General features: G+C 64.5%; 51 protein-coding genes and 1 riboswitch (1 of these 52 cut by a window edge). Of the genes, 24 read left to right on the top strand and 27 right to left on the bottom strand.

Translation table 11 applies throughout. The annotated features are described in order from the left end of the window. The first annotated feature begins 271 nt into the window (after positions 1-271). The 5 genes from WIN67_RS11795 (at position 272) to WIN67_RS11775 (ending at position 4,659) form a co-directional block, all read left to right on the top strand. Positions 272-640, top strand: coding sequence for a hypothetical protein (locus WIN67_RS11795; protein WP_146232969.1), 369 nt, complete (start codon positions 272-274; stop codon positions 638-640). Between the two features lie 82 nt (positions 641-722). After that, positions 723-1,454: an AraC family transcriptional regulator gene (locus tag WIN67_RS11790; protein ID WP_249735849.1), complete on the top strand. Its 732-nt coding sequence runs from the start codon at positions 723-725 to the stop codon at positions 1,452-1,454. Between the two features lie 89 nt (positions 1,455-1,543). Then, positions 1,544-2,449 carry a DMT family transporter gene (locus tag WIN67_RS11785; RefSeq protein ID WP_339071308.1) on the top strand — a complete coding sequence of 302 codons (906 nt, stop codon included), beginning with the start codon at positions 1,544-1,546 and terminating at the stop codon, positions 2,447-2,449. 71 nt (positions 2,450-2,520) lie between these two features. Next, positions 2,521-3,966 carry an aldehyde dehydrogenase family protein gene (locus tag WIN67_RS11780; protein WP_339071307.1) on the top strand — a complete coding sequence of 482 codons (1,446 nt, stop codon included), beginning with the start codon at positions 2,521-2,523 and terminating at the stop codon, positions 3,964-3,966. Between the two features lie 114 nt (positions 3,967-4,080). Next, positions 4,081-4,659 (top strand): hypothetical protein, encoded by a 579-nt coding sequence (locus WIN67_RS11775; protein ID WP_213666058.1) that lies wholly within the window; start codon positions 4,081-4,083, stop codon positions 4,657-4,659. 12 nt (positions 4,660-4,671) lie between these two features. Here the strand turns inward: WIN67_RS11775 and WIN67_RS11770 are convergent, their stop codons facing one another. Then, positions 4,672-5,388 carry an alpha/beta hydrolase gene (locus WIN67_RS11770; protein ID WP_170004551.1) on the bottom strand — a complete coding sequence of 239 codons (717 nt, stop codon included), beginning with the start codon at positions 5,386-5,388 and terminating at the stop codon, positions 4,672-4,674. 124 nt (positions 5,389-5,512) lie between these two features. Here WIN67_RS11770 and WIN67_RS11765 point away from each other — a divergent pair, with 124 nt between their 5' ends. Beyond that, on the top strand, positions 5,513-6,328 hold the full coding sequence (locus WIN67_RS11765) for a hypothetical protein (protein WP_339071306.1): 816 nt from the start codon (positions 5,513-5,515) through the stop codon (positions 6,326-6,328). Between the two features lie 9 nt (positions 6,329-6,337). On the opposite strand, the gene WIN67_RS11760 is transcribed toward WIN67_RS11765, so the two are convergent. The 4 genes from WIN67_RS11760 to WIN67_RS11745 form a co-directional block, all read right to left on the bottom strand. Beyond that, positions 6,338-6,718, bottom strand: coding sequence for a hypothetical protein (locus WIN67_RS11760; RefSeq protein WP_339071305.1), 381 nt, complete (start codon positions 6,716-6,718; stop codon positions 6,338-6,340). Between the two features lie 123 nt (positions 6,719-6,841). Then, positions 6,842-7,954, bottom strand: a complete 1,113-nt coding sequence (locus WIN67_RS11755) for a M14 family metallopeptidase (RefSeq protein ID WP_339071304.1) — start codon at positions 7,952-7,954, stop codon at positions 6,842-6,844. Positions 7,955-8,068: 114 nt separating this feature from the next. Then, complete coding sequence (locus WIN67_RS11750; protein WP_102864119.1) at positions 8,069-8,848, bottom strand: ABC transporter substrate-binding protein; 780 nt, start codon at positions 8,846-8,848, stop codon at positions 8,069-8,071. Between the two features lie 273 nt (positions 8,849-9,121). Continuing rightward, entirely contained in the window at positions 9,122-9,556 is a 435-nt protein-coding gene (locus WIN67_RS11745; RefSeq protein ID WP_102864118.1) for a rhodanese-like domain-containing protein, read from the bottom strand. A gap of 103 nt (positions 9,557-9,659) precedes the next feature. Between WIN67_RS11745 and ftrA the strand changes: the two genes are divergently transcribed. After that, on the top strand, positions 9,660-10,628 hold the full coding sequence (ftrA, locus tag WIN67_RS11740; RefSeq protein WP_339071303.1) for a transcriptional regulator FtrA: 969 nt from the start codon (positions 9,660-9,662) through the stop codon (positions 10,626-10,628). Between the two features lie 152 nt (positions 10,629-10,780). Here the strand turns inward: ftrA and cobF are convergent, their stop codons facing one another. After that, a complete protein-coding gene (cobF, locus tag WIN67_RS11735; RefSeq protein WP_102864116.1) occupies positions 10,781-11,542 on the bottom strand; it encodes a precorrin-6A synthase (deacetylating) in 762 nt (253 codons plus the stop codon). An 87-nt stretch (positions 11,543-11,629) separates the two neighbouring features. Continuing rightward, positions 11,630-12,193, bottom strand: coding sequence for a histidine phosphatase family protein (locus WIN67_RS11730; protein WP_102864115.1), 564 nt, complete (start codon positions 12,191-12,193; stop codon positions 11,630-11,632). A 213-nt stretch (positions 12,194-12,406) separates the two neighbouring features. Between WIN67_RS11730 and WIN67_RS11725 the strand changes: the two genes are divergently transcribed. From WIN67_RS11725 to WIN67_RS11675, 11 genes are all read left to right on the top strand, one after another. Further along, entirely contained in the window at positions 12,407-14,404 is a 1,998-nt protein-coding gene (locus WIN67_RS11725) for a GGDEF domain-containing phosphodiesterase (protein WP_339071302.1), read from the top strand. Between the two features lie 648 nt (positions 14,405-15,052). Then, positions 15,053-15,907: a MurR/RpiR family transcriptional regulator gene (locus WIN67_RS11720; RefSeq protein WP_102861851.1), complete on the top strand. Its 855-nt coding sequence runs from the start codon at positions 15,053-15,055 to the stop codon at positions 15,905-15,907. 2 nt (positions 15,908-15,909) lie between these two features. Further along, complete coding sequence (locus tag WIN67_RS11715) at positions 15,910-16,554, top strand: isochorismatase family cysteine hydrolase (protein WP_102861852.1); 645 nt, start codon at positions 15,910-15,912, stop codon at positions 16,552-16,554. Next, on the top strand, positions 16,551-17,906 hold the full coding sequence (locus WIN67_RS11710; protein ID WP_339071301.1) for a glutamine synthetase family protein: 1,356 nt from the start codon (positions 16,551-16,553) through the stop codon (positions 17,904-17,906). The genes WIN67_RS11715 and WIN67_RS11710 overlap by 4 nt, the downstream gene beginning before the upstream one ends. Next, positions 17,890-18,642, top strand: a complete 753-nt coding sequence (locus WIN67_RS11705) for an N-formylglutamate amidohydrolase (RefSeq protein ID WP_339071300.1) — start codon at positions 17,890-17,892, stop codon at positions 18,640-18,642. Before WIN67_RS11710 ends, WIN67_RS11705 begins: the two co-directional genes overlap by 17 nt. A 184-nt stretch (positions 18,643-18,826) precedes the next feature. After that, entirely contained in the window at positions 18,827-20,176 is a 1,350-nt protein-coding gene (locus WIN67_RS11700; protein WP_102880344.1) for an APC family permease, read from the top strand. 175 nt (positions 20,177-20,351) lie between these two features. After that, entirely contained in the window at positions 20,352-21,368 is a 1,017-nt protein-coding gene (locus tag WIN67_RS11695; RefSeq protein WP_339071299.1) for an arginine N-succinyltransferase, read from the top strand. Positions 21,369-21,417: 49 nt separating this feature from the next. Further along, a complete protein-coding gene (locus WIN67_RS11690) occupies positions 21,418-22,491 on the top strand; it encodes an arginine N-succinyltransferase (protein WP_102861857.1) in 1,074 nt (357 codons plus the stop codon). Positions 22,492-22,524: 33 nt separating this feature from the next. Next, positions 22,525-22,727: riboswitch (cobalamin riboswitch) on the top strand. A 98-nt stretch (positions 22,728-22,825) separates the two neighbouring features. Next, positions 22,826-24,802 (top strand): TonB-dependent receptor, encoded by a 1,977-nt coding sequence (locus WIN67_RS11685; protein ID WP_339071298.1) that lies wholly within the window; start codon positions 22,826-22,828, stop codon positions 24,800-24,802. Between the two features lie 11 nt (positions 24,803-24,813). Next, entirely contained in the window at positions 24,814-25,566 is a 753-nt protein-coding gene (locus WIN67_RS11680; RefSeq protein WP_268562210.1) for a (2Fe-2S) ferredoxin domain-containing protein, read from the top strand. Beyond that, positions 25,559-26,476, top strand: a complete 918-nt coding sequence (locus WIN67_RS11675) for an ABC transporter substrate-binding protein (protein WP_339071297.1) — start codon at positions 25,559-25,561, stop codon at positions 26,474-26,476. The genes WIN67_RS11680 and WIN67_RS11675 overlap by 8 nt, the downstream gene beginning before the upstream one ends. A gap of 168 nt (positions 26,477-26,644) precedes the next feature. Here WIN67_RS11675 and WIN67_RS11670 read toward each other — a convergent pair whose 3' ends face one another. Beyond that, the gene (locus tag WIN67_RS11670; protein WP_339071296.1) at positions 26,645-27,727 is read right to left on the bottom strand and encodes a diguanylate cyclase; all 1,083 of its coding nucleotides are present in this window, start codon (positions 27,725-27,727) and stop codon (positions 26,645-26,647) included. A gap of 273 nt (positions 27,728-28,000) precedes the next feature. Here WIN67_RS11670 and WIN67_RS11665 point away from each other — a divergent pair, with 273 nt between their 5' ends. After that, a complete protein-coding gene (locus WIN67_RS11665; protein ID WP_339071295.1) occupies positions 28,001-29,395 on the top strand; it encodes a 2-oxoadipate dioxygenase/decarboxylase HglS in 1,395 nt (464 codons plus the stop codon). 146 nt (positions 29,396-29,541) lie between these two features. Further along, the gene (locus WIN67_RS11660; protein ID WP_306383551.1) at positions 29,542-30,948 is read left to right on the top strand and encodes an FAD-binding oxidoreductase; all 1,407 of its coding nucleotides are present in this window, start codon (positions 29,542-29,544) and stop codon (positions 30,946-30,948) included. A 15-nt stretch (positions 30,949-30,963) separates the two neighbouring features. Here the strand turns inward: WIN67_RS11660 and WIN67_RS11655 are convergent, their stop codons facing one another. After that, positions 30,964-31,320, bottom strand: a complete 357-nt coding sequence (locus tag WIN67_RS11655) for a hypothetical protein (RefSeq protein ID WP_339071294.1) — start codon at positions 31,318-31,320, stop codon at positions 30,964-30,966. A 202-nt stretch (positions 31,321-31,522) separates the two neighbouring features. Between WIN67_RS11655 and WIN67_RS11650 the strand changes: the two genes are divergently transcribed. Next, complete coding sequence (locus WIN67_RS11650) at positions 31,523-31,909, top strand: hypothetical protein (RefSeq protein ID WP_339071293.1); 387 nt, start codon at positions 31,523-31,525, stop codon at positions 31,907-31,909. A gap of 357 nt (positions 31,910-32,266) precedes the next feature. Here WIN67_RS11650 and WIN67_RS11645 read toward each other — a convergent pair whose 3' ends face one another. The 3 genes from WIN67_RS11645 to WIN67_RS11635 are packed head-to-tail and all read right to left on the bottom strand — an operon-like array spanning position 32,267 to position 36,483. Continuing rightward, positions 32,267-33,343: a lipocalin-like domain-containing protein gene (locus WIN67_RS11645; RefSeq protein ID WP_339071292.1), complete on the bottom strand. Its 1,077-nt coding sequence runs from the start codon at positions 33,341-33,343 to the stop codon at positions 32,267-32,269. After that, on the bottom strand, positions 33,333-35,813 hold the full coding sequence (locus WIN67_RS11640; RefSeq protein WP_339071291.1) for an FtsX-like permease family protein: 2,481 nt from the start codon (positions 35,811-35,813) through the stop codon (positions 33,333-33,335). Before WIN67_RS11640 ends, WIN67_RS11645 begins: the two co-directional genes overlap by 11 nt. Before the next feature lies 1 nt (position 35,814). Beyond that, positions 35,815-36,483 carry an ABC transporter ATP-binding protein gene (locus WIN67_RS11635; RefSeq protein ID WP_102880331.1) on the bottom strand — a complete coding sequence of 223 codons (669 nt, stop codon included), beginning with the start codon at positions 36,481-36,483 and terminating at the stop codon, positions 35,815-35,817. A gap of 116 nt (positions 36,484-36,599) precedes the next feature. Between WIN67_RS11635 and WIN67_RS11630 the strand changes: the two genes are divergently transcribed. Further along, positions 36,600-37,148 carry a YniB family protein gene (locus WIN67_RS11630; protein WP_267269753.1) on the top strand — a complete coding sequence of 183 codons (549 nt, stop codon included), beginning with the start codon at positions 36,600-36,602 and terminating at the stop codon, positions 37,146-37,148. On the opposite strand, the gene WIN67_RS11625 is transcribed toward WIN67_RS11630, so the two are convergent. From WIN67_RS11625 to pedF, 11 genes are all read right to left on the bottom strand, one after another. After that, positions 37,122-37,973, bottom strand: coding sequence for a VanW family protein (locus WIN67_RS11625; protein ID WP_339071290.1), 852 nt, complete (start codon positions 37,971-37,973; stop codon positions 37,122-37,124). The genes WIN67_RS11630 and WIN67_RS11625 overlap by 27 nt on opposite strands. A gap of 151 nt (positions 37,974-38,124) precedes the next feature. Continuing rightward, the gene (locus tag WIN67_RS11620; protein WP_110653662.1) at positions 38,125-39,852 is read right to left on the bottom strand and encodes a PAS domain-containing hybrid sensor histidine kinase/response regulator; all 1,728 of its coding nucleotides are present in this window, start codon (positions 39,850-39,852) and stop codon (positions 38,125-38,127) included. Beyond that, complete coding sequence (ercA, locus tag WIN67_RS11615) at positions 39,836-40,999, bottom strand: alcohol dehydrogenase-like regulatory protein ErcA (protein ID WP_102880327.1); 1,164 nt, start codon at positions 40,997-40,999, stop codon at positions 39,836-39,838. Before ercA ends, WIN67_RS11620 begins: the two co-directional genes overlap by 17 nt. 901 nt (positions 41,000-41,900) lie before the next feature. Continuing rightward, a complete protein-coding gene (gene pqqB, locus WIN67_RS11610) occupies positions 41,901-42,815 on the bottom strand; it encodes a pyrroloquinoline quinone biosynthesis protein PqqB (RefSeq protein WP_339071289.1) in 915 nt (304 codons plus the stop codon). Positions 42,816-42,876: 61 nt separating this feature from the next. Beyond that, complete coding sequence (pqqA, locus tag WIN67_RS11605) at positions 42,877-42,948, bottom strand: pyrroloquinoline quinone precursor peptide PqqA (RefSeq protein WP_011060521.1); 72 nt, start codon at positions 42,946-42,948, stop codon at positions 42,877-42,879. A gap of 388 nt (positions 42,949-43,336) precedes the next feature. Further along, positions 43,337-44,857: an aldehyde dehydrogenase family protein gene (locus tag WIN67_RS11600; RefSeq protein WP_102880325.1), complete on the bottom strand. Its 1,521-nt coding sequence runs from the start codon at positions 44,855-44,857 to the stop codon at positions 43,337-43,339. A 197-nt stretch (positions 44,858-45,054) separates the two neighbouring features. Continuing rightward, positions 45,055-46,830, bottom strand: coding sequence for a PQQ-dependent alcohol dehydrogenase PedH (gene pedH / locus WIN67_RS11595; protein WP_102880324.1), 1,776 nt, complete (start codon positions 46,828-46,830; stop codon positions 45,055-45,057). A gap of 319 nt (positions 46,831-47,149) precedes the next feature. Beyond that, entirely contained in the window at positions 47,150-48,079 is a 930-nt protein-coding gene (locus WIN67_RS11590) for a quinoprotein relay system zinc metallohydrolase 1 (RefSeq protein WP_339071288.1), read from the bottom strand. Between the two features lie 35 nt (positions 48,080-48,114). Next, positions 48,115-48,885, bottom strand: a complete 771-nt coding sequence (locus WIN67_RS11585) for a quinoprotein dehydrogenase-associated SoxYZ-like carrier (protein WP_213666039.1) — start codon at positions 48,883-48,885, stop codon at positions 48,115-48,117. 8 nt (positions 48,886-48,893) lie between these two features. Then, on the bottom strand, positions 48,894-49,769 hold the full coding sequence (locus WIN67_RS11580) for a substrate-binding periplasmic protein (RefSeq protein ID WP_267269749.1): 876 nt from the start codon (positions 49,767-49,769) through the stop codon (positions 48,894-48,896). A 5-nt stretch (positions 49,770-49,774) separates the two neighbouring features. Continuing rightward, positions 49,775-50,236, bottom strand: coding sequence for a cytochrome c-550 PedF (pedF, locus tag WIN67_RS11575; protein WP_102861878.1), 462 nt, complete (start codon positions 50,234-50,236; stop codon positions 49,775-49,777). A gap of 253 nt (positions 50,237-50,489) precedes the next feature. On the opposite strand from pedF, the gene exaA reads away from it, so the two are divergent. Both exaA and WIN67_RS11565 read left to right on the top strand, forming a co-directional pair. Then, positions 50,490-52,376 carry a quinoprotein ethanol dehydrogenase gene (gene exaA, locus WIN67_RS11570; RefSeq protein WP_339071286.1) on the top strand — a complete coding sequence of 629 codons (1,887 nt, stop codon included), beginning with the start codon at positions 50,490-50,492 and terminating at the stop codon, positions 52,374-52,376. 208 nt (positions 52,377-52,584) lie between these two features. After that, positions 52,585-53,244: a pentapeptide repeat-containing protein gene (locus WIN67_RS11565; RefSeq protein ID WP_170004983.1), complete on the top strand. Its 660-nt coding sequence runs from the start codon at positions 52,585-52,587 to the stop codon at positions 53,242-53,244. 81 nt (positions 53,245-53,325) lie between these two features. Here the strand turns inward: WIN67_RS11565 and WIN67_RS11560 are convergent, their stop codons facing one another. The 4 genes from WIN67_RS11560 to WIN67_RS11545 all read right to left on the bottom strand — a co-directional run. Then, the gene (locus WIN67_RS11560) at positions 53,326-54,588 is read right to left on the bottom strand and encodes a type II toxin-antitoxin system HipA family toxin (protein WP_339071285.1); all 1,263 of its coding nucleotides are present in this window, start codon (positions 54,586-54,588) and stop codon (positions 53,326-53,328) included. Further along, positions 54,581-54,898, bottom strand: a complete 318-nt coding sequence (locus tag WIN67_RS11555) for a helix-turn-helix domain-containing protein (protein WP_016967320.1) — start codon at positions 54,896-54,898, stop codon at positions 54,581-54,583. The genes WIN67_RS11560 and WIN67_RS11555 overlap by 8 nt, the downstream gene beginning before the upstream one ends. Before the next feature lie 171 nt (positions 54,899-55,069). Then, on the bottom strand, positions 55,070-55,708 hold the full coding sequence (locus WIN67_RS11550) for a response regulator (RefSeq protein ID WP_110653772.1): 639 nt from the start codon (positions 55,706-55,708) through the stop codon (positions 55,070-55,072). Beyond that, positions 55,708-56,499, bottom strand: the 3' portion of a protein-coding gene (locus WIN67_RS11545; protein WP_339071284.1) for a HAMP domain-containing sensor histidine kinase. The gene runs 480 nt beyond the window's last position; the window shows 792 of its 1,272 coding nt (coding positions 481-1,272); its start codon lies off the right edge, out of view — the gene reads right to left on this strand; the stop codon is at positions 55,708-55,710. Before WIN67_RS11545 ends, WIN67_RS11550 begins: the two co-directional genes overlap by 1 nt.

Here is a 56,499-nt window from a genome sequence, read left to right as displayed (position 1 = left end):
TCAGCCTCAATGTTTCGTACAAGAAAACCCCGCACCACCCTGCTCTCTCCGATGCTTCGCTTTTTGCCAGATACACGTGCCAGATACGCGCCAAATGCCGGGTTGGATGCTAGGGTCTGCACGAAAACTCGCCGAGCAACGATCAGGCAAGGCAAAAACAGGCGAGGAACGGCTGGGGTCGCGCTCGACTGTAGAGGCCTCCATGAGCATTCCGATCGGACTCGCGCACGAGCCTGTATCTACCTAGCGCCGAAGGCGCAAAGTGCGCAGCATGATCGAAGCGCAGGTAGTTCTCGGACAGAGCCTAGCGTGGTGCACCGCTCATCCATCGAGTCCGCTCATGCTGCTATCGAGACTGCTCACGCTGTTGATTTCCCTGGCGAGCAAGCGCTGGGGACCGAATGTTGCCGGCTGGCTTGCGGGTTTTCCAATGCTCGGCAGCGTGCTGGCGATGTTCTCCCACCAGAGTCACGGCGTGGCCTTCACCACCGTGCTGCTGCGCTCGCTGAGCACCGGCCCGTATTCCTTGGCGGCGTTCTGCCTGGTGCAGGCCCTGGGGCTAATGGTATTTGCGCCGGGACTAGGGGTGTCGATACTGGTTTTAGGGTCGTGTAAGGAGAGGAAGCCCGTACAAGACTGAACAGAAGTGCCCGAGAACATTATTCTAAGGAGCGCTAAAAAGGCTCCAAACTTCAAATTGCCCTGGGTTAGAGAGGGACAGAATGACTATTTCAGTAGCGCAGCGCTCCTACTCCGGCGAAGTTGAGTTACACGCTCACGACTATCCGCAAATCGTATTGCCTCAGTTCGGCTCGATGGAGATAGAGGTGGAAGGCCGAGCCGGCCGGGTCGACTGGAGCCAAGGCGTCCTGATACACCCCAGTGCTCGCCACAGTTTTCTGAGTCAGAATCAAAACCGTTTTCTTGTGCTCGACCTCCCTGACAGCGACAGCTTGGATACCTTACAGCCAGAAACATTTTTCACCATCGGTCCAGCCTTGCGCCACCTGCTTGAGTACGCCCGACATAACCCAGCAATAGCGGCCGAGTCCGACTTGACCGTCAAGGCATGGAGCAGCCTGGTGCTATCAAGCCTGTCCATCAAGCAGCCACCTCCACCCCGACAACAGGCATTGAGTCGCGCTCTGGATCATATCCAGAAGAACCTTAGCAGCCCGCTAAGTGCCCATACTATTGCTTTAGCAGCCGGGATCAGCGAGCGCCAGCTGTACTTGTTGTTTGAGCGGTATATGGGTTGTTCTCCCTTTGCTCATATCACCCAGTTGCGCCTGAACTGTGCAATCGAGATGCTCAGTACCAGTCATTTACCCATCAGCGAAATTGCACAGCGAGTGGGCTATGCCGACCAAAGTGCATTGACCCATGCTCTGAAAAAAGCACGCCAGTTGACCCCCGGCACCCTGCGCCGACAAGCATTCAATGGCAGTTGCTGAGCAGTCTGGAACAAAATTCAAGCAGGCTTGTACAAGATTTTCGGCAGCCTCCTATTTAGGCTCGGTAGATCTTTCAGTTATGTACAGCCATGAACCAATCTACCCCCTCCAAACCTCGCCCTGCATACCTTGGTTCTACGGCCATCGGCCTCACGGCCGTTGGACTTTGGTCATGCCTGGCTCTGCTGACTACGCTGACCGCCGGCATCCCCCCCTTCCAACTGCTCTCCCTGAGTTTCGCCGTAGCCTTTATTGCCAGTGTGTTGATACTCGCACTGCGCAACGTCGGTGGATTCAGTGACTGGCGTCAGCCATGGCCTGTCTGGGCCTTGGGATTTATCGGAATATTTTCCTACCACGCGCTTTACTTCTTTGCCTTGAAGTTTGCACCAGCAGCGGAGGCCAGCCTGATCGCCTATCTCTGGCCATTGTTTATCGTTCTGTTGAGCGCCTTAGGCGGCCATCATCGAAGAATATTCAAGCAATTACTTGGAGCGCTACTGGGGTTATTCGGAACTCTATTCATTCTGTTGCAAAAGGAAACCTCAGTTGCTCAAGGCTCGCCAATAATGGGCTACTTAGCCGCGCTGGCCGGTGCACTGGTGTGGGCCAGCTACTCAGTATTAAACAGACGTTTCCAGCAGATCCCCAGCAGCGTCATCGGTGGTATATGTGGCCTGGTCGCATTAGCCGGCTGGATGTGCCACCTACTATTCGAATCTCCGGTACAACCGAACAAGCAACAATGGCTTGCGATTATCGCCTTAGGCCTAGGTCCTGTGGGATTGGCTTTTTTCGCTTGGGATCACGCAACTAAGCACGGCCATCTGGGAATGCTCGGAGCTTTGTCCTATTTAGCCCCACTGATCTCTACCTTCCTGCTGTTTTTCGCTGGAAAAGTAGAAGTACAGCCAATCATTCTGTTATCGGCTTTATTAATCATTTCCGGAGCAATAATCGCAACCTCTTCCTGCACATTGGAGAAAGATAAATAGTCATACCTGCAAGGCGTGCCTCAAAACAACTATTTAAAAATTGCCTGGCACATTCGGAAAGGGACATCCCAATGAAGCTACATCACCCCTCAAACACCGGTTACTTCATAAACCCGTACTACTACTCCTCCCGTAGCAATAGATATGCACAAGTACTAGATCCGGCGACCCATGAGTATCTTGGAACAATCCCTCTGTGCGCTCAGACTGAAGTTCAAGCGGCAATAGCAGCTGCGAGTGACGCCTACCAGGAGTGGCGCCAATGTAGTGCCAACCATCGAGCTGAACAGCTTCAGATTCTCGCCGGCAGTATTGAGCGATCTATAGAACGTAATCTGGAGATAGCGCGCCTGCTGAGCCGTGAAACAGGAACGCCACTTTCACGGGCCATCAACGAGCTAGCGCAGTGTCCGCAAATCTTGCGCCGCTACGCACAGCAGGTCGAAGAGCATGCTGTTTCCGGCCACAGCACTGCACAGCAGTCGGTACTCTATGAGCCGTATGGCGTAAGCGTACATATCCTGTCCTCCAACAGTGCGATTCTGCTGATGTGCCAAACCGTCGCCGCAGCCCTCGCCGCAGGCAACAGTTGCATCATCAAGCCTGCACAGTCAGCAACACTATGTAGCTTGAAGTTCTCTGAACACTTCAATGCACTACTCCCAGGCCTGGTGTGCTGTGTTCCAGGTGACGCTTCAACTGCACAATTGCTGGTGCAGTCACCCAGCACCCAGGTGGTTGCATTTACAGGCAGTGTTGCTGCGGGAAACGCAGTAGCTGTAACTTGTGCCGAACTGATGAAACCCTGCTTACTTGAAACAGATGGCAGTAGCTCACTAATCGTTTCCACTCACTCACCCTTGGAAATAGCTGCAGCTTACGCCGCACAGGCAACATTTCACTTCAAGAGAGAGAAACAGCATTCAGTACAGCGATTGTTCGTAGTGAACGAAGTCCATGATCACTTTGTCGATCTCTGCTTGGAGCACCTTGAAAAACTACGCTTGGCACAGCACTTGGGGGAGATCCAGATGACACCTCTATCCGGTGAAACTGCGCACAATAAAGTGATTCGTTTGATATGTGATGCTTCAACCAAAGGTGCGACGCTAATCTGCGGCGGCCGTGTTCCTAGCGAGCAACCCATTGGCTGGTTCTATGAGCCAACCATAATTACCGGCGTTAACAATGAAATGGCAATCCTGCATGAAGTTTGCCCTGGGCCGGTTACTGCCATTGTTCGGGCTCGCGATTTCAGCCATGCATTGCAGTTGGCGAATGACTCATCGCCAAATGCACAAAGTTCGCTATTTTCATCAGACATTAAGGAAGTGATCGCCGCCTCCGAACAGCTTGAAGCAAACACACTTTGGATAAATCCACCACCGTTTAATGAGCAAAAACCTTCATCCTCAGCACTCAGCTTATCGGGACCAGACAACAGTTTTAGGCGTAGTGGCCTGGATGTTTTTCGTCGAACAAAAAGACTCATTGTTCATGTACCGCACGAGACTTAAGACGCACTACGGACCTAAAAAAGGATTTGTACAAACCATTGCGATGAGATGTCAGAGCAAGAAGCTCTGACACATGGGATGATGCGCGGCCAACTATCATACTGGAGGCACTGTATGTCTTTTTCGGGTAGAAAATCCCTGCTTCTCTTACTGCTCACCGTGGTTAGCCTCAGCATACTGAGCGTCAACGCGGCCTCTCGGCCGGGTTCCCAGCCAGCCAATACAGAAAAAGTCTCGATGCTCGACGGCAAGCTGTCCTTCACCCTGCCCAAGGGCTTCAGCGCCTCGGCCCTGCCAGCCGGCAGCGAGGCCGACGGCACCGCGGGAGCCAGCGGCACGTTGTATTCCAACGCCACCACCCGCACCGTGGTGATCGCCGCGCAGAACAGCATTCCCAACGGTACTCAGGTCAAGGACAACGACAGCGCCTTTCTCGATGCCGCGGTCAGCGGGTTCCTGTCGCAACAGGCCGCAGCGCTGCCGGACTTCAGCAAGCAAAGTGAAAAGAGCATGACCCTCAAGGGCCTCGGTGTGCGGCAGATCGACAGCACCGCGACCCAGGGCGGCGGCCAGACCCTGAACTCGACCCTGATCGCCGGCTCCGGCACCCGCATGGCGGTGATCCAGGTGATTTCCCGGGCCGCGGACAAGGCCGGCCATGCGGCGCTGATGAAGCACATCCTCGGTCAGTAGACCCGCTTCGACTCAGGGGGTGAGCCCCTGCAGCCATGCCTTGAGGTCTTCGATCTCGGCCTCGCTGATGCTGTGCCCCAACCCCGGGTAGGCATGGAACTGCGGTTGCAGCGAGGCTTCAAGCAGCAGGCGATGGGCCTGTACCCCGTCGCTGTAGGGCAGGCGCCGATCATCGGTGCCGTGGCCGATGAAGATGCCCAGGCGCTGCAGCTCTGGGCTGCTGTTCACCTGAGCCGCCAGCAGCGGCAGGATCTTCCCGCTCAAGGCCGCGATGCCACGCACCGACTGCGGATGACGCAGCCCCACTTCATAGGCCATGACCGCGCCCTGGCTGAACCCCACCAGCACCACCTTGTCCGGTTGGGTGTGGTACTTGGCCACCGCGCCACGGACAAACTGGCCAATCAGCTCGGCGCTGCTGGCCAGCTCCTCGGTAACGCCGTCATAGGCGCCCTGGCCCTTGCGGTGAAACCACTGGTAACTGCCCTCCTCCAGGGTCTGCGGTGCCCGGGCCGAAAGGTAGGTGTAGGTCGCCGGCAGGCGCTCATGCAGGCCGAACAGGTCGGCCTCATTACTGCCGTAGCCATGCAGGAAGATCACCAGCGGCTGGTTGCGGCTCTCGGTCGGCGCCTGTTCCAGGTACTTGAGCGGCAGGTCGTCATGCACGGCGCTGGCAGCCTGTACCCAAGGCGCGGCCAACAGCGCCAGAAGCGCCAAGTAGCGGATCATGTGTTGCTCCTTGAAGGGAAAAAAGGTCGCCAGAGCCTAGCATCGCAGGGCCGGGAGCATCACTGTCACAGCAGTAGCAGAATGCCTTTATGCGACGTATGCTGCGCGGCCATTCAAGGAGGAAATGTCATTGAAACCGCGTCTTTTACTCCCCCTGCTGCTCAGCCTTGGCCTGTGGACGCCCGCGCAGGCGATGCCCAACGCCGAGAGCGAGGCCGCCTTGCAGAAGGCCATGGACATAGCCAAAGACAATCAGCAACGGCTCGAGCAATTGCTGGAGCAAGAACAGGAGCAGCAACTCCAGAAACCAGCGCTGGCTCAGGCGATGCAGCAAATCACGCGGAACGCGCAGGTCTACGCAAGTCAGTTGCACAAGGCCAGCGACGCCGGTCATGGAGTCGCCAGCTACCTGCTGGCGAACCTGGAAGAAAACCGCAAGACCTTGTCTGGCCACGACTACCAGGCACAACACAACAAGGCTTGCGCGCTGTACCAAAGCGCTGCGGATCAGGGCTTGCTGGCGGCCGCAGTAATACTGTTGCGCGACTGCGAAACCGCGTACCAGCGTTTCGAGCTCAATGACCCTGAACTGCTGCGGCTGCGGGCACAACTGCTCGAGGCTCTGGAGCAAGCGGATTCTTATGCGAAGCACTACCCTTTGCCGGCCATCAACTCCTTCTGCTTCAAGCCTGCGCAGATGCCGGAGATCAAACAGGGGCAGCCGCTGGCCACGCTGAAGAGCCTCTACACCCCGGTGCTGCTGAACCTGGAGCAGTTTCGCGCCGACGGCTATTACTTGCTGGCGCTAAAGAGCAGTCCTGACGGCTCCGCGGCCCGGGACTATTTCTACAAGGCCCGGGCCCTGGCCGCGGACTGCCTGGACCCTATCAGCCTGGGAAGCATGCTCGACGCAGCGGAACAAAAAGCGCCCGGACTCTAGCGCCAGAGCTCACTCCCTGGCCGGCAACCCGCGCCAGGCCAGTGGCAAAAACGCGACCACCGCCAGCAAAAACCCCACCTGAGACAGGTAGAAGGTTTCCAGCCACTGGCCGTGGGCCGCCACATAAAAGCTGTTGTGCACGACATCCAGCACGATGATCGCCAGGGTCAGCACCAACCCCCAGCGCGGGCGCACCCACAGCAGCAACGCCGCCAGCGGATCGAAAAAGCTCAGGGCGCCCCAGAAGGCCCGGCTGGCCAGGGGCGTGTCGGCGCCGTAGCCATAGTCCCAGAGCAACCCATGGTCCAGGGCGGCGCGCAGGTGATTGAAGCTGGCCGCCAGCAGGCACAGGGTGAACAGCAGGCGGATAGACACGGACACTCGGGACATGGACACATCTACTGTATGAGCCGGCTTGCCGGCGAAGGGCGCGATGGCGGATCGAGGGCCGACGCAGCCGAGCGTTCCCTGGCAACCCAGTTGCTGCGCCTCGTCAGCGTCGCCCCTGGCGGTTCAGTCGTTGATCAGCTTGCCGGCGCGGATCGCCTCGCGGCCGGCCACCTTGGCCAGCCAGATGCCCGGCTGGGTGTAGCGCCCGCGGTCCAGGGCAAAGAGCACGCCGCTGGTGCCGGCACGCACGGTGCTGACCCTGTCGCTCAAGGGGTCCACCACTTCGAACAGGGCGTCGCCGCGCTCCACCCACTCGCCGGCATCGCGCAGAAAACTGACCACTCCGGGGTGCGGGGCGAACAGGTATTGGGTGCCTTCGAAAGGCATGCCTTCACAGCATTGATCCGGTGCAGCGGGCCACTGGCCACTGATCAGGCCCTGCTCGGCCAGAAAGCCGAGGATGGCCTCGCAGTTGGCTCGCGCCTGCTCGACCCGGGTATCGCCCATGCTGCCCAGCTCCAGGGTGGCGGCCAGGTTGGCCGGGGGAATCGCCGCCTGAGGAAAGTCCCGGGCCAGGCGCAGCCAGGGCGAGGAGCAGGATTCGTCGAAAGAGCTGCCGCCGGAATCCTCGCAAAGCAACGCCACCCCAGCCTTCAGACGCGCCGCCAGGGACTGCCACCGCGGCCAGTGCTGGGGCAAGGCATAGAGGTGGATCGCCGCTTCGAAATCGCAATGCAGGTCGAGGGTGATATCGGCGTCGCAGGCATGGCGCAGCAGCAACCGGTGCAGGGCCTGCAGCTGCGAGGCCGGAGCCGGCAGCTCATCCAGCACCTGGACCATGGTGCGGCGGATCAAGGCGATATTGACGGCGGCATCAGTGCCCAGTTGCTTGCCGATCAAGTCGCCTACCGGACCACTGAGCTCGACGAAGGCACGGTTGAAGTTCTTGCCGCTGCCCAGTTCGAAACGCCCCAGGTGACTGCCCTGAACCTGCTGGTCGAGGCCGATGGGGTTAGCCACCGGCACCAGTTCGATAACGCCCTGCAAACGCCCCTGGCGCTCCAGTTCCGTCAGGCGCTGCTTCAGCTCCCAGGCGGTGCGCATGCCCGGCAGTTCATCGGCGTGCAGGCTGGCCTGGATGTACACCTTGCGGCCACCGCTGCCGAAGCGAAACACGCTGAGCTGGCGCGCAGTGCCCAGGTGGCCCCAGGGCAAGGAATGGTCGATGCGTTGCATAGTGGCTCCAGGGATCAAAAAAGGCGTGGCGCAGAATAAAACAGCGGCGCACAAAAAAGGTGGCGACCGGATCACGGGCGCCACCTTTTTTACCCAAGCTTTGCAGCCTGCGGCTTACTCGCCGTAGACATCAAAGTCGAAGTACTTGTCCTGCACTTGCTTGTACTTGCCGTTGGCGCGGATCTCGGTGATGGCCGTGTTGAATTTCTCTGCCAGCTCCTTGTCGCCCTTGCGCACGGCAATGCCGGCACCGCCACCGAAGTACTTCGGATCGTTGTACTCGGGACCGACGAAGGCAAAGCCCTTGCCGGCGTCGGTTTTCAGGAAACCGTCGTCGAGGTTGACCGAGTCCGCCAGCAGCGCGTCGACACGCCCGGACACCATGTCCAGGTTGGCTTCCTGCTGGGAACCGTAGCGCACCAGGTCGATGCCGGCCGGCACCAGCACTTCAGTGGCGAAACGGTCATGAGTACTGGCGCGCAGTACGCCGACTTTCTTGCCCTTGAGCTCGGTCAGCGGGTCCTTGACCGTGGTGCCGGCCTTCATCACGAAGCGCGCCGGGGTGTGATAGTACTTGATGGTGAAATCGACGTTCTTCTTGCGATCGTCGGTGATGGTCATGGACGACAGGATGGCGTCGATCTTCTTCACCTTCAGCGCCGGGATCAGGCCGTCGAACTCCTGCTCGACCCAGGTGCACTTGACCTTCATCTGCTCACACAGGGCATCGCCCAGGTCCACGTCGAAACCGGTGAGCTTGCCGTCGGGCGTCTTCATCGAGAACGGTGGGTAGCCGGCTTCGATACCGATACGGATCGGCTTGGCCTCATCGGCCGAAGCGGTCAGGGAAAACAGCGACAGTGCCAAGGCACCAAACAGCGCAAACTTATTCATTTATAACTCCAGGAGGCGGAGACTTTTATTGGCTGGTTTCGATTATGGGCAAATCGAAGTGGCCAGCAGTCTAGAGCGGCTCCCGGGAAGCAAATTGTGTTTATGCGACAAATACTTATAAAAAACATGCAGCCGCGATTCTGCGCCCTCCCCCTCGCCCCGGCGTGGTGCGTTTGTCCCTGAACCACCCGACGTTCGCCTCAGAACGGACCATTTTTACCGACACATCCTGCGCTAGCCGCAGCCTGGGGCCGCCGCCAGCGCAGTGGCCCCTCAGCAGGCGCAGGACAGATCCGGCCCCTCGCTGCGCGGTTGCCCGGTGCTGAGCTCGAAGCCCTCGTCGAGCCAGCCGGTGACCCCACCGATCATCTCCTTGACCGGGTATTCCAGGGCCGCCAGCTTGACCGCCGCCTTGTTCGCACCGTTGCAGTGAGGACCGGCGCAATACACCACGAACAGGGTGTCGCGGGGATAACCGGCCAGCTGTTCGACAGTGAGCAAGTGCCCGGGCAGATTGATCGCCCCGGGGACATGGCCGCGGGCAAAGGCCTCGGGGCCCCGCACATCCACCAGGACAAAATCCACCTCACCGGCCTCCTGGCTGCTGTAGACGTCGGAACAGTCGGTTTCAAAGGTCAGGCGGTTGCAAAAATGCATCAGGGCAATGGCCGAAGGGGCGGCGGCAATGCTGCGGACCAGGCTGGTCATGGGCGTCTCCAGAACGTCGCGATTAAGATGGGAAGAACTTTATCGGCCCTGCCCCACCGCGTTAAAGTGGCGCCCCGGACACCCACTGGTAACTTTCCGCCAAATGCACAATCCTCCCGGACTGGTCGCGATCCTGGCTTACGACGGCCTTTGCACCTTCGAATTCGGCATCGCCGTGGAAATCTTCGGCCTGGCCCGGCCAGAGTTCGATTTTCCCTGGTATGAGCACTGCATCGTCGCCGTGGACCCGGGGCCGATGCGCGCTGCGGGCGGTATCCGGATACTGGCCGATGGCGGCCTGGAACTGCTGGAGCAGGCCCGGACCATCATCATTCCCGGCTGGCGCAGCCGCGACCAGGCGCCGCCGCCCGAGCTGAAGGAAGCCCTGCGCCGGGCCTACCACCGCGGCGCGCGGCTGCTGTCGATCTGCTCGGGGGTGTTCGCTCTGGCGGCCAGCGGCCTGCTCAACGGCCTGGGCGCCACCACCCACTGGCGCTACACCCAAGAGCTGGCCGAGCGCTTCCCGGACATCTGGGTGGACCCGGACGTGCTCTATGTGGACGCCGGCCAACTGATCACGTCTGCCGGCAGCGCCGCCGGAATCGATGCCTGCCTGCACCTGGTGGCCCGGGACTTTGGCACTCGGGTGGCCAACAGCGTGGCCCGACGCCTGGTGATGTCGCCCCAGCGTACCGGCGGCCAGGCCCAGTTCATTCCGGCTCCGGTCAGCCGCACCCCGCGCAGCGACCTGTCGCAGGTCATGCAATGGGCTCGGGAGCGCCTGCATGAGCCGCTGACGGTGAGCGACCTGGCGGCCCGGGCGCTGATGAGTGAACGCACCTTCTTGCGACGCTTCAGCGCCGCCACCGGCGCCACGCCCAAGGCCTGGCTGCAGCATGAGCGACTGGCCCGGGCCCGGGAACTGCTGGAAAGCGGCAGCCAGACCACGGAAAGCATCGCCCTGCATTGCGGTTATCGTTCGGTGGAAAGTTTTCGCGTGGCCTTTCGCAGCCTGGTGGGCCTGCCGCCCTCGGCCTACCGCGAACGCTTCGGCTCAAAATCCCCCTCTTAGGAGCCGGCTTGCCGGCGAAGAACACGACGTTCATCCGGTGGTGTCCATCCCGGCCTCTTCGCGGGCAAGCCCGCTCCTACGGGAAAAGAGGGAGACCCCACTGCCGGCGAAGAACACCACGCTTATCCGGTGGCGTCCATCCCGGCCAGTGTCTAAGGCTCCGGTTTGCGCAGAAGGTAGGTATCCATGATCCAGCCATGCGCCTCGCGCGCTTGGCGACGGACCCGCTGGATGTCGTCGGCGACCTCGTCCAGGCGCCCGGCAATGAGGATTTCGTCCGCCGTGCCCAGGTAGGCACCCCAATAGATGTCCAGATCCTGATTGCGCAGCTGGCGGTAGGAGTCCTCGGCATCGAGCATCACCACCCGGCTGTCGGCATCACCGGCCTGTCCCGCCGCCAGACGCCGCCCGGTGGTGATTTCCACTGAACGGCCAATACGGTTCAACGCCACCTTGTGTTGCGCCGCCAGGGCCTGGACGCTGGTGATGCCGGGGATCACCTGATACTCGAACTGCGCCGCACCACTGGCCAGGATCTGCTGCAGGATGCGCAGGGTGCTGTCATACAGCGACGGGTCGCCCCAGGCCAGGAAGGCACCGGTCTGGCCCTCTGCCAGCTCCTCGTTGATCAGCCGCTCGAAGACCTGCTGCTTGTCCTGGTTCAGGGCCTGGACGCTGGCCTGGTAGTCCACATCGCCGCGCTGGCGTTCCGGGGTCTGGGCTTCGACGAAGCGATAAGGACGCTCGGTGAGATAACGCTGGCACAGCTCGCGCCGCAGATCGATCAGCGAGTCCTTGCTCGGCCCCTTGTCCATCAGGAACACCACGTCACTGCGGTTCAGCGCCTTGATCGCCTGAATGGTGATGAAATCGGGATTGCCGGCGCCGATGCCGATGATCAGGAGGGTTTTCATGGGGATCTGGTTCTCGCTGCTGTGCCAGGGGGCAAGTATGGGCGGCTTTGGCGCCCGGAGAAATGCCCCGAACGCCCGGCACAGGTCTCAGTCACGGCCATCCAGGCGCAAGCGCCAGCGACCGGCATGGCTGAGATCGATCCGCGACAGGGGCTCGATATCCATCAGGTTGAAACTGCCCAGGGGCGCCTGCAGCAACTGCAGCAGCACCGCACGCATGACAAAGGGATGGGTCACTGCCAACCAGTGCCCCGGACGCTGGGCCATCTGCTCCAGCCACTGCGCCACGCGCCGGCACAACCCGGCGACCGACTCGCCTCCCGGCGGAGCGCTGTGAGGGTCATCCAGCCAGGCCTGCAAGGCTTGCGGCTGCTGGCGTTGCAGATCGCCGATCCCCATCCCCTGCCAGGCACCGAAGCCATAGTCACGCAGGGCTTCCTGCACTTGCGGCGCTGCGCTGAACAGCGCCGCCGTCTGACAGGTCCGCCGCTCCGGCCCGCACAGCACCTGCGGGTGGTGCCTGAACTGCGCCGCCCGGCTCAGGGCCTGGGCCTGCCAATCCATCTCCACGGCTTCGTCCAGGGGAAAGCGCCCCAGCTTCTGGGCGGCGGTACGGGCGTGGCAGATCAGCGTCAAACGGGTGGCCGGCAAGGGGTTATCTCGACAAAGGAACATCAGGGCTGAGGCCGGTTTTTTAGCACGACCACGGGGCTATTTCCCAGCAGGAGACAGGTTGAAAATTCCTCAGAAACTCAAGAAACGCCTGATCACCAAACAAGAAATGGCTTATAGGCAACCCAAGCAGCAGGCCTTTATTCTCCGCGAAGTTCCCACACTTCGACTCGAATCAGGTACCTCGACACCATGCACAGCGGTATGTGGGAGCTCCTGTCTCTCGACCTTGCGCTCAACGCCTCGCTCCAGCCCATCGTCCTGCTGCAATACGTTGCCCTGGTAGGGATCTTCAGCATCCTGCTGATGCTGCGTCAGGACGCCCAGCGGCTGATCAAGTCGAAAAAGATCCTGCTGGGTTTGATCCTGGGCACCAGCAACGCCGCCTTGATCGCCCTCGCCTCCGGGTTCATGCAGACCCCGGTGAAGATTTTCCTGAGCAACGACATGCTGTTTCTCGCCGGTTTGCTGGGAGGCTGGTGGGGCGGCATGACCTGCCTGGTCCTGGTGGCACTGGCTCGTTACTGGATTGCCGGCGCCGCGCAGTTCGAAGAGGCGCTGTTCAGTTTTAGCCTGGTGGCCCTGGGGGGCATGCTGCTCCATCGCTGGTTCGAAACCCGCGACCTGAGCGCCCTGAGCCTGAAGGACATGCTGCTGGTGATCCTGATGCGCCTCGGCGCGGCCATCGTCCCGATGCAGATCATCGACTGGATGGGCACGGTCAGCTCCAGCATCACCGCACAACTGCTGTCCTTGCGACTGAGCTCGACCCTGCTCTCCCTGCCCATGATCATCCTGATATTCGCCATGCTGCGCCGCGAAGCGCGCTACCAGTTGGCCCAGCAAAGCCTGCTGCAACAGGCCCTGACCGATCCGACCACCCAACTGCCCAATCGCCGTGCCCTGCGCGACCACCTCGACCAGGTGCTGGAGCAAAACAAAGAGCGGCGCGTCCCCCACACCCTGATCGTGATCAAAATCAGCAACCTCAAGGACCTGGTCGCCATCCACGGCCATGACTGGACCGACCAGTTGCTGATCTCCCTGGCGCAAGAATTCAGCAGCGGCGCCTCCAGCCATGCCCTGCAAGCCAGTGCCGCCCACCGCGCCTTCATGTTCTCGGACCTGAGCCTGGCACTGGTGGTGCCGCATCGCTCCATCCAGCAGGTCGAAGAATCGGCGCTGCTCGCCACCCTGCAGATGACCTTGCAGGCCGGTTTGCCCAGCGACGGCAGCCTGTCGCCCAAGCTGCAGTTCTGCGTGATCGATGCCTGTGCCGGGGACAGCGCCAACGTCACCTTGCGCAACATCAGCCTGGCCCTGCAGGACAGCAGACAACCGGTGCGTTACCTGCGCCAGTCGCTGATCGAACAGGCCCAGAGCAACGAACGCATCCGCCAGCAACTGCTGGAGTGGGTGCGATCGAACACCCCGCCGCTGTATTACCAACCCAAGTTCTGCCTGAGCCAACGCACGATCATCGGCGCCGAAGCCCTGCTGCGGGCCCAGGACGACCAGGGCGCGGCGATTTCCCCCTTGCTGATCCTGGAAGTGATCCGCCACCACGACCTGCAGCAAGCCTTCGAATGGGCGACCATAGAAGCGGTGATCCGCGACGCCCGGTACTACATCGATGCCGGACTCCAAGGACCGCTGGCGGTGAACGTCTCGTCCTCGACCCTGAGCGATGCCAACTTTGCCGTCCTGCTGATCCAGCGCCTCAAGGAAGCCGGGCTTCCCGGCGCTCGCCTGACCCTGGAACTGACCGAGAGCACCCTGCTGCAAGACACCCAGCAAGTGGCGCACAACATGCTTCTGCTCAAGGATCACGGCGTGGGATTGTCCCTGGACGATTTCGGCACCGGCTACTCGGCCCTGAGCATCCTGGCCAAGTATCCTTTCAGCGAAGTGAAGATCGACCACTCGATGATTTCCCTGCTGCACTATGAACGGATGCGCACCGCGGTCTCCATCGCCCAGGAAAGCGCACGCCTGTACCAGGCGACACTGACAGCCGAAGGGGTTGAAACCCAGGAGCAGATCGACATTCTCCAGAGCATTGGCATCCGCTGCGCCCAGGGCTACATCTTCTCCCCGGCAGTCCCCCTGGCCGAACTGATCGAACTGGATAGCGACGGGCCAAAGAAAGCGTCCCTCGATCAACCAGTGGGCAGCGAGGGCAAAGCTTGAGCGCCTTGATCGAACGCCTTTCGCCCACCGCCTCATTGCCCACCTTGTTGAACCATTCCGTCAGGTCCGGAGCCGACTCGCCGGCGAAGAGCCCCGCAAGACCTGCAGCGCCTGGGCGGACGCCTTCGCTGGCAAGCCAACTCCCACGGAGGCCCAACCACCGCAGCTCCTACAGAAACGCACGCCCCCTAGCTTCAGGCCGGCCGCAAGGCCGCCGTCTGGCTCTTGATCTTGATCTTGATCTGAACGCCCCGTTAACCACGATGGCCGAACGCAGGCATTGATCCGTGGGTAACCCGGCAGGACGCCGGGTTAGCCGCCACCCGGCCATGGATGGCCGGTGGCGGCGGCCCACGGATCAATGCCGGAGTGAGGGCATGCCGAGCCTAAGCGAGGCACCGAGTGGAGGGGCAGGAGCCCTTTGCTTACTTTGGGGCTTTTCCAAAGTGAGTCGCTGTAAGAGCGAAACCATAAGTAGCCGTTACCGCAGCAACGGATATGTCCCCCCACCCGCCCCGCCTAACCCCGCCCCATTTCAGAGCATTTCACCACCCACGCAAATTTCACTAGACATGTAACGTCCATTACATAAATATCATTTAGCCATTTTATGAAACAAAAACGACATTCAGCTTCCAAGGCACCCCGATGCCCTCTCTCCGAGACCTGATCACCGACCCCGCCCTCGACCTGACGCCTTCAGAGCGCAAAGTCGTGCGCGCCCTGCTCGACCACTACCCGCGCAACGGATTGGGGCCAATGTCACGCCTGGCGGAACACGCCGGGGTCAGCGACCCGACCATCGTACGGTTGGTGAAGAAACTCGGCTTCAGCGGCTACGGCGAATTCCAGGAAGCCCTGCTCAGCGACATGGACGACCGCCTGCGCTCCCCCAGCACCCTGCTGCGCCCACGCTCACAAGTGGCCCAGGGCGATACCTGGAGCCGCTACCTGGCGGACAGCCAGCGCGCCCTGCACGACACCCAGTCCCTGACCCAGCCCGAAGACATCCGCGTACTCATGGACTGGCTGCTGGACAGCCGTCATCAGCTGTACTGCTTTGGCGGACGCTTCAGCAGCTTCCTCGCCCACTACCTGCTCAACCACCTGCGGTTGATGCGCCCGGGCTGTTTCTTTCTTGAAGACAACGCGCAACTGCCGGACCGCCTGTTCGATCTGCAGCGCCAGGACGTGGTGCTGCTGTTCGACTACCGCCGCTATCAGTCCCAGGCCCTGCGGGTGGCCAGCGCAGCCAAGGCGCGCAACGCCCGGGTGGTGCTGTTCACCGATATCTATGCCTCGCCGCTGCGGGAGCTGGCGGACCTGATCATCAGTGCCCCGGTGGAGTCCCTGTCGCCATTCGACACCCTGGTGCCAGCGCTGGCCCAGGTCGAGGCGCTGATCGCCTGCCTGACCCCGCGCAGCGCCGATCTTGATCAACGCCTGGAGGGCATCGACGCCCTGCGGGCGCAATTCGATACCCATGTGCTGGAGGAGAAATAAGGATGTTCAGCCTGCCCCACCGTTCGCCCCGGGACTTGCCCTTCGTCGTCGATCACACGGCCCTGCTGCTGGTGGACATGCAGCGCGCCTGGCTCGAACCGCAGTTCGACCCGCACCTGCAAGGCCCCGAGGGCGAGGCCTTTCTCAAGCGTGCCCGGGAGCAGGTGATCCCCAACCAGCAACGCCTGCTGGCCGCAGTGCGCGAAGCACGGCAGAACGTGCTGCACACCATTATCGAAAGCCTGACCGCCGACGGCCGTGACCGCTCCCTGGACCACAAGCTGTCGGACATGCACCTGCCCAAGGGCAGCCCCCAGGCGGCGATCATCGACGAGCTGGCACCGGTGGAAAACGAGATCGTCCTGCCCAAGACCTCTTCCGGGGTGTTCAACTCCACCAACATCGACTACGTGCTGCGCAACCTGGAAACCCGGCACCTGATCGTCGCAGGCATCGTCACCGACCAGTGCGTGGACATGGCCGTGCGTGACGCCGCCGACCGCGGCTACCTGGTGACCCTGGTCGAGGACGCCTGCGCCACCTATAGCGATACTCGGCACCAGGCCTGCCTGAATGCGATCAAGGGCTACTGCTGGATCACCGATACCCAGACCGTGCTCGGCCGCCTGCGGGAGATCCGCGGATGAGCCGCGGCCAGGGCATCGAGGCCCTGACGCCACTGGCCATGACCAGCATCGTCACCACCGATTTGATCGGCGTCACCCGGGGCCGCTCCTTTCCCAGCGACGAGCTGGAGCGCTACCGGATCGGCGGCTGTGGCTGGGTGCCGGCCAACAGCGCCCTGACGCCCCAGGACCTGATCGCCGAGGACAACCCCTGGGGCGCCTATGGCGACCTGCGGCTGATACCCGACCTGGACAGCCGGGTCACTGTCGGCGCCGGTCCGGATGCCACGGCCGCGCCCCTGGACTACATTCACGCCGATATCTGCCAGACCGATGGCCAGCCCTGGGCCGCCTGCCCGCGCACCCTGCTGCGCAACGAGGTCGAGCGCTACCGTGAGCTGGGCATCCAGATCACCGCCGCCTTCGAGCACGAATTCAACCTCAACAGCGGCGCCGCTCAACGCGAGCACCTGGCCTTCTCCCTGGAGGCCCAGCGCCAGGGCGCGGCCTTCGGTGGCTGGCTGCTGGCGGCATTGCGGGCGGCCGGTGTCGAACCGGAAATGTTCCTCCCCGAATACGGCAAGCAGCAATACGAGATCACCTGCCGCCCGACCCAGGGCCTGGCCGCCGCCGACCGCGCGGTGAACGTGCGCGAGATCACCCGGGAGGTGGCCCGGCAGCTGGGGCAACGGGTCAGCTTCGCCCCCAAGACCGCAGCGGACGCGGTGTGCAACGGGGTGCACCTGCACCTGAGCCTGCAAGACCTGGACGGCACGCCACTGCTCTACGATCCCCTGGCGGTCCGCGGCGACGACCTGTCACGGCTGGGCCAGCACTGGGCCGCCGGGGTGCTCAAGCACCTGCCGGCACTGTGCGCCTTCACCGCGCCGACGCCGCTGTCCTATGAACGCCTGCAACCCCATCACTGGAGCGCCTCCTACGCCTGCCTGGGCCTGCGCAACCGCGAAGCGTCGCTGCGCATCTGCCCCACCGTGGACATCGGCGGCAAGCCCGTGGCGCCGCAGTACAACCTGGAATTCCGCGCCCTGGATGCCACCGCCTCGCCACACCTGGCCATGGCCGTGATCCTGATCGCCGGACGCCTGGGCCTTGAACAGAAGCTGCCGCTCAACGCAATGACCGACAAGGTCCCCGATGAGCTGAGCATCGAACAGCGCCTGGCCAGCGGCATCGTGCCCCTGCCCGGCAACCTGACCCAGGCCCTGGACTGCCTGCGCAGCAACACGGAGTTGCTGCAGACCCTGCCGCCGGAGCTGCTGAGCACCTATTTCGCCGTCAAACAAAAGGAAGTGTCCCTGACCGAGCACCTGACCGCTGCCGATCTCTGTGAGCACTATGGACACCTGTACTAAATCCGCCGAGCACGGTTTTTATACCGAGCCGGCCTATCGCCTGCTGCGGGAAGACTCCGAGCATCCGCTGATCCTGGTGTGCGAGCACGCCAGCCACTACATTCCACCGGCCCTGCACGACCTGGGCCTGGACCCGGTGGCGGCCCGCGAGCATATCGCCTGGGACCCGGGCGCCCTGGAACTGGCCGAGAGCCTGTCCCAGGCCCTGGGCGCGACCCTGATCGCGGCCAACTATTCGCGCCTGCTGATCGACCTGAACCGGCCGCGGCATGCCCCAGACAGCATCCCGCTGCAAAGCGAGATCTATCAGGTGCCGGGCAACCAGCACCTGGACGAGGCCACCCGCGAGTACCGCCGCCAGCAGCTGTTCACGCCGTTCCACCAGCGTCTGCAGCGCATCATCGACCGGCGCCTGGCCGAGGGGCGCGAGGTACGAGTGGTGGGGATTCACAGCTTCACCCCGGTGTACTACAGCCAGCCACGCGCGCTGGAAGTCGGCGTGCTGTATGGCAACGCCACCGCCTACGCCGCGCGGATACTGGAAGGTTTGTGGGCCCTGCCGATAAAGGTGGCGGGCAACCAGCCTTATGAAATCGACCCCTTGAGCGACATGACCGTGCCGGTGCACGGTGATGCCCGGGGCCTGGAGTCGGTACTGATCGAGGTGCGCAACGACCTGTTGCGCAGCCCTGAAGCGGTGCAGCACTGGAGCGACTGTCTGGCGCCACTGCTGTAACGGAGGTTGAAAGACGCTTGAACGCAACAAAGGCTGTTTGCAGGACAGGTACAACAACAAGAAAAACCGCTGTGGTGTGTCTTTAACCCTGCCAGGTTCAAACACAGACCGGCGCGCGAGGCGTCAATGACGACCCTCGCCGCCGGATGCGCCCACTTACATTGGCTACAAGGAGAACTGCTTCATGGAGATTGAAGAATTCGGCTACAAACAGGAACTCAAGCGCGGGCTGAGCCTGCGCGACCTGGTGGTCTACGGGATGATTTTCATGATCCCCATCGCCCCGTTCGGGGTCTACGGCTACGTCAACCAGGAAGCCCCGGGCATGGTGCCCCTGGCCTACATCATCGGCATGGTGGCGATGGTCTTCACCGCCCTGAGCTACGGCGCCATGGCCCGCGCCTTCCCCATCGCCGGCTCGGTCTACTCCTATGCCCAGCGCGGCCTCAATCCCCATGTCGGCTTTCTCGCCGGCTGGCTGATGCTCCTGGACTACCTGCTGATCCCGCCGCTGCTCTACGTCTACGCGGCCATGGCCCTCAACCACCTGTACCCGGAAGTGCCCAAGGTCGGCTTCATCCTGGCGTTCCTGGTCAGCGCCACCTTCGTCAACCTACGGGGCATCACCTTCACTGCGCGGATGAACATCCTGTTCCTGCTGGCGCAACTGGTGGTCCTGGGGATCTTCCTGTTCTACGCCTGGAACGCCCTGCACGGCGGCACCGGCAACGGCCAACTGACCCTGGCGCCGCTGTACAGCCCGGAACACTTCCACTTCGGCATGCTGATGCAGGGCGTGTCGATTGCGGTGCTGTCGTTCCTGGGCTTTGACGCCATCTCGACCCTGGCCGAAGAGGTCAAGGGCGACCCGGGCCGCAGCGTCGGTCGCGCCGCCCTGATCACCCTGGTGGTGATGGGGGCGATCTTCGTGGTGCAGACCTGGATCGCCACGGACCTGGCCGCCGGCATGGGCTTCAAGTCTGCCGACACCGCCTTCTACGAGATCGCCGAACTGGCCGCCGGCAGCTGGCTGGCGACCCTCACCGGGGTGGCCACGGCACTGGCCTGGGGCGTGGCGGTGGCCATCACCTCGCAAGCCGCGGTGTCGCGCCTGCTGTTCGGCATGGCCCGGGACGGCAAGCTGCCCAAGGTGCTGGCCAAGGTCCACCCGAAACACAATACCCCGCACATCAGCATCTACCTGGTGGCGGTGCTGTCGCTGCTGATCTGCTACCTGTTCATCAACTCGGTGGACACCCTGACCTCACTGGTCAACTTCGGCGCCCTGAGCGGCTTCATGCTGCTGCACATCACCGTGATCAATTTCTACTGGCGCCGGCAGAAGTCCGGCCAGGTGATCCGCCACCTGATCTGCCCGGTGATCGGCTTCGTGATCGTCAGCGCCATCATGTACAACATGGGCGTGGATGCGCAGAAGCTCGGCGCCATCTGGATAGCCGCCGGGCTGGTCTACCTGTTCCTGCTGAACAAGCTGGGCAGCGGTGCCGCCCTGCCCGATCCGCTCAAACCCTAAGTGACTTACCTGCGGCGCCGGATGGCGTCGCGCTTCCCCCCCGAGGCAGCCGCCAAGAGCCGCCCGGGGACAGGCCGCCGGATGCCGCGGCCGTGGAACTGCGTGGTAACCGACAGTGATGTCTGGCCCATGTTCGCCCCCCGGGGCGAGCGGCCCTTGATACAGGAGTGCACCCATGCTGGCTTTGCGTCCCGTGGCGTTATTCGATCTGCCCCAACTGCTGCGCCTGGCCCGCGAACGCCTGCTGGGCGTAACGTCCCTGGTGGATGACGAAACCTACCTGCGGGAAAGGATCCTCGATTCCCTGGCGTCCTTTGCCAAGACCGAGGCCAGCCAGGGCCCGGAGAACTACTTTCTGGTGCTCGAGGACCCAGACAGCGGCCTGCTCCACGGCTGTTCCGACATTCTTGCCACGGCGGGCTTTGCCGCGCCGTTCTACAGCCTGCGCAACCGACCCTTCATCAGCAGCTCCCGGGAGCTGAACATCGAGCACGGGGTGCCGACCCTGTCCCTGTGCCAAGACCTCAGCGAACAGACCCTGCTGCGCAGCTTCCACGTGGACCCGGCATTGTCGGGCACGCCCCTGGCGCAACTGACGTCCCGGGCGCGGCTGCTGTTCATGGCCGCTCACCCCCAGCGCTTTGCCGAGAGCACCATCAGCGAGATCGTCGGCTACAGCAACGCCGCCGGCGAGTCGCCGTTCTGGGAGGCGGTGGGCCAGCACTTCTTCGACCTGCCCTACATCGAGGCCGAACGCCTGTGCGCCCTTCAGGGCCGGGGCTTTCTGGCCGAACTCATGCCCCAGTACCCGCTGTACATCCCGATGCTGCCGCCGTCGGCCCAGGACTGCATCGGACGGATTCACCCCGATGCGCGGGAGGCCTGCGACATCCTGATCGACGAGGGCTTCGCGCCTACCCAGTATGTGGACCTGTTCGATGCCGGGCCGACCCTGCAGGCCCGCAATAACCAGCTACGCTCGATCGTTCAGAGCCGGGTCGCGACCAGCTACCTCAGCCCCCAGAGTGGCCAGGGTCGCCACTGGTTGCTGAGCAATGACCGACTGCAGGGATTTCGCGCCATTGTCGCGCCCCTGGATGAAGCCCCGGGCGATGTGGTCGGGCTCGACCCGTCGATGCTCCAGGCCCTGCAAGTGACAGCGGGCGAACCGGTACGGGGAATCGCGTTATGAGTGGCCCGCCGCTTCTGCGCTGCCCGGGACTGTTGCAAGGAGTGCACCGATGATCGTCCGTCCGATCCGCGTCACCGATCTGCCTGGCGTGCTGGCTTTGCTGGAGGGCAGCTGTCGCGAGTTGAACAACCTCTCCACCGACCCCGAGCGCCTGGCCCATCGCTTGCGCTGGGCCCAGCGCACCTTCGCCAGCCGGGTGGAACGGGCCGATGCCGACTACCTGTTCGTGCTGGAGGACGACGACCAGCAAATCATCGGCATCTGCGGCCTGAGCGGCGCCATCGGCCTGCGCGAGCCTTGCTACAACTACCGGGTCGGCATCACCCGTGGCAGAGCCCCGGGGCTGGGTATCGACAAAGAGATCCCGACCCTGTTCCTGTGCAACGAGATGACCGGGCAATCCCAGCTGTGTTCGCTGTTCCTGCGCCGCGACCAGCGCCAGGGCTACACTGGCCGCCTGCTGTCCACTGCACGCTTGCTGTTCGTCGCCGAGCACCCGACGCTGTTCGGCGACAAGCTGGTGGCCGAATTGCGTGGCCAGCTCGACAGCCAGGGCTGCTCGCCGTTCTGGGACAGCCTGGGCCGACACTTTTTCAAGATGGACTTCCAGCAGGCCAATCGCCTGTCCAGCCATGGCAGCAAATCCTTCATCGCCGAACTGATGCCGCGCCAGCCGCTGTACACCTGCCTGCTCAGCCCACAGGCCCAGGCGGCCATCGGCCAGGCCCACCAGAGCACCGAGCAGGCGGTGAACATCCTGCGCGACGAAGGCTTCAGCCATCAGGGCTGCATCGATATCTTCGACGGCGGGCCGCTGATCGAGGCCGAAGTGGCGAAGATCCGCAGCGTGCGCGAAAGCCAGACCCTGCCCTTGCTGGTGGGCCGCCCGGACGAACAGGCGCCGGTGTGGCTGATTCACAACCGCCGCCTGGAAAACTGCCGCATCACCGCCGCCCCCGGGCGCCTGGTTTCGGGCTGCCTGCTGGTGGACCGCCTGACCGCCAAGCGCCTACAACTGCAGCCAGGGGACTCGGTACGCGCCGTGCCACTGTTGGCCTGCCCGGCGCGGCCTCAGGGCCAGTCCGGGATCGCCCTCGCGCCGGACGCCGCTCTGCCCCTGTAGCCACGAGATTGACGAACGCCGGGGCGAATGTTCATATGCCGCCCAGTTTCAGGTGCCTCATGCCGCCGTGCACGAGGTGAAACGGGAAACCGGTGCGCCCTTTCAGGGCCAGTCCGGTGCTGCCCCCGCAACGGTAAGCGAGTGCTGCATTCAACACGCCACTGTACCCACGGTATGGGAAGGCGAATGCCGCCAGACTCGCAAGCCCGGAGACCGGCCTGAAACGTCTGTTTGGCAATCCTGCGGTGGGCGGGCATGGGCCGGTATGGTCGCGTGCCTGTGGCCGATACCTTCTCCTGCGTGCTTCCCGAAGTCACTTTCGAGAAGACCAAGAATGACAACAACTGACACCTTCCTTGCATGCGACTGGCGTGCACCTCGGCGCACCCTGAGCGGTGCCCTGCTCGGCTGCCTGTTCAGCCCCCTGCTGCTGGCGGACGACACTCCCCTGACACTGGAACGGCAATGGGTTTCCGCCCCTTCGGTGGAGTCCACCACGGTGGCCGAAATGGCCCGGTACGGCAGCAAGGTGGAGATCATCGACCGCCAGCAGATCGAACGCGCCGGCCCCAGCAGCGACATCACCCGAGTGCTGCAGATGTACGTCCCCGGCCTCTACGTCGCGCCGAAAAACGGCCCCTTCGACTACGGCACCTATTCCTTGCTGGGGGGCCGCAACGACGACACCCTGATCCTGCTGGACGGCGTACGCCTGAACAACCGTCTGTACGGCGGCCTGTACCTGGACACCTTGCCGGCCAATGCCATCGAACGCATCGAAGTGCTCAAGGGCGGCCAGAGCCTGCTGTTCGGCACCCAGGCGGTGTCCGGGGTGATCAACATCGTCACCCGCAGCCCCCAGACCCGCGACACCTCCGGCGAGGTCAACCTGGGCCTGGACAGCTTCATGGGGCAAAGCGGCGATGCCCGGGTGGAGCGCATCCTCAGCAATGGCTTGGGCGATCTGGGCCTGCTGGCCTATGTCAGCCACAACGTCTCCGATGGCTACCAGCCCTATCGCAACAGCGCCTACAGCGCCAGCACCCGGGACAAGAAACGCGGCTATGAAGTGACCACCTTCGGCGCCAAGGCGATCCAGGGCTTCGCCGACGATTCGCGCTTGGAACTGTTCTACCAGTACAGCGATGCCAACCTGGATTTCGCCCGCCCGGTGAACAACCAGAAGACCACCAACGACCGCGTCCAGCAGATCGCCACCGCGACCTTCGAGCAGCGCCTGAGCGAGCGTTTCAGCTACTTCGTCAAGGGCCATGTCAACGACTGGGACACGCGCTACACCAAGATCGACAGCCTCAAGGACGGCAGCCTGGTGAGCAAAAACCGTAACGACTACTGGGGCTTCACCGACTGGGGCCTGCAGGCCGAAGGCAAGGCCGAGCTGGACGGCGGCCATGTGCTGGTGTTCGGCACCGACAACCAGTGGTTCAAGGGCCAGGACGATGTGCTCAAGATCGACAATAACCAGGCCCAGGCCAATGCCCTGTACACCCAGTTGCGCCCGGTGTTCGCGGCGCTGCCCGACTGGCACCCGAGCCTGGGCATCCGCCACGAGAAGATGAGCGGCGGCGAGAGCGCCACCGTGGGCATGCTCACCTCCCTGTACGACCTCAATGCCCATTGGCAACTGCGTGGCCAGTACGGCAGCGCCTTCAAGCTGCCCAACGCCGAGCAGTTGTTCGTCAACGAGGACTACGAACAAGGCAACCGCAACCTCAAGCCGGAAAAGAGCCTGAATGCCGAGCTCGGCCTGGACTACAAGGGCAGCCTGCTGGCCGGCGAGTTCAACGCCAGCGTCACGGCCTTCCAGCGCAAGATCGACGACCTGATTGCCCTCGATGGCATCCACTGGGTCAATGGCCAGGGGCGGATCAAGGTGCGCGGCATGGAGGTCGACGGCCGCTGGCAGTTCAGCCCGCGATGGAACCTCTCGGCGGACCTGACCCGCAATCTGCTGGAATCGCGCAACGGCGTGACCCTGAGCAACATTCCCGGCTTCTTCGCCCGCTCGCGACTGGGCTACGAGTCCGAGGATGGTCAGTGGGGCGTGGGGGGCGCGATCCGCTACATCGGCCAGATCGACAGCGCGAAGAAGGTCGACTACGGCCACTACTCGGTGGTGGACGCCGATGCCTATCGCTACCTCGACAGGGCCCAGCAACATCGCCTGAGCCTGCTGGTGGAGAACCTGTTCGACCGCGACTACACCACCAGCATGACCAGCAGCGCGCCGGCGGTGGACAACCTCGGCCGGCCCTTTACCAGCGAAGTGCGCTACACCTACCGCTTCTGAGGCCCAACGACATGCACAAGGACTATCAACGGGTGCTGTTCGTCGGCCCCGGCCTGCACGGCGGCACCCTGGGCGAAGCCTTTCGCCGCGAGCTCAAGGCGCTGCGCAACGAGGACGCCGGCAGCCGGGTGATCGACACCCTGGACGGCTTCGACAGCCTCTGGGCTGCCCTGGAGGAACCCTTGCCCGAGGACGGCGCGGCGCTGCTGGTGGTGGACCTGGAGCCCAGCTCCGACAGCGCTTACCTGGACTGGCTGCGCGATGAACTGGGACGCCTGGCCCGGGCCCATCCCCAGGCGCCGCAGCTGTGGATCACCGCCCAGGCCCTGGGCCGTCGCGGGCTGGATGCAGCGCTGGCCTGCGCCAGCATCGCCCAGCACGAGCGGCACCTGCCCTGCGATCAGGTCAACGCCGTGGCCAGCGACCCGGACTGGTCGCGGGTGCCGCCCCATGCCCGGCAGGTGTTCCTGTGCACCGGCCCGCGCTGCGTGCGCCGCGGTGCCCTGGCGCTGTGGAAGACCCTGCGCCGTGAACTGCTGCGCCTTGAGCACATGGAAACCCCCGGCGGCGTGCTGCTGACCCGCACCGCCTGCCAGTTCCCCTGCAACCTGGGGCCGGTACTGACCGTGCACCCCGATGGCTGCTGGTACCGGGTCAGCGACGACAGCCAGGTCGTGCGTCTGGTGCAGGGGCATCTGCTGGCAGGTGAGCCGGTGCAGGATCTGCTGATCCCTTCGCCGTATGCGGGGGTGGCGGATGCCTAGGAAGATCCTCGGCCTCCTGCTATGGCTGGCGACCGTCCCGGCCCTGGCGGCCAGCTACGACAACTGCGCCAAGACCTGGACCGTCGAGGACCCTCCCCGGCGCATCGTGGCCCTCAACCAGCACAGCGCCGACCTGCTGCTGGCCCTGGGCGCCGGGCCATCGATGATCGGCGTCGCCTACCTGGATGACGACAGTCAGGCCCAGGCCCAGGGGCAGTACCACGGCGTGCCGGTGATCGCCCGGCAATACCCGTCGGCGGAGGTGCTCTACAGCCTGAAGCCCGACCTGGTGGTGGGCGGCTTCGCTTCGGCGTTTCCCGATAACTTCAGCTCCCGGGAGCGTCTGGGGCGCATCGGCATCGCCAGCTACCTGCTGGAGTCGGCCTGCGCCGGGCATGATGAGGACTACTTCGGGCATATCCGTCGCGACCTGCGGACCCTGGGCCGGCTGTTGCAGCAGCCAGCCCGGGCCGAGCAACTGATCGCGGCCATGGAGGCTGACCTTGCCGCGGCAGCAGCCTTGTACCGGGGCCGCGACACGCCCGCGGTGTTCTACCTGGACAGCGAGGTCAACGGCCTTGCCAGCCAGGGCCAGCGCGGTTTTGTCGGGGTACTGCTGCAAGCCGCCGGCGCCCGCAACAGCTTCGCCGCCATCGACCGCCCGCGCCTGACGGTCGACAGCGAAACCCTGCTGAGCAACGACCCGGACGTGCTGCTCCTGGCAGACGCCCTGTGGTCACCGGCCACGCGCAAACGCCAGTTGTTGCAGCGTGACCCGGTGCTGTCGCGGTTGCGGGCGGTGCGCGAGGAGCGGCTGATCGACATCCCCTTCGCCCAACTGGTGCCGGGGATCGCCAGCGGCCGCACCGCGCTGGAACTGGCGCGGCGCGTGCACCCTGCTCCCCCGTAGGCGCCGGCTTGCCGGCGAAGCGAGCACCGCCAACCGCCGCGACGCGCCACCCGACGCCTGCGCGGGCAAGCCCGCTCCTACAAGCCGGCTTGCCGGCGAACGGAACACCGCCAATCACGCGGCGTACATGCCGACGCCTTCACGGGCAAGCCCGACAAGAGGCAGGTATTACAGAGGATTCAACACCCGGCGCGAAGGCCGCTCCGGTGGATGGCAGGTGACGTTGTTGCGACCAGCGGTCTTGGCGGCATACAAGGCCTGATCGGCATCGTTCAACCAATCCATGGCGTCCTCATGCATGGGGTTGAATGCCGCCAGGCCAATGCTCAGGCTCACCTGCAACGCCGGATTCTGTTCGTAGCCCAGGGCCGCGAAGCGCCCGCGCAGCGCCTCCATCAGATCGGCGGCGTGCTCCAGCGGCACGTCCGGCAGGATCACGCAGAACTCATCACCGCCATAACGCCCGGCCTGATCGCTGGCCCGCAGGTTCTGCCGGAGGAGCTTGCTCAACTGGCGCAGCACCACATCCCCGGCCACATGACCGTAAGTGTCGTTGATGGCCTTGAAGTGATCGATGTCGATCAGGGCGATGGCGCCACCATGGGCCTGGCGCTGGCAACGCTGGAACTCGATCTCCAACTGGTCCTTCCAGGCGCCGTGGTTGAGCAGCCCGGTCAGGCTGTCGGTGCGACTCAGGGCCAGCAGCTCGCGCTTGTGCCGGCCCAGGGTCGCCGCTTGCTGGTAACAGATGTAGCCCAGCGCCATCGGGTACAGAGTCAGCATCGGCAGGCAGGCATACAACTGCTGCGGCGTGGTCAGGGGAGTGAACGACAGCCCGAACACCCCCAGGCCGATGCCAATGCCCAGAACCTGGGCCCCACAGCCGGCAAGAAAAAAACGCACCCCGCCCAGGGCGATGTTGTTCATCGCCATCATCCCCAGGGTGGTGGCCAGCGGCAGCGGATTGAACTGCATGGCCGCGACCCAGAACCCGCCGAGCAAGGAGTCCACCAGCAGGTTGCGGTACTCGGCGCGAAACGGCACCCGCGACCAGCGCGCCCACTGATAGGCCAGGTGCGGCCAGACAAAGGCGTTGAACAGCATCAAGCCCCAGACCCAGGGCGCCGGTTGCAGCGGCCACATCCCGGCGGCCACGCACAGCAAGCCCAGGCCAAGGCCCAGAATCCGCGATTTATACAGCCTCCTGGCCAATGACAGTCCCTTGCCTGTGGTGTACTGCGCAGGGGCCAAGTTGCCTCCGTCCAGCGATGGGAAAGATGCAGCGAGCGATAGGTGAGCTTGACCGTTGCAAGTCTAGCCACGCGGATGCAAAACGCCATCAGTGTACACAGCCTGCCCGCTCAAGACGGGCCCGCTGAGCGGGAATCTGCCCGCCGGCCCCATGCATTCATTTGCAGAATGAAGTTCAGAGGAAACTTCGTTTGTCAGCCCCGGCAGGCCCCAGCAGAATCAGGACGCCCCGCCCTTTTCATGCCTCGATCCACTGCCACGGGAACCTTGTCCATGAGCAACCAGCACTTCGTCAGTCCTGATCTGATCCGCCAGGGTTTTTCCCGGGCCATGTCGGATATGTACCGTGAGGAGGTGCCCCTCTACGGCACCCTGATGGCGCTGGTGGCCCAGGTCAATGCCCAGGTCCTGGAACAGCAGCCGACCATTGCCCGGCACTTGCAGCACAGCGGCGAACTGCAGCGCCTGGACCTGGAGCGCCACGGCGCCATCCGTGTCGGCAGCGCCGCCGAGCTGGCGACCCTGGCCCGGCTGTTCGCGGTCATGGGCATGCAGCCGGTGGGCTACTACGACCTGACCCCGGCCGGGGTGCCGGTGCACTCCACGGCCTTTCGCGCGGTGCACGAAGAGGCCCTGCACGTCAGCCCGTTCCGGGTCTTCACCTCGTTGCTGCGCCTGGAACTGATCGACAACCCCGAACTGCGGCGCTTTGCCGAACAGGTGCTGGCCCAACGCTCGATCTTCACCCCCAAGGTGCTGGAACTGATCGAACAGGCCCACGCCCAAGGCGGCCTGGATGAGCACGATGCCCAACGCTTCATTCAGGAAGCCCTGGAGACCTTCCGCTGGCACCACCACGCCACGGTGACCGCCGCCCAGTACGCCAGTCTCAGTGCCCAGCACCGGCTGATCGCCGACGTGGTGGCGTTCAAGGGGCCGCACATCAACCACCTGACCCCACGCACCCTGGACATCGATGAAGTGCAACGGCTGATGCCCGAGCACGGCATCACCCCCAAGGCGGTGATCGAGGGCCCGCCACGCCGGGCGTGCCCGATCCTGCTGCGCCAGACCAGCTTCAAGGCCCTGGAGGAACGGGTGGCCTTCACCGATCAGGACTTGCCCCAGGGCAGCCACAGCGCCCGCTTCGGCGAGATCGAGCAACGCGGCGCGGCACTGACACCCAAGGGCCGGGCCCTCTACGACCGCCTGCTGAATGCAGCCCGCGACGCCCTGGGCGACTTCCCCAGCGAGAGCAATGCCCAGCGCTACAACCAGCTGATGCAGGCGCACTTCGACGAGTTCCCCGACAACCACGACGCCATGCGTGAACAGGGCCTGGCCTATTTCCGCTACTTCGTCAGCGACGCCGGGCTGGCGGCACGCCACCAGCCCCAGCGGCCCACCACCTTGTCAGCGTTGCTGGCCGCCGGGCACCTGCGGGCCGAACCCCTGGTGTATGAGGACTTCCTGCCGGTGAGCGCCGCCGGGATCTTCCAGTCCAACCTGGGGGACGACAGCCAGAGCCACTACGCCGCACACTCCAACCGCCAGGCCTTCGAAACGGCCCTGGGCCGCGCCACCCTGGATGAGTTGCAGCTCTACGCCCAGACCCAGCAGCGCTCCCTGGAGCAGTGCGCAGCCAGCCTGGGCCTGCCAGCGCTCTAAGCCCTGTCCGGCATCGGCCTTGCGGGGCGGTGCCGGATTCCCCCCTCGTCGTTTTGCCCCATGGTCATGGCCTGGCCGGAACGCTATTCTGCCGGCACTTGCGCCCGAGCCCGCGGCGCGCCACCACCAAGGATGGACACGGCGACATGAGATTCGCGACCGGCCTGTTTTTATGCTGCGCCCTCGGCGCCACGCTGAGCACCCACGCAGCAGAAACCGTCAACGACATCACCCAGCTCAACCCCATCGTGGTGGACCAGGTGGCCCGGCCCACCACCCTGGAGCAGATCGTCAAACGGGTGGCCGAACACCCCGGCCCCATCGCCATCGGCGGCGGGCGCTACAGCATGGGCGGCCAGACTGCCACCGAGCATGCCTTGCAGATCGATATGCGCGGCTTCGACCGGGTGCTCGGTTTCTCCCGCGAGCACAAGGAAATCACCGTGCAGCCCGGCATCACCTGGCGCGCCCTGCAGAGTTTCATCGACCCCTACGATCTGTCCGTGAGCATCATGCAGAGCTACGCCAATTTCACCGTCGGCGGCGCCCTGAGCGTCAACGCCCATGGCCGCTATGTCGGCTATGGGCCGCTGGTGACCTCGGTCAAATCCATCAAGCTGGTGCTGGCCGACGGCCAAGTGGTCGAAGCCAGCCCGCAAAGCAACGCCGACCTGTTCTACGGCGCCATCGGCGGCTACGGCGGCCTCGGGGTGATAGTCGAGGCCACCTTGCGCCTGAGCGACAACGTGCGCCTGCTGCGCAGCTTCGAAGAAATGCCCCTGGGCGACTACCGTTCCTACTTCCTCGACCGGATCGAGCACAACCCCAAGGTCATCCTGCATAACGCCGTGCTCTACCCCGACCAGTACCAGACCCTGCGCGCAGTGTCCTACAGCCAGACCGACCTGCCGCTAACGGTCAAGGAACGCCTCACGCCCCTGGACCAGAACTACTGGAAAGAACAGAAAGCCCTGAAAGTGGTGAGCCAATGGCCCGGGGGCAAGGCCCTGCGCCAGGAGGTGATCGACCCCCTGGTGCTGAAGAAACCCCAAGTCTCCTGGCGCAACCACGAGGCCAGCCTCGACGTGCGCGAACTGGAGCCCGATTCCCGGAGCAAGCGCACCTACGTGCTGCAGGAATACTTCGTGCCCACCGACCAGTTGGAAAGCTTCGTCCAGGAGATGGGCGCGACCCTGCGGGCGCACCGGGTCAACGTCATCAACCTGTCCATCCGCCACGCCAAGGCCGACCCCGGCACCTTGCTGGCCTGGGCCAAGACTGACGTGTTCGCCCTGGTGCTGTATTACCAGCAGAGCACGGCAGAGGCGGAACGGGACGAAGTGCGCGAGTGGACCCGGGCCCTGGTGGACAGCGCGATCAAGCGCGGCGGCAGCTACTACCTGCCGTATCAGATCCACGCCACCGCGCAGCAGTTTCGGGCGGCCTATCCGCGGGCCGGGGAATTTCTCGCACTCAAGGCGCGGGTCGATCCACACAACAAGTTTCGCAACAAGCTGTGGGACGCCTACGGCAGCGACAACCAGGGCAAATAGGTCACGCCCCGGGGCTCAACGGGCCCCGGACTTGTCACCGGCCAGCACCTTGCGTTGCTGAAGGAAAATCACCCCGTCACCGTCAAAGGCGATCACGTCGGCGGCGCTGAACGGAGCGCCGTCGCTGTGCTCATGCCGCAGCCAGCCCTCGGACCACAGGTCGCCGCTTTCATAACGGACCTGGACGAAGTAGTAAGGCGCTTCGCTGCGGGTGACTTCAACGTAGTGCCCACCATCGACGCCGCCCTGCCACTGGGCCCGGGGATGTTCCGGCAATGTGTGCACGGCTTCTTTGAAAAGGCTCGTCCAGGCAATCCCGAGGGCAACCAGTATCAGCGTCAGTGCGCCGATCGACATGAGAAAACGCTTCAACCAGATCAATCCAGGATCTCCACTACCATCCACCTCCGCGAGCGGTCCCGCGGAGCAGTCGGCCATTTTGTTGAAGGCCCCGCGACTGCGCAATGAAAAACCGCAGGCACTTGCCAGACGCCGGCAGAGCCTTCAGCCTTGCCCGGCGCGGCAACCGTGCAAGCGGCTTGGCGCCACTTCAACTCTATCGAGACACCCTGGCATGCGTATCACCCTGACGGACATCCGCCTCACTGCGGCGCAAGACCTCTGCGTCGGCTTCTGCTGTGCCTTCGGCGAGGGCCGCGGCCAATGGCTGGGCCCCTCGCCGAGGGTCGGGCACGACTACGAAGTGGAACTGAGCCTGGAGGACGAGTTCAGCTGGAATGACAACCTGGAGCCCTGTGCCCAGGGCCCGTTCCGCCTGCATTGGGACCAGGGTGCCTTGCAGGTCTGCGGGCGCCTGGTTCAGGTCGATGAGGATGGCGTCGCAGCCCTGGCAGTAGGCCCCTCGATCATCCTCCTGTCCCTGCGGGGTGGCCCTGAGCGCCTGCCGCAGTGGGTCAGCCTGCGCGCCCGCCAGATCAACCTGCAGCCCATCGCGCTTTGAGCGCCCACGACGAACCACAGTGCAGTGCAGGAAACCCGCAGGGGGGTGTTTGAAGGGAAGGCTGAGCGCCTTTCAAGGGCTCGAACGGCGCAGGACGCGACAGTTGCACAACCTGGCGTTCGCAGGACATTAGTCAGGGAGGGTGTTCGCCCAGTGCTCTGGCCTTGGCAATCCATGCACCGGTAAAGAGCCCTTGCACCGGGCGAACGATTGGCATTCTAGTGCAACTGAAGGGGAAAATCCGTGGGCGGATTCTGAATAAAACTGGACACCAGGGTGATCCGTCGCCCTCGCCGCCGGCTCGCCCCTCGGTTCAGCCCCATCGACCCTGGCCCGCGGGTTGTCCTGCAGCCCCCCTCAATACCCGGTCATCTCCAGATAACCGCTGCCGGTGTGGCTGCCCTCCAGGGTGATCGGCCCCTCCCAATAGGGAATGCTCAGTTTCATCCATGACTGGGGATTCAAGGCCCGGGTGCTGATGTCCAGTTTCTTATCGGGGATTTTCAGGTGCCAGGCGATCGGCAGACGCCGCCCCTCGACCTGGGCATCCTCCAGGGGCGTCATCTGGATCTGCTCGCGCCCCAGGCTCTGGGTGCTGCCATCGAGATTGATCCAGGTGCCGGTGATGTAAGGCGCGCGATGGTTCTCCCGCACCCGGAACAGCATCAACCGCTCACCGCTGTCCAGGTGCAGGGAGAACCAGTCCCAACCGGTCTGATCGGCGGCCAGGGGCTGGCTGCTCCACTCCCGATCGAGCCAGGCCGGGCCGCTGACCTCATAGCGTTGGCCGTCGATCTGCAACTGCCCCGACGCCTGGAAGAACGGCTGGCTGTAGTAATAGGACGCCTGGCCCTGGTCCGATTTGCGGCTGTAACCGCCCGCGCCTTGCAACACCAGCGGCTGGCTGCTGGACAGTTGCAACTGATAGGCGAACCCCGGCCCGCTGGCCTGCACCTGCATCCGGGCCAAGGGATTGTCCCCGCTGGACAGGCTGGTGAAGTGCCAGTCATCGATCCAGGCCTGGAACGGCTGCGCCGTGGCCCCGGCCTGCCCCACCCCGCCCCGGGCATAACGTTCGGCAGCATGGTGACGGCTGGCCGAAGTGACCGCCGCGTGCCCCAGCCAGACCAGCGGTGCGCCCCAGCCGGGCTGCTCGGGCGCGGCCCGCAACGCACTGCGAAACAGCGTCCATTGCACACCGAATTGCCGACCTTGAGCGTCCTTCAGGTTGGCCGTCAGGTACCACCACTCGATGCGAAAACCGTCGTGTGGGCCATGATCGGCAGGAAAGCTGAAGGTGCGCCCCGGCACCACCGGGGCAAAGGCCGAGGCCTCGTTGCCCAGCCCGGCAAAACCCTGGGGCGCCGCGGCGTCCTGGTCGCAGCCGGCCAGGAGCAGAAACAGCAGCGACAGCCACCGGCAATCAATCTTCATGGGCAAAGGTCCTCAGCAAATCCGCCGGTTGTGCACGGTACAGCTTCAACAGCGGCCAGGCCGAGGCCGCCAGGGTGGCCAGCATGGCCAAGCCCAGCAGTTGCAGGATCTGCCCTGGAAACACCCGCAATGGCAGGCTCCAGCCAAAGGCCTGGACATTGATCACGCTGTTCAGGCACCCGGCCAGGACAATCCCCAGGGGCAACGCCAGCATCAGGGTGAGCACCGCCAGCAGCCAGGTCTGCCCGAGGTTCAGCAGCATCAACTGGCGCCGGCCCACCCCCAGGGCCCAGAGCGGCGCCAACTGGCCAAGGCGGCTCTGGCTCTGGGTCAGCAGGCTGATGAACAGTGCCACCCCGGACACCCCCAGGGTCAGGCTATTGAGGGCGGCAGTGGCGGCAAAGGTACGCTCGAAGACCTGCAGCGACCAACCCTTGAGCCGGGCCTGATCGATGATCCGGCTGTCATCCAGCTGAAACTGCTGTTGCAAGGCGCCGATCAGCGGCGCAACCGCCTCCGGCGCAAGCCGCAGGTTGAAACGGTTCGGCGCCAACTGCGGCCAATGCGCCAGCAGGTGCTGCACATTCACCAGCAAGTGCCCCTTGGGATTGCCGTAGTCGGCATAGATCCCCACCACCAGGGGCGCCCAGTGCCCTGCCGGCACCGGCAGTTCCAGGCGATCCCCCAACCGCACCTTTAGCCGACGGGCCAACTGTTCGCTGAGCATCACGCTGTCGTGCGCCGCCAACTGCGCCCAGGGATCGGCCCCCTGGGCCTCCAGCAACGGCCAATGCTGGCGATAGCTGGGATGGTCGATCACCCCGTACAGGTCCGCCGGCCAGCCCTGAACCTGCAACGCCACCTGCCAGCTGGGCAGCACCGCCGCCACCTGGGGCTGGCGCGGCAGCCAGTCCAGCAGTTGCCCGGCCTGTTCGGGGCTTTGCGGGTTGAGGTAGAGCTCGGCGCTCAGGCGCTGCTCCAGCCAGTCGTTGAAGGTCTGGCGAAAACCGGCAGTCATGCTGCCGGCGCCAATGTTCGCCGCCAGGGCCAGCAGCAGGGCCATCAAGGCCAGGCTCAGGGCCGGCAACTGCTGCCGACTATCGGCGAGAAACCATTGCCCCAGCACCCCGCGACTGCGCCCCAGCAAGCGGCCCAGCACGGCATTGAGCAGCACCGGCAAGCCCAGGGCCGCCGCCAGCAGCAAAGACGCCAGCAGCACGAAACCGCTGGCCAGGCTGTCGCCCCAGCGCCACGCCGCCAGGGCCACCAGCAGCGCCAGGCAAGCCATCCAGCCCTGGCGCCGCAACCAGTGGGCATGGGCCTGATGCCAGGCCTGGGGATTGGCCAGGGCCAGCAACGGCAGGCGCGCCGCCCGCAACAGACTGGCGCCACCGGCCAGCAAGGCCCCCAGCAGACTGAGGCCGATGCCGCTCAACCACCACCAGGGACTCAGGCTCAACTGTCCCGCCACTTGCGCGCCATACAAGCCCCGCAAGCTGGCGGCCACGTCCGGCAGCAACACCCCGGCCAGCAGGTAGCCGCTGACCACGCCAGCCACACCGCCCAACAGCGCCAGCCCTCCCAGCTCGACGATCAGGCAGGCAATCAGCAGCCGCGCGCTGACCCCGCAGGCACGCAGGGTGCGCAGCAAGCCGCGCCGCTGCTCCAGGGCCAGGCCAATGGCGGCGTGCACGATAAACAGCCCCACCACAAAGGACAGGAACCCCAAGGCATCCAGGTTCAGGTGAAAGCTCTCGGTCAGGCGCGCCAGATCGCCCTCTGCTTCCCCCTGGCGCAGCACCAGTTGCCCCGCCAGTTGCGCCGGCAGTGGCGGTGCCTGGGCGGCAAAGTCCCTGGGCAGCAGCAAGCGGCTCAACTGCCCGGGCTGGCCGAGCACCTGCTGGGCAAAACCGATGTCCATCAACAGCAGCCCCGGGGCCATGTCCGCCTGCACCCGCAGCGGCGGCAAGCGCTGGCCATTGACTGCCTGGGGTTGCTCGCCCTCTTGCAAGCCCAGGCTGGCCAGGGTCTGCGGCGCCACCCAGGTGGTGCCTGGCGCACTGAAGAACTCGACCATCTGTTGCAGCGCCAGGGCCTGCCCGGCCACCGCGGAACCGGCGGGCAGCGATAACGGCTCGATGCCCATCACTTGCAGGGGCTGGTCGGGGTGATCCTTGAGCTGCACCCGCCCCTGGAGCACCGGCGACACCGGCCAGCCGGCACGGCGCAGCTCGACGAACCCCTGCTGGGAAAAACTCGCACCACTGGCGCTGCCCAGGCTGGCCTGGGGCTCGCCGCCGATCAACTGGCTGGCCCGGGCATAACTGTCCCGAGCCTGACTGTTGAGGGCCAGAACGCCAGTCAACAAGCTGGTGGCCAGCCAGAGTCCGGTGAGCACACTGAAAAACTGCACCGGATGTCGACGCCAGTGGCTCAGCAGCGCCTGCATCGCTGTGACAAAGACCCCCATCTCAAGCCCCGACCGGGTCGGCCAGACGACCGCGTTGCAGCACCACCGTCTGTTGCAGGCGGCTGGCCACCCGCTGGCTATGGGTGACCATCAACAAGCTGGTGGGGCTGTCCGCCAGTAGCTCCAACAACAGCTGCAACACCTCGTCGCTGGTGGCCTCGTCGAGGCTGCCGGTGGGTTCGTCCGCCAGCAGCAATCCGGGTTTCGCAGCCAGGGCCCGGCCCAGGGCGACCCGTTGCTGCTGGCCGCCGGAGAGCTGCTCCGGGTAACGCCGCAGCAAATCCCCCAGGCCCAGGCGCTCCACCAGTTGTGCCTGCCACAGCGGATCGAAGCGCCCGGCCAGGCGCGCCTGAAAGCCCAGGTTGTCCTCGACCCGCAGGCTGCTGATCAGGTTGAACTGCTGGAACACCAGGCCCACTTCAGTGCGCCGCCAGTTGGCCAGCTGGTGTTCGTTCATCTGCTCCAGGCCGTACTCGCCAATGCGGATGCTGCCGCGATCGACCTTGTCCAGCCCCGCCACCAGATGCAGCAAGGTGCTCTTGCCGCTGCCCGACTCGCCCATCAGCGCCAGGCTGCTGCCCTGCCCCAGGTGCAGATCCACACCCTGCAGCACCGCCAGCGGGCCCTGGGGCGTGGGGTAGCTCTTGAACACTCCTTGTACTTGCAGCATGGGCTGATTCGTCCGAGTAAAGAGGGAGCCAAGCATAGCCTGAGCAGCACCGCCCCTATCGGCCCGTGCCGGCGAAATATAGTATGGCGCCACTTTTTTCCTGGCAGGACGCACAGATGAACTACACCCGGGCCCAATTGAAATACCGGCTGCAGATCGGCGCAGGCACATTGATGTTCACCGGCGCGCTGATTTCCACGGTGTTTTCCACCTTGAAAATGCTCCACTGGCGCCTGGACAGCTACACCGCCATGGCGAGCACCATCAACCGCCCGATTCAGCAGTTCACCCTGATGGTCTCGGAAAACACCCGGGCCCTGGACTGGTTCTGGGACAACAGCCCGACCCCCGACTTCCTGCGCCTGAGCAACGCCTCGCACTGGAAGTTCCTGCTGATCTACCTGCTGATCTTCGTCGGCGCCGCCCTGTTCGCCTCGGGCCGGACGCTGATGCGCAAGGTCGAGGCCGTGGAACCGTTGATCGAGGCCCAGCTCAACGCCCCGGTCGAGGACGGCGTACCGGCCAAGACCCTGCAACAGCTGGAAGACTCGACCCTGGTGGAAGCCGCGCCGTCGTTCTTCAGCCAGACCCGCCTGCTGGTGGTCTGGCCCCTGGGCGCTGCGGCGGTCTACCTGGGCCTACTGTGGATGCTGGGCATCATCTGAGCCCGGCGCCGACGGATCGAGCAGCGCGTCTGCCACCGGGTACTTGACCACCACCCGGTTGCGATACAGGCACTCCTGGCGCAGCAGCTCGGCGTCCTGGCCCTTGCTGCGGATGTCGCGCCAGATCTGGTTCTCCCGGTACACCCGGGCGCCCTCGCGCACAAAGCGGTGGGCCCGCTGGTAAACGTGATAGCGATACTCGCGCGGCTGCTCGCAGAGCAGCTCGCCCTCCAGCTGTTGCGCGCCGACCTGCAGCTTGAGCTGCAAGGTCTGCGGCCCGGGGTTGTACAGCACCAGATCGATGTAGTTGTAGAAGATCGCCGCCCCGGAACCGAAGGGCAGCACCCGCCCCTCGTCGGGAAACGGGTCGAAACTGTGGTTGGCCCGTTCCACCACCTCCAGCGGCGAGTGCATCGCCATCCAGTGAATCAGGTTGCTCAGCTGGCAGATGCCACCGCCGATGCCGCGGCGGGCCTCGCCGAACGACAGCTCCATGCCCTCGACAAAACCGCGTTCTCGACTGGGCCGGCCCACCAGTTTGCAGAAGGAAAAATACTCCCCAGGGGCAATGCGCACGCCATCGATGCAGGCCACCGCCAGTTTGAGGTTGATCACCTTGTTGTGCTGCAGCGCCAGGTCGCAGTCGCCCAGGGTGCGGATCAGTTTCGAGGTGTGCTTGATCAGGCGATGGGGCAAGCGCGGGCTGCCGGGCTCGGGCCGGGCGTAACGGCGCCCGGAAAAGCGCCAGGCCAGATGACGCATCAGGCGCTTCTGGCGTACCCGTAGCCAGTACAGCAGCGGGTGATACGAGGACAAGGGTTTCATCGATGGTTAAACGGCGGCCCGGCGCGACGACGCAGGAGCCGGCTTCGTCCTTGAAAAAAAGAGCGGCATCTTAGCGGCAAGCCTGCGCCCATGCCAGAAGCCCTGCACCCGAGCGCCCCGTACTGGAATGCCCCGTGGAACAGGCCCAGCCCTAGCCCAGCAACTGGCTGAGCACGGCCCGCAGCTTGCCCGGTTTCACCGGTTTGTTGAGCAGCGGCGCTCCCAGTTGCTGCAAGGCCCGGCGGCACTGGTCGCTGCGGTCGGCGGTGATGATCACCGCCGGCAGCGGCTGCTGGAAATGCTCGCGCAGTTGCTGCACCACCTGGCAGCCGGTGACGCCGTGATCCAGGTGAAAATCCGCCAGGATCAGTTCCGGCGCCCGGCCCTGAAGCACCGCCAGGGCCGCCGCCTGATCGGTGGCGGTCAGCACTTCACACCCCCACTGCCCGAGCAGCGCGGCCATGCTCTCAAGAATGCTCAACTCGTTGTCCAGCACCAGCAGGCGCCGCCCCGGCAGCGGATTGCCGGTGCCCGGCTGCGGTGCCTGCAAGCTGATGGGCAACGGCACCCGGGCCGCCAGGGGCACCTGGATGCTGAACCGCGAGCCGCGTCCCGGCCGCGACTCCACCTGCACCCGGTAGCCGAGGATCTTGGCGATGCGCTCGACAATCGCCAGCCCCAGGCCCACGCCTTTGCGGTCGGCGGCGCGGCCCACGTCCAGCTGATTGAATTCGAGGAAGATCGACTCCAGGCGGTCGGCGGCAATGCCGCGCCCGGTGTCCCACACCTCAAGCCGCAACTGATCGCCGCGGCGCCGCGCCGCCAGCAAAATGCTGCCGCGCTCGGTGTAGCGGCAGGCATTGCTGAGAAAGTTGCGCAAAATGCGGGTCATCAGCCGCAGGTCGGTGAACAGGGCAAAGTCGCCAAAGCGCACCCGCAGCTCCAGACCGGCCGCCTCGGCCACCGACTGGAACTCCGACACCAGCGGCGCGAGCATTTCATCCAGGCGATACACCGCCAGGTCCGGCTTGACCGCCGCCTGGTCGAGCTTGGAGATGTCCAGCAGATCGGTGAGCAAATCCTCGGCGCCTTCCAGGGCCTGGTGGGTGCGCTCCACCAACAGTTGCTCGGCGGCCGGCAGGCGCCGCTCGCGCAAGGTGGAGATCAACAGCCGCGCGGCATTCAGCGGTTGCAGCAGGTCGTGGCTGGCGGCGGCCAGGTACTTGTCCTTGCTGCGGTTGGCCGCCTCGGCGGCGTCCCGGGCATCCCGCAGATCGCACTCGATGCGTTCGCGCCGGGCGATCTGCTGCTGCAGGTTGCGGTTGGCTTCCAGCAGTTCATCGGTGCGCGCGGCGACCCGCTGCTCCAACTGGTCGTTGAGCTGTTCCAGGTGCTGCTGGGCCAGCTTGCGTTCGGTGATGTCGGCGACAAACCCTTCCACCAACCCGTCCTGGTCGGGCTTGAGCAGCAGGTTCATCAGCACGTCGATGCTGCTGCCGTCCTTGCGCCGCAGCTGGGTTTCATAGCCCAGCAGGCTGCGCTGGCTCTGCAACTGCTCGCCGATGGCCGCCAGTTCCGCGGCGCCGCCGACGAACAGATTGCCCGCCAGGTCGGCCAGGGAAAACAGCACTTCCTGGGGGTCCTGATACCCCAGCATGCGCGCCAGGGCCGGGTTGGCCGCGCGCATGCCGGCCTGCAGGCTGGCCTGGAAGATGCCGTGCACCGCGTGCTCGAACAGCCACTTGTAGCGATTGCGTTCGGTTTCCAGGTCCTCCAGGCGCGCCGCCAGTTCCGGGTAGTGGCTCTTGCGCGCCGAGTGGTTGCCCAGCCCCAAGAGCCCGGCCAGGGCCCGTTGCTGTTCGTCAGAGGGCCTCGCCATACACCACCTCGACGTCACGCTGGCTGGATTCGCGCGGGTTGGTGAGGATGCACGGATCGTCCATCGCATGCTGGGACAGGAACGGAATATCGCTGCTGCTGACCCCATGCAGGCCCAGGGTTTCGTGGAAGCCGATGGCGCGCTTGAGGGCGATCAGGTGCTCCACCAGGCGCCCGCAGATCTGCCGCTGGTTGAGCCCGCGGCAGTCGATGCCGAAGGTCTCGGCAATCACCTTGAAGCGCTCCGGTGCCGAGCTGTAGTTAAAGGCCACCACATGCTCCACCAGCACCGCGTTGCACAACCCGTGGGGCAGGTCGAGAAAGCCCCCCAGGCTGTGGGACATGGCATGCACCGCACCAAGAATCGCGTTGGAGAACGCCAGCCCGGCCTGCATGCTGCCGAGCATGATCTGCTCGCGCAGGGCGATGTCCGCCGGGTTGGCGATCATCTGCACCAGGTTGCCGTTGATCAGGCGCATGGCTTCCAGGGCATGGGGATCGGTGAGCGGGCCGTGGCCGGTGGAAACAAAGGCCTCGATGGCATGCACCAGGGCGTCGATGCCGGTGCAGGCGGAGAGGAACGGGTCCATGCCCAGGGTGGTTTCCGGGTCGATCAGCGACACATCCGGGACCACCGCTTTGCTGACGATGGAAAACTTCATCCGCTCCTGCTGGTTGGAGATGATGACGAACTGCGAGACGTCCGCCGAGGTGCCGGCGGTGGTGGGAATCATGATCAAGGGCGGGCTCGGCACGCGGATCATGTCCACCCCTTCGAACTCAAGGATGCTGCGCCCATGGGCCACCACAATGCCGATGCCCTTGCCGCAATCCATCGGGCTGCCGCCGCCGACGGCAACGATCACATCGCAGGCGTTTTCGCGGTAGACCTCGGCGCCCAGCATCACCTCCTCCACCCGCGGGTTGGGCGACACCTGGCTGTACAGGCAATAGTCCACGCCCTGGGCCTGGAGACTGGCCTCGACGTCGGCGACCCAACCGGCGGCGATCACCCCGGGGTCGCTGACCACCAGGACCTTGCGCGCGCCGAAGGTCTTCGCATAGTTGCCGACGTTATGCCGGCAACCGGCGCCAAAGATGATTTCCGGAGACACGAACTTGCGCAGCAGACTGAGATTCTGGCTCATGGGGGAAGCCTGTTTTCTTATTGTTCTGGAAGGAGAACGCCAGCCTAAAGCATCCGTTGCTGAAAGCAATCCGACCATCGGCGGACTTCGCAGCCTCGGCAGCGGCTACAGGCCATGTAGCCGCTGCCGCAGGCTGCGAACGGCACGAAGGGCCGCGGCGTTCTTGAGGCCGCTGCGGGTTCGGCGGGAGATGGTCAAGCAAGGCCCTGCGGGCCTTTGCGCAGCTTCGCCGTGGCTCAGCAGCGGCTACAGGGCCAGTGCCGATCCGAGGTTGGTGTAGCCGCTGCCGCAGGCTGCGAACGGCACGAAGGGCCGCGGCGTTCTTGAGGCCGCTGCGGGTTCGGCGGGTGATCGTCAAGCAAGGCCCTGCGGGCCTTTTCGCAGCTTCGCCGTGGCTCAGCAGCGGCTACAGGGCCAGTGCCGATCCGAGGTTGGTGTAGCCGCTGCCGCAGGCTGCGAACGGCACGAAGGGCCGCAGCGCTCTTGAGAGCGCTGCGGGTTCGGCGGGTGATCGTCAAGCAAGGCCCTGCGGGCCTTTGCGCAGCTTCGCCGTGGCTCAGCAGCGGCTACAGCCAGTGTCGATCCGAGGTTGGTGTAGCCGCTGCCGCAGGCTGCGAACGGCACGAAGGGCCGCGGCGTTCTTGAGGCCGCTGCGGGTTTGGCGGGTGATCGTCAAGCAAGGCCCTGCGGGCCTTTGCGCAGCTTCGCCGTGGCTCAGCAGCGGCTACAGGGCCAGTGCCGATCCAAGATTTGTGTAGCCGCTGCCGCAGGCTGCGAACGGCACGAAGGGCCGCAGCGTTCTTGAGGCCGCTGCGGGTTTGGCGGGAGATGGTCAGGCAAGGCCCTGCGGGCCTTTGCGCAGCCTCGCAGGCTCGGCAGCGGCTACAGGGACCGGGTGGCGTCAGAGATGGATGTCCATGCCGTCATGCGCCACTTCGATGCCACGACGGGCCAGTTCGGCGCGCTCGGCGGAGTCTTCGTCAAGGATCGGGTTGGTGTTGTTGATGTGGATCAGCACCTTGCGCGCCCGGGGAAAGCGCTCCAGCACATCAAGCATGCCGCCGGGGCCGCTTTGCGCCAGGTGGCCCATTTCGCTGCCCAGTTTGTCGCCGACGCCACAGACGCGCATTTCATCGTCGCGCCACAAGGTGCCGTCCACCAGCAGGCAGTCGGCGCGGTCCATCCACCCCAGCAGGGCCTCATCCACCTGCCCCAGGCCCGGGGCGTAGAACAGGCTGGCGCCGCTGCGCCGATCCGCGATGAACAGGCCGATATTGTCCCCCGGGTGCGGGTTGCCGCGATGGGGCGAATATGGCGGCGCGCTGCTGCGCAGGGCAATGGCCCGCAAGGCGATGTCCGGGCAGGCCGGTAGGCTGAATTCGCGGCCATCGAGGTGGATGGGCTGCCACTGCAAGCCGCCGTTCCAGTGGCTGAGCATGTTGAACAAGGGGAAGCCGCTGCACAGGTCCTGATGGACCATCTCGGTGCACCAGACCTGATGCGGGCAGCCTTCGCGCAGGCTGAGCAGGCCGGTGCAGTGGTCGATCTGGCTGTCCAGCAGGATCACTCCGGCCAGGGCGGTGTCGCGCAGCTGTCGGGCCGGTTGCAGGGTCGGGAAGGATTCCAGCTGCTGGCGAATATCCGGCGAGGCGTTGCACAAGATCCACTCGCTGCCGTGGTCGCTCAGGGCGATGGACGATTGGGTACGGCGCTGGGCGCGCAGGCTGCCGTCGCGCACTCCGGCGCAGTTGCGGCAGTTGCAGTTCCACTGGGGAAAACCGCCACCCGCCGCGGAACCGAGAATGCGGATATGCATGGTGTGCTCCAAAGGGGCAGAAGACTCCGGCCGCCACCCGGGCCGGCCGGAGCGGGACGGCTCAGCGGTTGGCGAAGTACATGGTCACTTCAAAGCCAATGCGCAGATCGGTGTACGCGGGTTTATGCCACATGGGGTCAATCCTCTTGTTGTGCCGGGGATTCCGGTAGAGGCATTAATGCACGGGGCGCGCGGCGGCCGAATGCTACTTTGGGACGAGCCGGCGGGGTGCGTTGGTAGGGGCTTGGCGCGTGTGTAGCCGCTGCCGCAGGCTGCGCACGGCTTGTGGGGCATGAGGGCGCAGGAGACACAGGGGGCATGAGGACCAGGCGGTTGACGGGAAACCGTCAAGCAAGGCCCTGCGGGCCTTTGCGCAGCCTCGCACGCTCGGCAGCGGCTACAGCAGCAGGAGGTTTGGCGGGCGATCCCCAGGCAAAAAAACGGCACGACGTCCACCCAAGACGTCGCGCCGTTGCCACACAAAGCGGGGCAGCACCCAACTACCCCGCTCTTTCTTGCCCTTAGAAGAAGCCCAGGGGGTTGATGTCGTAGCTCACCAGCAGGTTCTTGGTCTGCTGGTAGTGGTCGAGCATCATCTTGTGGGTCTCGCGGCCCACGCCGGATTTCTTGTAGCCACCGAACGCGGCATGCGCCGGGTACAGGTGGTAGCAGTTGGTCCACACGCGGCCGGCCTGGATCGCCCGGCCCATGCGGTAGGCGCGGTTGATGTCGCGGGTCCACAGCCCGGCGCCCAGGCCGAACTCGCTGTCGTTAGCAATCGCCAGGGCTTCGGCTTCGTCCTTGAAGGTGGTCACGCCCACCACCGGGCCGAAGATCTCTTCCTGGAACACGCGCATCTTGTTGTGGCCCTTGAGCAGGGTCGGCTGGATGTAATAGCCGCTGGACAGGTCGCCTTCCAGGCGCTCGGCGGCGCCACCGGTGAGCAGCTCGGCGCCCTCCTCCTGGGCGATCTGCAGGTAGGAGAGGATCTTCTCGTACTGCTGTTGCGATGCCTGGGCGCCGACCATGGTCTCGGTGTCCAGCGGGTTGCCGCGCTTGATCTTGACGATCTTCTTCATCACCTCGGCCATGAACGGCTCGTAGATCGACTCCTGCACCAGGGCCCGGGATGGGCAGGTGCAGACTTCACCCTGGTTGAAGAACGCCAGCACCAGGCCCTCGGCGGCCTTTTCGATGAACTTCGGTTCGGCCTGCATGATGTCTTCGAAGAAGATGTTCGGCGACTTGCCGCCCAGTTCCACGGTGGACGGAATGATGTTCTCGGCGGCGCATTTCATGATGTGCGAGCCCACCGGGGTCGAGCCGGTGAAGGCGATCTTGGCGATGCGCTTGCTGGTGGCCAGGGCCTCGCCGGCTTCGCGGCCGAAACCCTGGACAATGTTCAGCACCCCGGCCGGCAGCAGGTCGGCGATCAGCTCGGCGAAGATCATGATCGACAGCGGGGTCTGCTCGGCGGGCTTGAGCACCACGCAGTTGCCGGCGGCCAGGGCCGGGGCCAGCTTCCAGGCGGCCATCAGCAGCGGGAAGTTCCACGGGATGATCTGCCCGACCACGCCCAGCGGTTCATGGAAATGGTAGGCGGTGGTCAGTTCGTTGATTTCCGCGGCGCCGCCTTCCTGGGCGCGGATGCAACCGGCGAAGTAGCGGAAGTGGTCAGCGGCCAGGGGCACGTCGGCGTTGAGGGTTTCGCGCACCGCCTTGCCGTTGTCCCAGGTCTCGCTGACCGCGAGGATCTCCAGGTTCTGCTCGATGCGGTCGGCGATCTTCAACAACACCCGCGAGCGGTCCTGGACCGAGGTCTTGCCCCAGGCCTCGGCGGCGGCATGGGCGGCGTCCAGGGCCAGGTCGATATCGGCGGCGCTGGAACGGGGGAATTCGGCGATCACCTCACCGTTGACCGGCGAGGTGTTGGTGAAGTACTGGCCAGCCACCGGCGGCACGAACTGGCCGCCGATGAAATTGCCGTAGCGTGGCTTGAAGGACACGACGGCGCCTGGGGTTCCGGGTTGTGCGTAGATCATGCTGAGCCTCTGCTGGTCGAGGCCTGTCCGACGACAGGCGATGAACCGATGGTAGAGAGCCCCGCCTGCCGGACGAATGCATCGTTGGCAGGGGGGGCTCTCGTCATTTGGTCGTAGGTTGATTGCCCTGTGCGGGAGCCGGCTTGCCGATGAAGACGCTCTTGCGGGCGCCTTCGCCAGCAAGCTGGCTCCTACGATTAGCGTTTGCTCACCAGGTCCTTGGGCAGCTTGAAGGTCCAGAGCATGCCGCCCTGGTTGAAGTCCTTGACCCGCTTGGCCACTTCGCCGCCCCACAGCGGCACCGCGCCGCCCCAGCCGGAGAGCACCGAAACGTACTGCTCGCCGTCCATTTCCCAGGTCACGGGCGAGCCCAGGACCCCGGAGCCGGTCTGGAATTCCCAGACCTTCTCGCCGGTCTTGGCGTTGAAGGCCTGGAGGAAGCCCTCAGGCGTGCCGGTGAACACCAGATTGCCCTTGGTGGTCAGTACCCCGCCCCACAGCGGCGCGAAGTTCTTGTGACGCCAGACTTCCTTGCCGCTGATGGGGTCGATGGCCCGCAGCACGCCGATGTAGTCCTCGTTCAGCGGCTTGATGGTGAAGCCCGCGCCGAGGAACGCCGCGCCCTTCTTGTAGGCGATGCCTTCGTTCCAGATGTCCATGCCCCATTCGTTGGACGGCACATAGAACAGCCCGGTGTCGCGGTTGTAGGCCATGGGCATCCAGTTCTTGGCGCCGAGGAACGCCGGGGCGACGAACACCGAGCTGCCCTTGGCTTCGCTGCCCGGGGCGCCGGGACGGCTGGCCTCGTTGTAGATCGGCCGGCCGTTCTTATCCAGGCCGGTGGCCCAGGTGATCTTGTCGACAAAGGGGAAGCCGCGGATGAACTTGCCGTTGGTGCGATCGAGCACGTAGAAGAAGCCGTTGCGGTCGGCGGTGGCGGCAGCCTTGATCTCCTTGCCGCCCTCCTTGTAATTGAAGGAGATCAGCTCGTTGACGCCGTCGAAGTCCCAACCGTCGTGAGGGGTGCTCTGGAAGTGCCACTTGATGGTGCCGTCGTCCGGGTTCAGGGCCAGACGCGACGAGGAATACAGGTTGTCGCCAGGGCGCAGGTGGGAGTTCCACGGCGCCGGGTTGCCGGTGCCGAACAGCAGCAGGTTGGTTTCCGGGTCGTAGTAGCCGCCAAGCCACGGCGCCGCGCCGCCGGTCTTCCACAGATCGCCCGGCCAGGTCTTGCCCGCCTCGCCACCGGAAATGCCGTTCTCGATGGCCTTGCCGTCCTTGTACACGTAGCCCATGTGGCCTTCCACGGTGGGACGCATCCACAGCAGCTCGCCGTTTTTCGGGTCGTAGGCCTGGATCTTGCCGACCACGCCGAACTCGCCGCCGGCCACCCCGGTGATCAGCTTGCCGTTGACCATCATCGGCGCGGCGCTGATGGAATAACCCTCTTTGTGGTCGGCGACCTTCTTGCTCCACACCACCTTGCCGGTGTCCTTGTTCAGGGCCACCAGCTTGGCGTCCAAGGTGCCGAAGAACACCAGATCGCCGTACAGCGCCACGCCGCGGTTGATCACGTCGCAGCACGGGCGGATGTCGTCCGGCAGGCGCGCATCGTACTGCCAGAGCTTCTTGCCGGTGCGCGCATCCACCGCGAACACCCGCGAGTAGGAACCGGTCATGTACATCACCCCGTCCTTGATCAACGGCTGGGCCTGCTGGCCGCGCTGCTTCTCGCCGCCGAAAGAGAAGGCCCAGACCGGCCGCAGCTCCTTGACGTTATCGACGTTGAGCATATCCAGCGGGCTGTAGCGCTGGCCCTGGACACCCAGGCCGTTGGTGACGATCTGCTCAGGGTTTTTCGGGTCCTGGAGGATCTCTTCATCGGTGACGGCGGCCAGGGCCGCGCTGGACAGCAGCATGGCGCTGAGCACCAGGCTCACGGCGAAACAGGGACGACGTGGGGGTTGGGTCATGACGGCTACCTCGGCGGTTATTGTTGTTCCCGGGAAATTTTCCCGGTCTGCCGGGAATTCTTGGTCCCGGCCTGCTTGCCAACAATTGCCCGCAGTGCGGAGTTTTCTAGTTCCTTGGTACAGGAGGGGCAGTGGCAAGCTTCAAGCAGGCGCCATGCACCCGCACTGTAGGAGCTGGCTTGCCAGCGAAGGGGCCCGCAAGATCGCCTTCGCCGGCAAGCCGGCTCCTACAAGGCTCCAAGCGATATGCCTGCCTACCGTAGGAGCTGGCTTGCCAGCGAAGAGGCCCGCAAGACCGCCTTCGCCGGCCAGCCGGTGCCTACAGGCCGTCGATACGCTGCAGGCGCTGGCGTTCGTAACGCGGGTACAGGTGGCTGACACTGCGGATCAGCTCGTAGCGGGTCAGGCTGATGCCGGCAAAACGCTCGGGAATCGGGCGGCGGATCATCTCCGCCATGTCGTCGCCCCGGGCTGCGCCGTCGCGCATCAACCCATCGAGCCAACTCAGGTAATCGCGCATCTGGGCAAAAGGCGCCGCATCGCTGGCAACCGGCCCGTGCCCGGGAACGATCAGCTTCCACGGCAGGGCCTGCAAGGTGTCCAGGTCCTTGAGCCATGCCTCCAGCCCCGGGCTGTTGGGGGTGGTCAGCGCGCGCTCGTAGAACACCAGGTCACCGGCAAACAGCACCCCGGTGTTCTCGTCGAGAATCGCCAGATCAGCGCCGGTGTGCCCACTCAGGCTCAGCAGGCGCAAGCGATGCCCGCCCACCTCAAGCACCCCGGGCTCAAGCACCTGGGTCGGCAACACCACCTCGGTGCCGCGCATCCAGTCGCCGACCATGCGGTACATGTTCTCGGCCATGGCCTCGCCCTGCTGGCGCAGCAGGTCCGTGGTGCCGACCAGGGCGCCGATGGGCACATCGCCAAAGGCCTGATTGCCCAGCACATGGTCGGGGTGATGGTGAGTCAGCAGCAGCTGGATCACCGGCTTGTCGGTGGTAGCGGCAATGGCCCGGCGCAAGGCTTCGCCGTAGCGCTTGGACGGCCCGCTGTCGATCACCACCACCCCGCTGTCGGTGACGATGAACCCGGTGTTGACGATGTTGCCGCCATTGGCCTTGGCGAAATTGTCAGTGCTGCCTTCCAGCAGCCAGGTGCCCTCAGCGATCTGCCGGGGCTTGAGTTGATAGTCCAGGTCGGCTCGGGCCGGCAGGCCCAGGCACAGCAGCAACAGCAGAATCCAACGCATGGCGCGCCTCGGCTCGGGTGGGTCAAAGGATGCGGTCAGGGCAGCTTGGCCTCGAACTGGTTGCCGCTGTTGTCGCGCAACAGCAAGCGGGTCTGCCCCGGCCCCTGGATATCGAACCCCAGGTTGGGGTTTTCGCTGACCGCCGGGAACAGTTCGAGGCTGGCCAGGCGCTGGTCGTTCTGGTCGCGCAGTTCGGCGTGGTTGAGGAAGAACTCAGGGATGCCGCTGACCAGGCCGTTGTCCATCGGGTGGGACACTTGCAGGCGCAGGCGGCTGGCATCACCCCGGGGATAACGCCCGCCCAGCACCTCACCGATGTGCTCTTCCCAACCCGGCTGGGTGCGTACCACGCTGGGGGCAGTGCAACCGCCACCGGCGGCATCGATCAGGGTCGAGCCCACGTGCCACAGGCCATCGCGGGTCAGCACCGCGGCGCGCAGCGGCGTGGCCTGCTCGATGCGGATGCGGATCGACAGCCAGGGCAGCACCCGCTCCCCCGGCTCGAAATCGACGATGCGCGGCAAGGGGTTGAGCTCGGCCCAGGCGAGGATGCGCACCACCTCGCCGGTGAAGGCCCGTGCGTCGATCTCCAGCGGCACCTGCCGCGCATCCTCGGCAAAGGGCGGCGCCAGCAGCTTGACCCGGTCATCGAAGACGAACGCGGCATCGCCCAGCAGTTGCTTGTGGTAGAAGGCCCACATCACCGAGGGCACCGGGTCGACGCCCGGGGCCTGCGGATCGGCGGCCAGCGCCGGGGTCGCCAAGGGCAGCCAGCACGCCAGCAGACAGGTCGCTCGCCAGTTCATCGCAGCTCCTATTGATACATCTGTGGGACCTCGTAACGCAGGCCATAACGGGCGTACAGCGCCTGCAGGCGACCGTCGCGGATCAGCCCTTCCAGGGCCTCCTCCACGGCATAGGCCAGCTGGCGGTTGCTTTCATGCACCGCCATGCCGATCTCCCACACCTGCTTGCCCATGTTCGGGTAGGCGTTTTCCGCCAGGGCCAGTTGCGGGTCGCCGGCCTGGTGCAACTGCCAGTCGATCTCGCCGCGCATGGCCATCACCGCGTCCACCTGCCCGGCCCTCAGGGCGCTGAAGGCCTGCTGCACGCTGGGGTAATGGTGGGTCTTGGCACTGAGCATGCCGTTGAACACCGAGGTCAGGTAGAACGACGGCACGCTGTCCACTTCGACGCCAATGGGGTGCTGCTGGAACACCGCGACACTGGCCACCGCATCCAGCCGGCGGCGGTCGAATGCCACCTGCCAGCGCTCCTCCTGATAGGGGCCGAACATCACCACGTGGTCGTTGGTCAGCTCGCCCAGTTCGTTGCGCTTTTGCGCAAAGTCGTGGTCGTAGGGCACGCGCATCATCAGGTCGGCCAACTGCTGGTGGCGCAGCGGACTGCCGCGCCAGATGTAGTCCCGCAGGTCGTCGTCGAGCTTCTCCCCGGGGGGCGCCCAGATCAGTTGCAGGCTCACCCCCAGGGCCTCGGCCAGGGCTTGCGCCAGCTCCACATCGACACCCCGCGGCTGGCCCTGATCCTCGAAGCTGTAGGGGGCAAAATCCTGGTACACCGCCACCTTCAACTCACCGGAGGCGATCATCGTGTCGTAGTTGCGCACCTCGGCCTGCACAGCCGCGCAGCACAACAGCAGGCCACTGAGGAACACGCCGAGGCGGCCCATGGCGATCACTCCTCGACGCGCACGCTGTCCAGGTAGGTGCGCACCGCCCACAGGGCTTCCTGGCTCAGGTAGTCGGCCATCTTCGGCATGTACACCCGGCCATCGCGCACCGCGCCGTGGCGCACCCGTTCGACGAACCATTCATCCCCGGCTTCGCCGGCATCGAGCATGCGCAGGTCCGGGGCGATACCGCCGGACTTGGCTTCCAGGCCATGGCAAGCGGCGCAGTTCTGGTTGTAGGCCGAGGCACCGATTTCCACTGCCTTGTCGCGCTCGGGCGAGGTGCGATAAGGGTTGACTGCGGCCCAGCCGTCGCCATCGAGGCTCACTCCAGCATCCTTGATCGGCGTCAGGCCCTGGGTTTCCACCGCCTGGGGCACCACGTTGCCATGGGCCCATACAGCACCGGTGGCCAAGGCACCGGTCAGCAGCCCTACCGCGAGCAAGGCGTTGCGTTTTGTTGTCATTGTTATGCCCTCAAGATTGCACGCAAGACCTCGCTACAGAGGCCATGGCGCCATCTTAGAAACAGCCGGCGGGCGGCCGTATGCTGCTTTGGTGGTCGCGTCCTACTCCCTTGGTAGTAGGGCTTGTGGCGCGGGCCTAAATCAGGTGCCGCCCGGGAACTTTTCCCGGCAAAGGCGGGACTTTTTCCGTATCTCAAAGCGCGTCCCGCGGCAGACCCTAGTCAGGCCAAAACCTCCACTGGGAACTGCAACCATGACAATAAGATCGCTACCCGCCCTCTCCCCCCTGAGCCTGGCCATGCTGCTGGCCGCCAGCCTGTCCTTGAGCACGGCGGCCACAGCGGCCACCGCCCCGGCGGCACCTGCCAGCAAGAACGTCACCTGGGAAGACATCGCCAACGACCACCTGACCACCAAGGACGTGCTGCAGTACGGCATGGGCGCCAACGCCCAGCGCTGGAGCCCCCTGGCCCAGGTCAACGACAAGAACGTGTTCAAGCTGACCCCGGCCTGGTCCTACTCCTTCGGCGACGAGAAGCAGCGCGGCCAGGAATCCCAGGCCATCGTCCGCGACGGCGTGGTCTACGTCACCGGCTCCTACTCGCGGGTGTTCGCCCTGGACGCCAAGACCGGCAAACGCCTGTGGACCTACAACCACCGCCTGCCGGACAACATTCGCCCGTGCTGCGATGTGGTCAACCGCGGCGCGGCGATCTACGGCGACAAGATCTACTTCGGCACCCTCGACGCCCGGGTCATCGCCCTGGACAAGAACACCGGCAAGGTGGTGTGGAACAAGAAATTCGGCGACCACAGCGCCGGCTACACCATGACCGGCGCCCCGGTGCTGATCAAAGACAAGACCAGCGGCAAGGTGCTGCTGATCCACGGCAGCTCCGGCGACGAATTCGGCGTGGTCGGCCAGTTGTTCGCCCGCGACCCGGACACCGGCGAAGAGGTGTGGATGCGGCCCTTCGTCGAAGGTCACATGGGCCGCCTCAACGGCAAGGACAGCACCCCCACCGGCGACGTCAAGGCACCGTCCTGGCCCGACGACAAGACCACCGAAACCGGCAAGGTCGAAGCCTGGAGCCACGGCGGCGGCGCCCCTTGGCAGAGCGCCAGCTTCGATGCCGAAACCAACACCATCATCGTCGGCGCTGGCAACCCCGGCCCGTGGAACACCTGGGCGCGGACCTCGAAAGACGGCAACCCCCACGACTACGACAGCCTCTACACCTCGGGCCAGGTCGGCGTCGACCCGAGCACGGGCGAAGTGAAATGGTTCTACCAGCACACGCCGAACGACGCCTGGGACTTCTCCGGCAACAACGAACTGGTGCTGTTCGACTACAAGAACAAGGACGGCAAAGTGGTCAAGGCCACCGGCCACGCCGACCGCAACGGCTTCTTCTACGTGGTGGACCGCAACAACGGCAAACTGCAGAACGCCTTCCCCTTCGTCGACAACATCACCTGGGCCAGCCACATCGACCTCAAGACCGGCCGCCCGGTGGAAAACGCAGGCCAGCGTCCGGCCAAACCGCTGCCGGGTGAAACCAAGGGCAAGCCGGTGGAAGTCTCGCCGCCGTTCCTGGGTGGCAAGAACTGGAACCCCATGGCCTACAGCCAGGACACCGGGTTGTTCTACATCCCCGGCAACCAGTGGAAGGAGGAGTACTGGACCGAGGAAGTGAACTACAAGAAAGGCTCGGCCTACCTGGGGATGGGCTTCCGCATCAAGCGCATGTACGACGACCACGTCGGCACCCTGCGCGCCATGGACCCCACCACCGGCAAACTGGTGTGGGAACACAAGGAGCAGCTGCCACTGTGGGCCGGCGTCTTGGCGACCAAGGGCAACCTGGTGTTCACCGGCACCGGCGATGGCTTCTTCAAGGCCTTCGACGCCAAGACCGGCAAGGAGCTGTGGAAATTCCAGACCGGCAGCGGCATCGTCTCGCCGCCCATCACCTGGGAACAGGATGGCGAGCAGTACATCGGCGTGACCGTGGGCTACGGCGGCGCGGTGCCGCTGTGGGGTGGCGACATGGCCGAGCTGACCAAGCCGGTGGCCCAAGGCGGTTCGTTCTGGGTGTTCAAGATCCCGAGTTGGGATAACCAGACCGCCCAGCGCTGACCTTCACCGCCCTATCTGTGGCGAGGCAGCTTGCTCCTGCTGGGCCGCGCTGGCGCATCAGCGCGCAGCGGCCCCGAAACCCGCCCCGGGATGTGCCAGACACACCCCGGGGGCCGGGTTCTGGACGGCTACGACCCCAGGGCGCCGGTCGACCGGGAGCCCGCCTTCTCGCCACACCCGTCTTCACTCCCGCCTGGAGCACCGCACCATGAACTACCTGCCCCTTGTCCTGCTGTTGAGCCTGTCCCCCGCCTTCGCGGTGAACATCGACGACGACGGCAACGACGTCCCCCTGACCATCAACGGCTGCCTGATTGCCGAAGCCAGCCAATGCCCCGGCGCCAACCTGCGCGGCGCTAACCTGGCCAACCAGGACCTGCGCAAGATGAACCTGGCCGGAGCCGACCTCTCCGGCGCCGACCTGCGCCATGCCCAGCTGGACCTGGCCAATTTGGAAAAAGCCCGCCTGCAAGGCGCCAACCTGACCCGTGCCAGCCTGCAACAGAGCAACCTGCGGCTGGCGGACTTTACCGACGCCAAGCTGATGGCCATTCAGGGCTGGGGCCTGTTTGCCCAGGGCGCGCAATTCGAGAATGCCAACCTCAGCGCGGCCTATCTGCAATTTGCCCGGCTGTCCGGGGCCAAGCTGCACCGGGCCAACCTGCAGGCCGCGGATTTGGAGATGGCCTGGTTGAGCAAGGCGGATCTGCAAGGGGCCAATCTGACGGATGCCAATCTGCAGGAGGCCAAGTTGGGTGAGAGCAATCTGGAACGCGCCGATTTGCGCGGGGCGCGGCAGCATTATGGGAATTTTCAGGATGCCAATATGGAGGGGTGCCAGGGGTGTCCGGGGACTTGGGATAAATAGGCCGTTGCCCCAGGCATTACCAAGCGCCTCGCTGTACCTGCTATTGGAACAATCGCCAGTTCAATAGCAGCTACAGCCACGCTAGCTGAGTCGCGCAAGGTTTTCGTCGATGCGCGCCTGAATCATGCTCAGGGTGTCCACGGTGATGCCACCCGGGAACCGGGACCGGGCGCTGCGGGTAAAGCCGCTGGCAACCTGGCAGATGTGCTCGATGATATCAGTGGCCTCCCTCACCGAGAGTTCCGCCTCCACCGCCGCGAGCCTGAGCAAGTGCTTGCGAGTGATGTGCAACGCCTCGCCCAATACGTCCATCTGGTGATAGCCGCCCGGCCCCTCGCAGAAGGTCACGTCGTAAGCCGGCGCCAGCTTCCACTGGCCGCTCGACGACATAAGGTAGGCAAAATTCTTCGGGTGGTCGTCACGGTTGTTGAACGCCACGTTGAACACAATCCGGGCAAAGGCCAGCGCCTTTTCCCGCACATCATTGCAGCAGTACTGGGTTGCCCGCAGGAAATTGCTGTAGTCCAGCGCCCCGGCTGCTCGGTAGTCCGCACCAGTTAAGGCGGCGAGGCTTTGCATGGGCACGCGCATGTCTTTGTGCCGGTCGAATCTTCGGGTGGCGAAGGCCGCCTGCCCATTGGGTAGCTCGAAGTGTTCACTGTCCGACGTTTCGATGGCGCATTCGCGCAAGCATTGCGCGTAGACAGCTTCGATAGCACAGACCTCGGGGTGTTCACCCGCTCCCGGGAACTTGATCAACCAGGCTTCCAGGCCAGATGCCGCCGCCGTGCTGAAACGCCCTCCCGCAGGGTCGCGATAGAGCAAGACCTTGGGCCGAGCGCCCTGCGGCGAGCCGCCCATCCGCAGCAGTCGCTGCAGAAACTCCCCGCCCTGACCATGGAGCACCTCCTGAACTTCGGCAGCCAGTCGCTCAAGGGGAACCTCTTCAGGCGCCATGAACAGCTCCGGCGCTACAGGCTCGAACGACATCGCGCCCATGGCTTGGGTGCCGATATAGGTCAGTCGCTCCAAAGGACCAATCTGCGCGGGGTTGAGACCGCGACGTTTGAACAAGCGATCCATCAGCAACATGCCCCAACCGTCAGGCAGCGAGTCATAGACCGGCCCCGGCAGCCACAGTTGATGATCGGGAAAGTCCCGACGCAGCCTCGGGCCCTTGAGCGGCAAGCGCAAGGCCGACAGTTCCAGGCCGCGATCCTGTGCCTCCTCGCTGTACTCGAAGGCAATCAAAGGGCGGCCGGTCAGCGCCGTCGTGGATACCAGCGAACCCCAGCGCCAGTGCTCCCCCCAACCGTCGTAGTAGACATCGACTTGCTTAAGCATCGGCGGACTTCCTTTTGACGCGCTGCCGCTGGGCGCCCTGTTCATAACGGAGGATGTCGTCGAGGCTGTCCAGCTGCGGCAGGAACAATTGCTCCAGCTCGCGAAGACGCCCCAGCACCATCGCCACGCGAACCACGCTGTCGAATGCGACACTACGCCCGGCCTCCAGATTGGACAGGGTGCCAACCCCGATGCCGGCACGGGCGGCGACTTCGGCCTGAGTCATCTGCTGGGACAGGCGTTCCTGGCGCAGGCGGGTGCAAAGCAGCTTGAGCACCTCATCCGGTCTGGCAAGCGTTAAATTCAGCATATCGAGTGTTAAATCCTTAAATCTCACATAACACTCAAAATTATAGAGTTATCCGAGAGATTCTGGAGAACCAAATAACTTCATAAATCTGATTCTTATCCCTCGAATCAGTCAGATAACAAGCGAAATACTGGATTTATCTTGCCACCTGCAGCTAGCCGCTGCCCCTCCTCACCCCGCCACCCGCACCACCCCCATATCAATCCCCAAATGCACCAACTCCGCATGGGAGCTGACCTGCAACTTGCTCTTGAGCAACGTCAAATGGTTCGACACAGTCTTGGCGCTGATGCACAGCTGCTCGGCAATCACCCGCGCCGGGGTGCCCTTGGCCAGCATCACGAAGATCTCCAGCTCGCGCTGGGTCATGCTCTGCAAACGCGGGTCGCTGGCGTTCTGCGCCGGGGTGCAGGCCAGCTGCGTGGCCAGGGGCTGTTCGATGTAGGCGTGCCCGGCCAGTACTCGGTGCACCGCTTCGATCAGCACCTGGGGCGCGGAGTTCTTGGTCAGGTAGCCCGAGGCGCCGGCCTCCAGGGCCTGGCGCACCAGGGGCAGTTCGTCGTGCATGCTGAAAAACAGCACCCGCAGCTGCGGCAGGCGCTGGCGCAGGCGGCGGGTGGTCTCCAGGCCGCTGATGCCCGGCAGGCCGAAATCCATGATCACCAGGTTCGGCACTTCTTCGGCGACCCGGGCCAGGGCCTCTTCGCCGCTGGCCGCTTCACGCACCTGCATCGCCGGCAATACCGCGCGCAGCAGGCTGGCGTAACCCTGGCGGACCACGGCGTGGTCATCCACCAACAAGATGTTCATCAGGCCTCCATGGGCATGTTCAGGGGCATGTTCAAGGCCAGGGCCCAACCGGCGCCGGGACGGCTGAGGATGTGCAGTTCGCCGCCCAGGCTGCGGGCCCGTTCAGCCATCGAGTGCAGGCCGACGCCGGGGCGCTGGGGCTGGCGCGCGCCGCAACCGTTGTCGCGCACCAGCAGGCGCAGGCCGCGGGCGCTGCGTTGCAGGCGCACCCGTACCTGGCTGGCGTCCGCGTGCCGGGCGACATTGGTCAGCGCTTCTTGCAGCAGGCGGTAGAGGTGGGTCTTGCTGGCGCTGGGCAACGCTGGCAGGTCGGCGCCGACCCGCAATTGGCAGTCGATGCCCTGGCTGTCCTGCCATTGGCTCACCAGCAGGCCGAAGGCTTCGGCCAGCGGCAGGTGCTGCAGCACCACCGGGTACAGGTCCTGCACCAGGGCGCGAAAGCCTTGCTGCAAGCGCTCGCAGTTGAGCTCCAGGGCCTGGGCCGTGTGCTCCACCACCGAGGGCTGGTTGCTGACCATGCGCAGCAGGCAGGCCTGGGCGCGAATGCCCGCCAGGTATTGCCCGAGGTCGTCGTGCAGGGTCTGCGCCAGGTAGGTGCGCTCGCGCTCTTGCACCGCCAGCAGGGCCTGGGTCAGTTGGGTGTTGTCGGCGCGAGTCTGTTCCAGGGTCGCGGTCATGCGGTTGAAGTGCCCGGCCAGTTGTCGCGCTTCCGGCAGGCCGGCTTCGCGCAGGCGCACCGCCAGTTGCCCGCCGGACACCTGCTGCAAGGCCCGCAGCAAATCATCCAGCAG

Origin of the sequence: Pseudomonas idahonensis, assembly GCF_037903935.1 — a bacterium.
Classification (GTDB): Bacteria; Pseudomonadota; Gammaproteobacteria; order Pseudomonadales; family Pseudomonadaceae; genus Aquipseudomonas; species Aquipseudomonas danubii.
Note: the sequence above shows the minus strand (reverse complement) of the source record. Positions and strands in the feature narration are given on the sequence as shown.

Bases quoted from the DNA above. Each gene is read 5' to 3' on its own strand.
- WIN67_RS11795 (WP_146232969.1), top strand. From the start codon at position 272: ATGATCGAAGCGCAGGTAGTTCTCGGACAGAGCCTAGCGTGGTGCACC.
- WIN67_RS11790 (WP_249735849.1), top strand. From the start codon at position 723: ATGACTATTTCAGTAGCGCAGCGCTCCTACTCCGGCGAAGTTGAGTTA.
- WIN67_RS11785 (WP_339071308.1), top strand. From the start codon at position 1,544: ATGAACCAATCTACCCCCTCCAAACCTCGCCCTGCATACCTTGGTTCT.
- WIN67_RS11780 (WP_339071307.1), top strand. From the start codon at position 2,521: ATGAAGCTACATCACCCCTCAAACACCGGTTACTTCATAAACCCGTAC.
- WIN67_RS11775 (WP_213666058.1), top strand. From the start codon at position 4,081: ATGTCTTTTTCGGGTAGAAAATCCCTGCTTCTCTTACTGCTCACCGTG.
- WIN67_RS11770 (WP_170004551.1), bottom strand. From the start codon at position 5,388: ATGATCCGCTACTTGGCGCTTCTGGCGCTGTTGGCCGCGCCTTGGGTA.
- WIN67_RS11765 (WP_339071306.1), top strand. From the start codon at position 5,513: ATGTCATTGAAACCGCGTCTTTTACTCCCCCTGCTGCTCAGCCTTGGC.
- WIN67_RS11760 (WP_339071305.1), bottom strand. From the start codon at position 6,718: ATGTCCCGAGTGTCCGTGTCTATCCGCCTGCTGTTCACCCTGTGCCTG.
- WIN67_RS11755 (WP_339071304.1), bottom strand. From the start codon at position 7,954: ATGCAACGCATCGACCATTCCTTGCCCTGGGGCCACCTGGGCACTGCG.
- WIN67_RS11750 (WP_102864119.1), bottom strand. From the start codon at position 8,848: ATGAATAAGTTTGCGCTGTTTGGTGCCTTGGCACTGTCGCTGTTTTCC.
- WIN67_RS11745 (WP_102864118.1), bottom strand. From the start codon at position 9,556: ATGACCAGCCTGGTCCGCAGCATTGCCGCCGCCCCTTCGGCCATTGCC.
- ftrA (WP_339071303.1), top strand. From the start codon at position 9,660: ATGCACAATCCTCCCGGACTGGTCGCGATCCTGGCTTACGACGGCCTT.
- cobF (WP_102864116.1), bottom strand. From the start codon at position 11,542: ATGAAAACCCTCCTGATCATCGGCATCGGCGCCGGCAATCCCGATTTC.
- WIN67_RS11725 (WP_339071302.1), top strand. From the start codon at position 12,407: ATGCACAGCGGTATGTGGGAGCTCCTGTCTCTCGACCTTGCGCTCAAC.
- WIN67_RS11720 (WP_102861851.1), top strand. From the start codon at position 15,053: ATGCCCTCTCTCCGAGACCTGATCACCGACCCCGCCCTCGACCTGACG.
- WIN67_RS11715 (WP_102861852.1), top strand. From the start codon at position 15,910: ATGTTCAGCCTGCCCCACCGTTCGCCCCGGGACTTGCCCTTCGTCGTC.
- WIN67_RS11710 (WP_339071301.1), top strand. From the start codon at position 16,551: ATGAGCCGCGGCCAGGGCATCGAGGCCCTGACGCCACTGGCCATGACC.
- WIN67_RS11705 (WP_339071300.1), top strand. From the start codon at position 17,890: ATGGACACCTGTACTAAATCCGCCGAGCACGGTTTTTATACCGAGCCG.
- WIN67_RS11700 (WP_102880344.1), top strand. From the start codon at position 18,827: ATGGAGATTGAAGAATTCGGCTACAAACAGGAACTCAAGCGCGGGCTG.
- WIN67_RS11695 (WP_339071299.1), top strand. From the start codon at position 20,352: ATGCTGGCTTTGCGTCCCGTGGCGTTATTCGATCTGCCCCAACTGCTG.
- WIN67_RS11690 (WP_102861857.1), top strand. From the start codon at position 21,418: ATGATCGTCCGTCCGATCCGCGTCACCGATCTGCCTGGCGTGCTGGCT.
- WIN67_RS11685 (WP_339071298.1), top strand. From the start codon at position 22,826: ATGACAACAACTGACACCTTCCTTGCATGCGACTGGCGTGCACCTCGG.
- WIN67_RS11680 (WP_268562210.1), top strand. From the start codon at position 24,814: ATGCACAAGGACTATCAACGGGTGCTGTTCGTCGGCCCCGGCCTGCAC.
- WIN67_RS11675 (WP_339071297.1), top strand. From the start codon at position 25,559: ATGCCTAGGAAGATCCTCGGCCTCCTGCTATGGCTGGCGACCGTCCCG.
- WIN67_RS11665 (WP_339071295.1), top strand. From the start codon at position 28,001: ATGAGCAACCAGCACTTCGTCAGTCCTGATCTGATCCGCCAGGGTTTT.
- WIN67_RS11660 (WP_306383551.1), top strand. From the start codon at position 29,542: ATGAGATTCGCGACCGGCCTGTTTTTATGCTGCGCCCTCGGCGCCACG.
- WIN67_RS11650 (WP_339071293.1), top strand. From the start codon at position 31,523: ATGCGTATCACCCTGACGGACATCCGCCTCACTGCGGCGCAAGACCTC.
- WIN67_RS11645 (WP_339071292.1), bottom strand. From the start codon at position 33,343: ATGAAGATTGATTGCCGGTGGCTGTCGCTGCTGTTTCTGCTCCTGGCC.
- WIN67_RS11640 (WP_339071291.1), bottom strand. From the start codon at position 35,813: ATGGGGGTCTTTGTCACAGCGATGCAGGCGCTGCTGAGCCACTGGCGT.
- WIN67_RS11635 (WP_102880331.1), bottom strand. From the start codon at position 36,483: ATGCTGCAAGTACAAGGAGTGTTCAAGAGCTACCCCACGCCCCAGGGC.
- WIN67_RS11630 (WP_267269753.1), top strand. From the start codon at position 36,600: ATGAACTACACCCGGGCCCAATTGAAATACCGGCTGCAGATCGGCGCA.
- WIN67_RS11625 (WP_339071290.1), bottom strand. From the start codon at position 37,973: ATGAAACCCTTGTCCTCGTATCACCCGCTGCTGTACTGGCTACGGGTA.
- WIN67_RS11620 (WP_110653662.1), bottom strand. From the start codon at position 39,852: ATGGCGAGGCCCTCTGACGAACAGCAACGGGCCCTGGCCGGGCTCTTG.
- ercA (WP_102880327.1), bottom strand. From the start codon at position 40,999: ATGAGCCAGAATCTCAGTCTGCTGCGCAAGTTCGTGTCTCCGGAAATC.
- pqqB (WP_339071289.1), bottom strand. From the start codon at position 42,815: ATGCATATCCGCATTCTCGGTTCCGCGGCGGGTGGCGGTTTTCCCCAG.
- WIN67_RS11600 (WP_102880325.1), bottom strand. From the start codon at position 44,857: ATGATCTACGCACAACCCGGAACCCCAGGCGCCGTCGTGTCCTTCAAG.
- pedH (WP_102880324.1), bottom strand. From the start codon at position 46,830: ATGACCCAACCCCCACGTCGTCCCTGTTTCGCCGTGAGCCTGGTGCTC.
- WIN67_RS11590 (WP_339071288.1), bottom strand. From the start codon at position 48,079: ATGCGTTGGATTCTGCTGTTGCTGCTGTGCCTGGGCCTGCCGGCCCGA.
- WIN67_RS11585 (WP_213666039.1), bottom strand. From the start codon at position 48,885: ATGAACTGGCGAGCGACCTGTCTGCTGGCGTGCTGGCTGCCCTTGGCG.
- WIN67_RS11580 (WP_267269749.1), bottom strand. From the start codon at position 49,769: ATGGGCCGCCTCGGCGTGTTCCTCAGTGGCCTGCTGTTGTGCTGCGCG.
- pedF (WP_102861878.1), bottom strand. From the start codon at position 50,236: ATGACAACAAAACGCAACGCCTTGCTCGCGGTAGGGCTGCTGACCGGT.
- exaA (WP_339071286.1), top strand. From the start codon at position 50,490: ATGACAATAAGATCGCTACCCGCCCTCTCCCCCCTGAGCCTGGCCATG.
- WIN67_RS11565 (WP_170004983.1), top strand. From the start codon at position 52,585: ATGAACTACCTGCCCCTTGTCCTGCTGTTGAGCCTGTCCCCCGCCTTC.
- WIN67_RS11560 (WP_339071285.1), bottom strand. From the start codon at position 54,588: ATGCTTAAGCAAGTCGATGTCTACTACGACGGTTGGGGGGAGCACTGG.
- WIN67_RS11555 (WP_016967320.1), bottom strand. From the start codon at position 54,898: ATGCTGAATTTAACGCTTGCCAGACCGGATGAGGTGCTCAAGCTGCTT.
- WIN67_RS11550 (WP_110653772.1), bottom strand. From the start codon at position 55,708: ATGAACATCTTGTTGGTGGATGACCACGCCGTGGTCCGCCAGGGTTAC.